This window comes from Gemmatimonadota bacterium (assembly GCA_041390105.1).
In the GTDB taxonomy this organism is placed as follows: Bacteria; Gemmatimonadota; Gemmatimonadetes; order Longimicrobiales; family Gaopeijiaceae; genus JAGQIF01.
In genome coordinates this window covers 288,358-346,028 of the sequence record JAWKQO010000001.1, presented here as the reverse complement: position 1 = coordinate 346,028, position 57,671 = coordinate 288,358, and the positions used below count along the sequence as shown (strand labels likewise).

The 57,671-nt window shown below is 69.0% G+C and carries 51 protein-coding genes and 1 tRNA gene (2 of these 52 only partly in view); 7 read left to right on the top strand and 45 right to left on the bottom strand.

The features are described 5' to 3' along the window. Positions 1–63: transfer RNA gene (locus R3E10_01555), tRNA-Gly, on the bottom strand; it reaches 10 nt to the left of the window's first position. A 182-nt stretch (positions 64–245) separates the two neighbouring features. Between R3E10_01555 and R3E10_01550 the strand changes: the two genes are divergently transcribed. Then, a complete protein-coding gene (locus R3E10_01550) occupies positions 246–1,907 on the top strand; it encodes a hypothetical protein (GenBank protein ID MEZ4414417.1) in 1,662 nt (553 codons plus the stop codon). Positions 1,908–1,983: 76 nt separating this feature from the next. Here R3E10_01550 and recN read toward each other — a convergent pair whose 3' ends face one another. The 16 genes from recN to thrS all read right to left on the bottom strand — a co-directional run bounded on the left by recN (position 1,984) and on the right by thrS (position 19,214). Further along, the gene (gene recN / locus R3E10_01545) at positions 1,984–3,645 is read right to left on the bottom strand and encodes a DNA repair protein RecN (GenBank protein MEZ4414416.1); all 1,662 of its coding nucleotides are present in this window, start codon (positions 3,643–3,645) and stop codon (positions 1,984–1,986) included. 158 nt (positions 3,646–3,803) lie between these two features. Further along, positions 3,804–4,661, bottom strand: a complete 858-nt coding sequence (locus R3E10_01540) for an NAD(+)/NADH kinase (protein ID MEZ4414415.1) — start codon at positions 4,659–4,661, stop codon at positions 3,804–3,806. Continuing rightward, positions 4,658–6,562, bottom strand: coding sequence for a 1-deoxy-D-xylulose-5-phosphate synthase (dxs, locus tag R3E10_01535; protein ID MEZ4414414.1), 1,905 nt, complete (start codon positions 6,560–6,562; stop codon positions 4,658–4,660). The genes R3E10_01540 and dxs overlap by 4 nt, the downstream gene beginning before the upstream one ends. A gap of 78 nt (positions 6,563–6,640) precedes the next feature. After that, positions 6,641–7,570: a polyprenyl synthetase family protein gene (locus R3E10_01530; protein MEZ4414413.1), complete on the bottom strand. Its 930-nt coding sequence runs from the start codon at positions 7,568–7,570 to the stop codon at positions 6,641–6,643. Continuing rightward, positions 7,567–7,809 (bottom strand): exodeoxyribonuclease VII small subunit, encoded by a 243-nt coding sequence (gene xseB, locus R3E10_01525; protein ID MEZ4414412.1) that lies wholly within the window; start codon positions 7,807–7,809, stop codon positions 7,567–7,569. Before xseB ends, R3E10_01530 begins: the two co-directional genes overlap by 4 nt. After that, the gene (gene xseA, locus R3E10_01520; GenBank protein MEZ4414411.1) at positions 7,806–8,984 is read right to left on the bottom strand and encodes an exodeoxyribonuclease VII large subunit; all 1,179 of its coding nucleotides are present in this window, start codon (positions 8,982–8,984) and stop codon (positions 7,806–7,808) included. The genes xseB and xseA overlap by 4 nt, the downstream gene beginning before the upstream one ends. Before the next feature lie 5 nt (positions 8,985–8,989). Next, on the bottom strand, positions 8,990–9,880 hold the full coding sequence (folD, locus tag R3E10_01515; GenBank protein MEZ4414410.1) for a bifunctional methylenetetrahydrofolate dehydrogenase/methenyltetrahydrofolate cyclohydrolase FolD: 891 nt from the start codon (positions 9,878–9,880) through the stop codon (positions 8,990–8,992). Positions 9,881–9,927: 47 nt separating this feature from the next. Further along, entirely contained in the window at positions 9,928–11,502 is a 1,575-nt protein-coding gene (gene rny / locus R3E10_01510; protein ID MEZ4414409.1) for a ribonuclease Y, read from the bottom strand. A gap of 220 nt (positions 11,503–11,722) precedes the next feature. Continuing rightward, positions 11,723–12,019 (bottom strand): cell division protein ZapA, encoded by a 297-nt coding sequence (locus R3E10_01505; protein MEZ4414408.1) that lies wholly within the window; start codon positions 12,017–12,019, stop codon positions 11,723–11,725. Further along, complete coding sequence (locus R3E10_01500; protein ID MEZ4414407.1) at positions 12,016–12,318, bottom strand: hypothetical protein; 303 nt, start codon at positions 12,316–12,318, stop codon at positions 12,016–12,018. The genes R3E10_01505 and R3E10_01500 overlap by 4 nt, the downstream gene beginning before the upstream one ends. Then, complete coding sequence (gene pheT / locus R3E10_01495; protein MEZ4414406.1) at positions 12,299–14,686, bottom strand: phenylalanine--tRNA ligase subunit beta; 2,388 nt, start codon at positions 14,684–14,686, stop codon at positions 12,299–12,301. Before pheT ends, R3E10_01500 begins: the two co-directional genes overlap by 20 nt. Beyond that, complete coding sequence (pheS, locus tag R3E10_01490; protein MEZ4414405.1) at positions 14,683–15,696, bottom strand: phenylalanine--tRNA ligase subunit alpha; 1,014 nt, start codon at positions 15,694–15,696, stop codon at positions 14,683–14,685. Before pheS ends, pheT begins: the two co-directional genes overlap by 4 nt. A gap of 191 nt (positions 15,697–15,887) precedes the next feature. After that, entirely contained in the window at positions 15,888–16,250 is a 363-nt protein-coding gene (gene rplT / locus R3E10_01485) for a 50S ribosomal protein L20 (GenBank protein MEZ4414404.1), read from the bottom strand. 12 nt (positions 16,251–16,262) lie between these two features. Then, on the bottom strand, positions 16,263–16,457 hold the full coding sequence (gene rpmI / locus R3E10_01480; GenBank protein MEZ4414403.1) for a 50S ribosomal protein L35: 195 nt from the start codon (positions 16,455–16,457) through the stop codon (positions 16,263–16,265). A 28-nt stretch (positions 16,458–16,485) separates the two neighbouring features. After that, a complete protein-coding gene (infC, locus tag R3E10_01475; protein ID MEZ4414402.1) occupies positions 16,486–17,007 on the bottom strand; it encodes a translation initiation factor IF-3 in 522 nt (173 codons plus the stop codon). A gap of 272 nt (positions 17,008–17,279) precedes the next feature. Further along, on the bottom strand, positions 17,280–19,214 hold the full coding sequence (gene thrS / locus R3E10_01470) for a threonine--tRNA ligase (protein MEZ4414401.1): 1,935 nt from the start codon (positions 19,212–19,214) through the stop codon (positions 17,280–17,282). Positions 19,215–19,527: 313 nt separating this feature from the next. On the opposite strand from thrS, the gene R3E10_01465 reads away from it, so the two are divergent. Beyond that, positions 19,528–20,898 carry a flippase gene (locus R3E10_01465; protein ID MEZ4414400.1) on the top strand — a complete coding sequence of 457 codons (1,371 nt, stop codon included), beginning with the start codon at positions 19,528–19,530 and terminating at the stop codon, positions 20,896–20,898. An 89-nt stretch (positions 20,899–20,987) separates the two neighbouring features. On the opposite strand, the gene R3E10_01460 is transcribed toward R3E10_01465, so the two are convergent. Genes R3E10_01460 through R3E10_01435 form a run of 6 tightly spaced genes read right to left on the bottom strand, consistent with a single transcriptional unit; the run spans position 20,988 to position 28,794 of the window. Beyond that, complete coding sequence (locus R3E10_01460) at positions 20,988–22,439, bottom strand: glycosyltransferase family 39 protein (GenBank protein ID MEZ4414399.1); 1,452 nt, start codon at positions 22,437–22,439, stop codon at positions 20,988–20,990. After that, entirely contained in the window at positions 22,436–23,455 is a 1,020-nt protein-coding gene (locus R3E10_01455) for a methyltransferase domain-containing protein (GenBank protein MEZ4414398.1), read from the bottom strand. The genes R3E10_01460 and R3E10_01455 overlap by 4 nt, the downstream gene beginning before the upstream one ends. Beyond that, positions 23,452–25,176: a glycosyltransferase family 39 protein gene (locus R3E10_01450; GenBank protein MEZ4414397.1), complete on the bottom strand. Its 1,725-nt coding sequence runs from the start codon at positions 25,174–25,176 to the stop codon at positions 23,452–23,454. The genes R3E10_01455 and R3E10_01450 overlap by 4 nt, the downstream gene beginning before the upstream one ends. A 13-nt stretch (positions 25,177–25,189) precedes the next feature. Continuing rightward, a complete protein-coding gene (locus tag R3E10_01445) occupies positions 25,190–26,890 on the bottom strand; it encodes a multicopper oxidase family protein (GenBank protein ID MEZ4414396.1) in 1,701 nt (566 codons plus the stop codon). Further along, a complete protein-coding gene (locus R3E10_01440) occupies positions 26,871–27,428 on the bottom strand; it encodes a hypothetical protein (protein MEZ4414395.1) in 558 nt (185 codons plus the stop codon). Before R3E10_01440 ends, R3E10_01445 begins: the two co-directional genes overlap by 20 nt. A 1-nt stretch (position 27,429) precedes the next feature. Beyond that, a complete protein-coding gene (locus R3E10_01435) occupies positions 27,430–28,794 on the bottom strand; it encodes a hypothetical protein (GenBank protein MEZ4414394.1) in 1,365 nt (454 codons plus the stop codon). A gap of 151 nt (positions 28,795–28,945) precedes the next feature. Here R3E10_01435 and R3E10_01430 point away from each other — a divergent pair, with 151 nt between their 5' ends. Beyond that, the gene (locus R3E10_01430; GenBank protein MEZ4414393.1) at positions 28,946–29,836 is read left to right on the top strand and encodes a class II glutamine amidotransferase; all 891 of its coding nucleotides are present in this window, start codon (positions 28,946–28,948) and stop codon (positions 29,834–29,836) included. A 197-nt stretch (positions 29,837–30,033) separates the two neighbouring features. Next, on the top strand, positions 30,034–31,809 hold the full coding sequence (locus R3E10_01425; GenBank protein ID MEZ4414392.1) for a glycosyltransferase family 39 protein: 1,776 nt from the start codon (positions 30,034–30,036) through the stop codon (positions 31,807–31,809). A gap of 112 nt (positions 31,810–31,921) precedes the next feature. Here the strand turns inward: R3E10_01425 and groL are convergent, their stop codons facing one another. Both groL and groES read right to left on the bottom strand, forming a co-directional pair. Then, positions 31,922–33,550: a chaperonin GroEL gene (gene groL, locus R3E10_01420; protein MEZ4414391.1), complete on the bottom strand. Its 1,629-nt coding sequence runs from the start codon at positions 33,548–33,550 to the stop codon at positions 31,922–31,924. Between the two features lie 66 nt (positions 33,551–33,616). Continuing rightward, positions 33,617–33,922, bottom strand: a complete 306-nt coding sequence (gene groES, locus R3E10_01415) for a co-chaperone GroES (GenBank protein MEZ4414390.1) — start codon at positions 33,920–33,922, stop codon at positions 33,617–33,619. Positions 33,923–34,123: 201 nt separating this feature from the next. Here groES and R3E10_01410 point away from each other — a divergent pair, with 201 nt between their 5' ends. After that, positions 34,124–35,122 (top strand): squalene/phytoene synthase family protein, encoded by a 999-nt coding sequence (locus R3E10_01410; protein MEZ4414389.1) that lies wholly within the window; start codon positions 34,124–34,126, stop codon positions 35,120–35,122. Here the strand turns inward: R3E10_01410 and R3E10_01405 are convergent. The 16 genes from R3E10_01405 to R3E10_01330 all read right to left on the bottom strand — a co-directional run bounded on the left by R3E10_01405 (position 35,106) and on the right by R3E10_01330 (position 52,740). After that, the gene (locus R3E10_01405) at positions 35,106–35,888 is read right to left on the bottom strand and encodes a type III pantothenate kinase (protein MEZ4414388.1); all 783 of its coding nucleotides are present in this window, start codon (positions 35,886–35,888) and stop codon (positions 35,106–35,108) included. The two genes, R3E10_01410 and R3E10_01405, sit on opposite strands and share 17 nt — an antisense overlap. A gap of 4 nt (positions 35,889–35,892) precedes the next feature. Then, complete coding sequence (locus R3E10_01400; protein MEZ4414387.1) at positions 35,893–36,657, bottom strand: biotin--[acetyl-CoA-carboxylase] ligase; 765 nt, start codon at positions 36,655–36,657, stop codon at positions 35,893–35,895. Between the two features lies 1 nt (position 36,658). Further along, the gene (gene nadC / locus R3E10_01395) at positions 36,659–37,519 is read right to left on the bottom strand and encodes a carboxylating nicotinate-nucleotide diphosphorylase (protein ID MEZ4414386.1); all 861 of its coding nucleotides are present in this window, start codon (positions 37,517–37,519) and stop codon (positions 36,659–36,661) included. Next, the gene (locus R3E10_01390) at positions 37,516–38,301 is read right to left on the bottom strand and encodes an undecaprenyl-diphosphate phosphatase (GenBank protein ID MEZ4414385.1); all 786 of its coding nucleotides are present in this window, start codon (positions 38,299–38,301) and stop codon (positions 37,516–37,518) included. The genes nadC and R3E10_01390 overlap by 4 nt, the downstream gene beginning before the upstream one ends. Beyond that, positions 38,298–39,437 (bottom strand): N-acetyl-alpha-D-glucosaminyl L-malate synthase BshA, encoded by a 1,140-nt coding sequence (gene bshA / locus R3E10_01385; GenBank protein MEZ4414384.1) that lies wholly within the window; start codon positions 39,435–39,437, stop codon positions 38,298–38,300. The genes R3E10_01390 and bshA overlap by 4 nt, the downstream gene beginning before the upstream one ends. After that, entirely contained in the window at positions 39,434–40,387 is a 954-nt protein-coding gene (gene miaA / locus R3E10_01380) for a tRNA (adenosine(37)-N6)-dimethylallyltransferase MiaA (protein MEZ4414383.1), read from the bottom strand. Before miaA ends, bshA begins: the two co-directional genes overlap by 4 nt. Then, a complete protein-coding gene (gene mutL, locus R3E10_01375; GenBank protein MEZ4414382.1) occupies positions 40,384–42,138 on the bottom strand; it encodes a DNA mismatch repair endonuclease MutL in 1,755 nt (584 codons plus the stop codon). The genes miaA and mutL overlap by 4 nt, the downstream gene beginning before the upstream one ends. Next, positions 42,135–42,971 carry a TatD family hydrolase gene (locus R3E10_01370; GenBank protein ID MEZ4414381.1) on the bottom strand — a complete coding sequence of 279 codons (837 nt, stop codon included), beginning with the start codon at positions 42,969–42,971 and terminating at the stop codon, positions 42,135–42,137. The genes mutL and R3E10_01370 overlap by 4 nt, the downstream gene beginning before the upstream one ends. Before the next feature lie 8 nt (positions 42,972–42,979). Further along, a complete protein-coding gene (gene secF / locus R3E10_01365; protein ID MEZ4414380.1) occupies positions 42,980–43,963 on the bottom strand; it encodes a protein translocase subunit SecF in 984 nt (327 codons plus the stop codon). A 13-nt stretch (positions 43,964–43,976) separates the two neighbouring features. Beyond that, positions 43,977–45,596 carry a protein translocase subunit SecD gene (secD, locus tag R3E10_01360; protein ID MEZ4414379.1) on the bottom strand — a complete coding sequence of 540 codons (1,620 nt, stop codon included), beginning with the start codon at positions 45,594–45,596 and terminating at the stop codon, positions 43,977–43,979. Between the two features lie 161 nt (positions 45,597–45,757). Next, positions 45,758–46,858 (bottom strand): porin, encoded by a 1,101-nt coding sequence (locus tag R3E10_01355; protein ID MEZ4414378.1) that lies wholly within the window; start codon positions 46,856–46,858, stop codon positions 45,758–45,760. A gap of 137 nt (positions 46,859–46,995) precedes the next feature. Further along, the gene (locus R3E10_01350) at positions 46,996–49,020 is read right to left on the bottom strand and encodes an ATPase, T2SS/T4P/T4SS family (protein MEZ4414377.1); all 2,025 of its coding nucleotides are present in this window, start codon (positions 49,018–49,020) and stop codon (positions 46,996–46,998) included. Between the two features lie 322 nt (positions 49,021–49,342). Continuing rightward, a complete protein-coding gene (locus tag R3E10_01345) occupies positions 49,343–50,092 on the bottom strand; it encodes a HEAT repeat domain-containing protein (GenBank protein ID MEZ4414376.1) in 750 nt (249 codons plus the stop codon). Continuing rightward, the gene (locus R3E10_01340) at positions 50,089–51,510 is read right to left on the bottom strand and encodes a HEAT repeat domain-containing protein (protein ID MEZ4414375.1); all 1,422 of its coding nucleotides are present in this window, start codon (positions 51,508–51,510) and stop codon (positions 50,089–50,091) included. The genes R3E10_01345 and R3E10_01340 overlap by 4 nt, the downstream gene beginning before the upstream one ends. A 16-nt stretch (positions 51,511–51,526) precedes the next feature. Further along, positions 51,527–52,204 carry a hypothetical protein gene (locus R3E10_01335; protein ID MEZ4414374.1) on the bottom strand — a complete coding sequence of 226 codons (678 nt, stop codon included), beginning with the start codon at positions 52,202–52,204 and terminating at the stop codon, positions 51,527–51,529. After that, positions 52,201–52,740 (bottom strand): sigma-70 family RNA polymerase sigma factor, encoded by a 540-nt coding sequence (locus tag R3E10_01330; protein ID MEZ4414373.1) that lies wholly within the window; start codon positions 52,738–52,740, stop codon positions 52,201–52,203. The genes R3E10_01335 and R3E10_01330 overlap by 4 nt, the downstream gene beginning before the upstream one ends. Positions 52,741–52,903: 163 nt before the next feature. On the opposite strand from R3E10_01330, the gene R3E10_01325 reads away from it, so the two are divergent. Further along, the gene (locus R3E10_01325) at positions 52,904–54,334 is read left to right on the top strand and encodes a FesM (protein ID MEZ4414372.1); all 1,431 of its coding nucleotides are present in this window, start codon (positions 52,904–52,906) and stop codon (positions 54,332–54,334) included. Positions 54,335–54,410: 76 nt separating this feature from the next. Beyond that, on the top strand, positions 54,411–55,361 hold the full coding sequence (gene murB, locus R3E10_01320) for a UDP-N-acetylmuramate dehydrogenase (GenBank protein ID MEZ4414371.1): 951 nt from the start codon (positions 54,411–54,413) through the stop codon (positions 55,359–55,361). On the opposite strand, the gene R3E10_01315 is transcribed toward murB, so the two are convergent. The 4 genes in view from R3E10_01315 to R3E10_01300 are tightly spaced (at most 46 nt apart) and all read right to left on the bottom strand, a layout consistent with a single transcriptional unit that may run on beyond the window. Next, positions 55,345–55,977 (bottom strand): hypothetical protein, encoded by a 633-nt coding sequence (locus R3E10_01315; protein ID MEZ4414370.1) that lies wholly within the window; start codon positions 55,975–55,977, stop codon positions 55,345–55,347. The genes murB and R3E10_01315 overlap by 17 nt on opposite strands. 35 nt (positions 55,978–56,012) lie before the next feature. Beyond that, positions 56,013–56,567 (bottom strand): dTDP-4-dehydrorhamnose 3,5-epimerase, encoded by a 555-nt coding sequence (rfbC, locus tag R3E10_01310; GenBank protein ID MEZ4414369.1) that lies wholly within the window; start codon positions 56,565–56,567, stop codon positions 56,013–56,015. A gap of 2 nt (positions 56,568–56,569) precedes the next feature. After that, on the bottom strand, positions 56,570–57,172 hold the full coding sequence (locus R3E10_01305) for an LON peptidase substrate-binding domain-containing protein (protein MEZ4414368.1): 603 nt from the start codon (positions 57,170–57,172) through the stop codon (positions 56,570–56,572). 46 nt (positions 57,173–57,218) lie between these two features. Beyond that, positions 57,219–57,671, bottom strand: the end of a protein-coding gene (locus R3E10_01300) for an MATE family efflux transporter (protein ID MEZ4414367.1). It continues 912 nt past the right edge of the window; 453 of the gene's 1,365 nt are visible here — the last part of the coding sequence; its start codon lies off the right edge, out of view — the gene reads right to left on this strand; it ends in the stop codon at positions 57,219–57,221.

Below are 57,671 nucleotides of genomic sequence, written 5' to 3'. Positions count from 1 at the left end.
CGGACTCGAACCGGCGACCCCCACCTTGGCAAGGTGGTGCTCTACCAACTGAGCTATTCCCGCGGGTCCCCTGCCCCGGACGAGGCAGGGAGGAAATCGTAGCCGAACGGGGTAGCAGGTGTCAAGTCGCGCGAAGGCTCCCCGAAAGCTGCAAACGCCGGTATCTTCTGGCTTTGTGAGCCCTCGGGCAGGCGGCGCGCCTCCCCGTCAGGGCGGGTCCACACGCGCGGAGCGAACCCTCGATCGTGCACAGGCAAACACCACGGCACCTCGTTCGGCGCACCCCTCTGAGGGGGGTGCTGCTGGCGGCGCTCTGGGCCCTGCCGATCATGGGAACCGGACCCACTGCGCTCGCCGCCCAGTCGCCCGAGAGCCCGCTGCTCAAGGGTGGTCAGATCCGCCTGGAGATGCTCCCCGAGGTGCGCCTCTGGAGCGAGCGCTATGGCGGCACGCAGTCTCCCTTCGACCAGACCGAGCCGCTGGCGGCGGACTTCTTCCGCTCCAGCGTCGATACCACGTTCCTTCCCGCCCTGCAGAGCGTTCAGGACGACCTGCGCGCGCTGCTGGCCGACTCGGGTCTCGTCGCCGATCTGGGCGCCACGCGTGCCCGTTTCCAGGCCAACCGCACCGAGATTCCGCTGGGACTGGGCATCGGGATCTTCGATTGGCTGACCGTGGGCGTGAAGGTGCCCTTCGTGCGGCGCCGCGTGGAAGTGGACCTGGCGCTCGATCCGACCACGGCCACGCTGGGTCGGAGCCCGGGCCTCAACGATGCGGCGGTGCAGACGTATCTGGCCGAGCTGTCGGCGGTCATCGACCACGTGACGGCGCTGGTCGACCAACGCTGCACCACGCTCGGCTCCTCCGATCCGGTCTGCGTGCGGGGTCAGAATGCGCTCGGCGAGGCCAACCTCCTGTCCTCGAACCTGGGGGATGCCTACCTGGGCCTGTTCTTTCCGCTGGGGGGCAGCGCAGCAGCAGGTGCGCTCACGTCGAGAGCGGCCTCGATCCAGGCCCTGCTGCTCCAGGAAGGCGACCCCACTTTCATCGAGCAGACCTGGGTGACCCCCCTGCCCTTCGCGAACAGCGGCCTCAGCGAGGACGACCTGCAGACGCTCATGACCGCTGGCGCGTATGGTGTGAGCGCAGATCCGATCAGCTCGCAGCGCTCGCTCTGGGAGCTGGGTGACGTGGAGTTCTCGGCGGCGCTGAGGCTGTTCGAGCACGTGCCCGCTCGTGATCCAGCCACACGCGTCGACACGGCGGGCGCGCCCACCAGCGGTGGCGGGCTCGGCGTGCTGCTGGGCGTGGGAGCCACCTACCGGCTGGGCACGGGCACACCCGATCTGGCGCGGAACTTCGTGGATCTGGGCAGCGGAGACGGTCAGGACGACATCGAGCTGCAGGTGTTCGGACGACTCGACCTGGGCGGGCGTATCCGCACGCGCTTCGAAGCGCGCTACGGCATGCCGCAGGAGGGACAGGTCACCCGTAGGATCGGCGCTCCGGACCAGCCCATCCGACCGATCTCCACGGAGCGCGTCGTCACCTGGCAGCCCGGTACCTACCTGGACGCGATGATCGCGCCCGAGATCCGGGTCGCGCCCGAGTTCTCACTGGGCGTGCGCTACCGCTACACGCACAAGGGAGCCGATACGTATCGACTGCCCGGGGGCGAGGATCCGTCGCTGCCGCCCGTCGAGCTGCTGCAGGAGGAGACCGAGCTCACGGTCCAGCACCTGGGCATCGGCGCCACGCTCTGGCCGTCTCCGCGCAGCGCCGCGCGCGACCAGTGGCCGCTGGCGGTCTCGGCGGAGTATCAGCGGCCGCTGGGCGGCAAGGGCGGCGCTGTGCCCAAGGATTCGCGCTTCAGCGTCTCGGCGCGGCTCTTCGTCCAGCTCTGGTAGGTCGTCCGGACCGGCTTCGCGAACAGCGAGGCGCCGCCGCGTCCACGTTGATCCGCCGGCGTCGGCTCGGCGCGACTCAGCGTCCCGCCAGCAACTCCCGCGCGTGTTCGCGGGACACTTCGGAGTCCGCGTCTCCGCCCAGCATACGCGCAATCTCCGTGACGCGCGCTTCTCCACCCAACCGTTCCAGGTGCGCTTCGGTGGTGCGCTCGGCCACGCGCTTGCTCACGCGCAGGTGCTCCCCCGCGCGCGAAGCGATCTGGGGAAGATGGGTGACCACGAACACCTGGTGGCGCCCCGCCACCTCCAGGAGCTTGTCGCCCACGGCGTTGGCCACGGCCCCCCCGATGCCGGCATCCACCTCGTCGAAGATCAGCGTGGGGATCTGATCCACGTCCGCCAACACGGTCTTCAGGGCCAGCATCACGCGGGCCAGCTCACCGCCACTGGCGATGCGGGCCAGCGGTCGGGCTTCGAACCCCGCATTCAGCGCAGCATTGAACTCCACGCGTTCCGCCCCCTGCGCGCTCGGCTCCTCCAGCGGGTCCAGCCGCACGGTGAAGGTGGCTCCTTCCAACCCCAGCGCCGGTAGCAGAGCGGTGACCTCCCGACCCAGTCGCTCGGCCGCGGCCTGCCGCCGCTTGCTCAGCTCCCGCGCCGACGTGTGCAGGCGCCCCGCGGCGTCGGCCAGCTTCCGGTCCAACTCACCCAGCTCCACCGTGCTGCCGGCCAGCTCGTCCAGCTCGTGGGCCACCTGCGCTTGCGTGGCCAACACGTCCGACAGCTCGGGGCCGTACTTGCGCTTGAGACGGTACAGCAGGTCCAAGCGAGCGCGAATCTGCTCCAGGCGACCCGGCTCGGCCTCGCTGGCCGCAGCATAGTCGCCCAACGCTCGTCCTGCTTCGGCCAGCTTGTGGAAGACGTCGTCCAGCGCGGCGGCCTGCTCGTCCAACGCGGCGTCCATGCGCGCCAGCTTGATCAGCTCGTCGCGCGCGCTGCGCACCCGGTCGGAGAGGGCATCCTCACCCGCGTAGAGCACCTCGGCGAGCCCGTGCGTGCCCCGCAGCAGCTCGTCCAGGTGCTCGAGTCGTGAGAGGTCCGCGCGCAACCGCTCGTCCTCGCCCTCCTGCACGCGGGCGTTCTCCAACTCCTCCAACTGGAAGTCGAGGAAGTCGCGCCGGCCCTCGATCTCGCGCAGGCGGGCCTGGCGCTCGCTCCGCTCCTGTTCGAGGTGGGCCCGGGCCCGGTAGGCGTCGTGCACCTCCCAGGCGACGCTCCCCGCACCCGCGAACGCGTCCAGGATGCCCTGCTGCGCTTCGCGACGGATGAGGGTCTGGTGCTCGTGCTGTCCGTGCAGATCCACCAGCGACTGGCCGAGCTCGCCCAGCAGCGTGGCCGTGGACGGCGATCCGTTCACCCAGGCGCGACTGCGCCCCTCGCGGGCCACCTCGCGGCGGAGGATCAGCAGCCCTTCCGGATCATCCAGGCCCAACTCCTCGGTGCGACGGCGCAGATCGGGGAGGTGCCGGATGTCGAAGACCGCCTCGACGCGCGCCCGCTTGGCGCCGGCGCGAACCACGTCCGCGGAGGCTCGCTCGCCCAGCAACAACGAGATGGCGCCCACCACGATCGACTTGCCCGCCCCCGTCTCGCCCGTGAGCGCCACCAGACCGGGGCCGAACTCGGCCCGGAGGTCTTCGATGACGGCGTAGTCACGGATGCGGAGCTCGATGAGCATCAGTCGGATCGCTTCAGAAGTCGGTGCCCAGGGGACGGCGCGTGCAGGCGGCAACCGGCCCGGGACCGCGGTGGGGGCTGCGGACGCACGGCCGCGGAATCTAGGAGTGGGCGCGCGGGCAGCTCAATGGCAGGAACGGCCCCCAGGCCCGGTCTTCTTCAGAGCCCCCACCCCATCTTCTCGCGCAGCGTGGAGAAGTAGGAGTAGCCCGGGAGGCGCACGAGGGGAATCTCGGCGGGGCTCTTGCGCACCACCACCGCCTGCTCGGGATCCAGTTCGCGCGCCACCTGACCATCCACCGTCAGGAACAGCTCGTTGGTGGGCTCGGCCGCCCGCACCGTGATCTCCTCGTCCGCAGGCAGGGCCAGGGGGCGCACCGAGAGCACGTGCGGACAGATCGGCGTGACCACGATGGAGGCCACACCCGGAATCACCACCGGTCCACCCGCCGAAAGCGAGTAGGCCGTCGAGCCCGTGGGCGTGGCCAGGATCACGCCGTCGCCGGAGAAGCTCCCGATCTCCTGACCATCCCCGAGCGACAGGTGAAGGCGGACCACGCGCGCCACGCCCGAGGTGTGGACAACGACGTCGTTGAGCGCCAGGTGTTCGACGCCATCGGGCTCGCCGCCCTGCACGGACGCGCTCAGCGTCACGCGACGGTCCAGCAGCACGTTCCCGGAGAACACGTGCTCCAGGGCGCGCTCCAGCCCCCCGATGGGCGCAGCGGTGAGGAAGCCCAGTCGTCCCAGGTTGAGACCGAGCACCGGCACGTCGGATCCCGCCACCAGGCGGGCACCCCGCAGCAGGGTGCCGTCTCCGCCCAGCGCCACCATGAGATCGACGGGCGTGCCGTCCTCGAGCGGCTCGATGCCCTCCCCGACCAGCGCGGACTCGGCCCATACGCGCGCGCCATGGCGCGCGGCCACCGTGCGCAGGCGAGCGACGGCATCGGGAAGCCGCGGATCGACCGACTTCCCGACGAGGCCGATCCGCGAGACCACCTTCGGTCCGATCATGCGGTCTCGCGGCTTCGGTCGGTCGACTGGGCGACCAGCGCGCGAACGCGTCGCACGATCCCGTCCGCATCCAGGTCCACCTCGGCCAGCAGCGCGGAACGGCCCCCGTGCTGGATGAAGCGGTCCGGCAGCCCCATGGTGGAGACGCGGACCCCGGGGTGGCGCTCGGACAGCGTACGAGCCATGAGCGCCCCGAACCCGTTGACCACCGACCCCTCCTCCACGGTGATCAGCAGCGGGCAGGTGCTGGCCACCTGCTCCAGCACCGCCGCATCGAACGGCTTCAGGAAGCGACAGTTGACCACGGTGGCGTGGATCCCCTGCGCCAGCAGCTGGCGCGCAGCCTCCTCCGCTTGCAGCACCATGGTCCCCACGGCCAGCAGCGCCACGTCCCGGCCCTCCCGCAGCACCTCCCAGGTGCCGTACTCGATCGGTGGGATCTCCGCGAGGGGCGGCACCTCGGCCGGCACAGCGTCCCTGGGCCAGCGGATGGAGAACGGCCCGTCGTGCTCCACGCCGGCCCGCAGCAGCGCCAGCATCTCGGAGCCGTCGCGGGGCGCGGTCACGGTCATGCCCGGCACCGTCAGCATGTAGCCGATGTCGAAGGCGCCGTGGTGGGTGGGCCCGTCCTCACCCGCGACACCCGCGCGGTCCATGCAGAACACCACGGGGAGCTCTTGCAGAGCCACGTCGTGCACGATGTTGTCATAGGCACGCTGCAGGAAGGTGGAGTAGATGGCCACCACCGGCTTCACGCCCCGCGTCGCCATTCCGGCTGCGAAGGTGACCCCGTGGCCTTCAGCGATGCCCACGTCGAAGAAGCGACCGGGGAACGCCTCGGCGAACGCGTCCGTGCTGGTGCCGTCCGGCATGGCCGCCGTGATGGCCACCACCTCCGGGTGCGTCTTGCCGATCTCGACCAGGCCGCGCCCGAAGACCTTCTGGTAGCGCGGCAGTCCCGACGAGCGCTTGAGGCCCTGCCCGGTGATCTTGTCGAACGGTGAGGCCCCGTGCCACTTGAACGGGTTCTCTTCCGCCAGCGCGTAGCCTTTGCCCTTCTGCGTGAGCAGGTGCACCAGGATGGGACCCTTGAGGTCCTTCACGCGGGCCAGCGTGTCCACGACGGCGTCGAGGTCGTGGCCGTCCACCGGGCCGACGTAGCGGAAGCCCAGCTCCTCGAAGATCATGCCCGGCACGAAGAAGTGCTTCACGCTCTCTTCGAACTTGCCCAGCGTGGACTGGACCACGTCCGCCAAACTGGTGGGCGCCTTGTGGATCAGGTCCTTCACCTCGTCCTTGACCCGGTTGTAGACCGGGTTGGTGATCATCGAGGTGAGGTACTTGTTCATGGCGCCCACGTTGGGCGCGATGGACATGTCGTTGTCGTTCAGGATGACGATGAAATCGCGGCCGCTGTGCCCGGCGTTGTTCAGCGCCTCGTAGGCCAGGCCGCAGGTCATGGCCCCGTCCCCGATCACGGCGATGGATTCGAAGCGTTCGCCCAGGACGTCACGGGCCACCGCCATCCCCCAGGCGGCCGAGATCGACGTGGCCGCGTGTCCGGCACCGAAGGCGTCGTACTCCGACTCGTCGCGCCGGCAGAACGGCGACAACCCATCCTTGGTGCGGATGGTGGGCAGCTGCTCGTTGCGGCCCGTGAGGATCTTGTGGATGTAGGCCTGGTGCCCGGTGTCCCACACGATCTGGTCGCGGGGCGTGTCGAAGACGTAATGAAGCGCCACCGTCAGCTCGGCCACGCCCAGGCTGGCCGCGAAGTGACCGCCCAGCTTGGCCACCACGTCGATGTGGCGTTCGCGGACGTCGGCGACGAGCTGATGCAGCTCGTCCCGGGTGAGGCTCTTGAGGTCGGCGGGAAAGTGGACCCGATCGAGAAGGGACACGGTGCGCTCGCGCTCCGAGATCTGGGGTCGGCAGCGGACCAGGATGGGGAGCCGCTGCCGGGCGTCACGGCCGAAGGATCAGTGTTCTCGTCTCAGAATATAGACCGCCAGCGCGTCGAGGGGCACCGAGCGGATCCCCGCTGCCGTCAGCGACTTCCGTGCCCGCTCCACCACCTGCTCCGCGCGGGCGCGCGCCCCCGCCACGCCGAGCAGCGTGACGAAGGTCGACTTCGCGAGCGCCTGGTCGCTGGGCTGCTTGCCGAGCGTCTCGGCCGACTGGGTGCGGTCGAGGACGTCGTCCGCGATCTGGAACGCCAAGCCGAGCGCGCGTCCGTAGTCCAGGAGGGCTCCGCGCTCAACCGCGTCCGCACCGGCAGCCCAGGCCCCCATCTCCAGCGACGCCGCCAGGAGGGCTCCCGTCTTGCGCCCGTGCAGGTGCGAGAGCTCCGCTTCGTCCAGGGAGCGACCCTCCGCCTCCAGGTCCAGCACCTGGCCGGCCACCATGCCTTGGGCACCGGCCGCCACACACAGGCAGCGCACCACTTCGCCCGCGTGGGCCGGGTCCAGTCCCAGGGCCCGGGCCGCCGTCCAGGCCTGGCGCGCCGCCAAGGGAATCAGGACGGCGCCCGCCCGGGTGGCGGCCGCCACGCCGAACGTCACGTGGGGGGTGGGCTTCCCCCGTCGGAGCGGCGCGTCGTCCATGCACGGCAAGTCGTCATGCATCAACGAGTAGGAGTGGATCATCTCCAGCGACGCGCTCAAGTCGTAGAGCGCCGCACCGGGCTCGCCGTCGGGGTTGAGCGCCTGCCAGCCGGCCACCGCCAGGATGGGGCGCAGGCGCTTGCCGCCCGAGAGCAGTCCCGCCCTCAGCACCGGCAGTAGCTCCTCGGGAACACCCCGCACCCGGTCAGCGGCCAACGAGCGCAGCAGTGCTTCCTCCACCCGAGCGCGCTGCTGGGCGAGGTACCCTTCCAGGTCGAACCCCTCGGGGATCCCGGAAGCGCTCACGCGTCCAGATCCTCCCTCGCCTCCAGGCGGGCGCGCTCGCCCTCGCCCACCAGCTCGTCGATACGGAGCTCCGCCCGCTCCAGGATGGACTCGGCCGCGCGCAGATGACCGACGGCCTCCTCGAACAGGCCGATCGCCGCCTCAAGGGGGAGGGGCTCCCCCTCCAGGGCGCGGGCGATACGCTCCAGGCGGGAGGCCAGCTCCTCCAAGGTGACCGGGTCGGGCATCTCCGCGCTCATCGCTCCTCCCCGGGATGCAGTGCCACCGTGCTCGCTTCCACCCGCCCGTCCCTGAGAAGCAGCTCGAAGGCCCCCCCGGGGCGGAACGCACCCACCCGCGCCAACACGGCTCCCTCGGCATCGCGCGCCACGCTGTAGCCGCGAGCCAGAGTGGCCAGCGGCGACAGGGCGTGGAGCCGCCCGGCCAGGGCTGACACCCGCTGGCGCTCGCGCTGGATGCGGCGGTCCAGGCTGGTCCGGGCGCTCGCCGCGGCACGCTCCAGGCGCACCCGCTCGGCGACGGCGCGCCGCCCCAGCGCCCGGGCCAGCCGGTCCTGCGCCGTCTGCAGCAACGCTTCCAGGGCGGGGGCGCCGGGCACCACCAGCTCGGCAGCCGCCGTGGGGGTCGGCGCCCTCACGTCCGCCACCAGGTCGGCGATGGTGAGATCGGTCTCATGACCCACCGCGGAGATGACCGGCACCGGGCACTCGGCGATGGCCCGGGCCACCTCCTCCTCGTTGAAGGCCCAGAGGTCCTCCATGGAGCCACCACCCCGGCCCACGATCAGAACCTGCACTCTTCCGCTCGCCCCCAGGGTCCTGACCGCGCGGGCGATCTCACGGGCGGCACCCTCGCCCTGCACGCGGGTGGCGCGCAGCACCACCTGGACCCAGGGCGCCCGCTTGCGCAGCCCCTGGATCATGTCCCGCAACGCCGCTCCCTCCAACGAGGTAACGATGCCCACCTCGGACGGCAGGCGAGGCACGGGCCGCTTGCGGGCAGGGTCGAGTAGCCCCTCGGCTTCCAGCTTGGCGCGCAGCCGCTCCATGGCGAGGCGCCAGAGCCCGTCCGCTCCATCGGTGGTCAAGCGTCGTACCACCAGCTGGTACTCGCCCCGGGCTTCGTAGAGCGTCAGGCCCCCGAGAGCCCGGACCTCCATGCCCTCCGTGGGATCGGTCGGCAGTCGGTCCGCGTCCAGCCGGAACATGACCGCCTTCAGCTGGGCGTTCTCGTCCTTGAGGTTGAAGTAGCAGTGCCCCGACCGCGCCCGCGTCCAGCCGCTGACCTCGCCCCCGACCCAGATGGGTGGGACCGACTCCTCCAGGAGGCGGCGCACCGCCCGGTTGACCTGGCTTACCCGCCAGACGCGGGGCTCCCGCCGAGGCGCCTCGGGGCCCTCGGCGAGTCCGTCCAGGTCGCTCAGCGGGCTGCCCGCAGCCGCTCGGCCGCCCTCACCGTGTTGTGCATGAGCAGGGTGATGGTCATGGGTCCCACCCCTCCGGGTACAGGCGTGATGGCCGCAGCCACCGCGCTGACCCCTTCGAAGTCGACGTCGCCCGCGATCCGGTAGCCCTTGGGGCGGCTGGCGTCCTCGACCCGCGTGGTGCCCACATCGATCACCACGGCGCCCGGCTTGACCATGTCCGGGGTGATCATGCCCGGCCTGCCGATGGCGGCGATGAGGATGTCCGCCTGGCGGGTGATGGAAGGAAGATCCTTGGTGCGGCTGTGGGCGACGGTCACGGTGGCGTTGCCTCCCCGTCCTTTGCGCAGCAGGAGGGCCGCCATCGGCTTGCCGACGATGTTGGAGCGCCCCACCACCACCGCGTGCTTGCCGGAGGGATCGACGCCGCTCCGCACCAACATCTCGATCACGCCCTGCGGCGTGCAGGGCGCCAGGACGTCCGGGTGGTCCGTGGACAGGAGCCCGACGTTCGTCGGATGGAAGCCGTCGACGTCCTTGGCCGGATCGATGGCCATCAACACGCGGTGTTCGTCGATCTGGTCCGGCAAGGGGAGCTGGACCAGGATCCCGTGGATCTCGGGATCGGCATTGAGGCCGGCGATCAGGCCCAGCAGCTCGTCTTCCGAGGTGGCGGCCGGGAGCGTGATCTGCCGGGAGTGGATGCCCAACTCCTTGGCGGCCTTGTTCTTCATGCCCACGTAGGCGTGGCTGGCCGGATCGTCTCCCACCAGGACGGTGGCCAGACCCGGAACCAGCCCCCCCTTGCTCAGGGCCTGGATCTCCTCGGCCAGCTCGGAGCGGATCTGCTCGGCAATCGCCTTTCCCGAAATGACGGTCGCGCTCAAACGTCTCTTCCTTGTGTCAGCGGGCAGGTTGCCCTGCCCCGGTGTGCTCAGCGCGCGAAGTCCACCGCGCGCGTCTCGCGAATGACGACGATCTTGATCTGTCCCGGATACTGGAGCTCACCCTCGATGCGCCGGGCCACGTTCTCGGTGAGCTGGGCCATCTCGGCGTCGGTGATCTTCTCGGGCTCCACCATGATCCGGAGCTCCCGCCCCGCCTGGATCGCGAAGCAGCGCTCCACGCCGGGCTGCTCCATGGCGATCTCCTCGAGGGACTCCAACCGCTTCACGTAGCTCTCGAACATCTCACGGCGGGCGCCGGGACGCGACCCGCTGATGGCATCGGCCGCGGTGACCAGGAAGGTCTCGGCGAACAGGTGGGGTTCTTCGTCGTGATGGGCCCGGATGGCGTTGAGCACGATGGGCGACTCTCCGTGCTTCTTGCACAAACGGTGACCCAGTTCCACGTGCGTACCTTCGTGCTCGTGGGTCAGCCCCTTCCCCACGTCGTGCAGCACTCCCGCCCGCTTGGCGGCCTGCACGTCCAGGCCCATCTCGGCCGCCATGTTGCCGGCGAGCAGGGCCACCTCACGGGCATGCTGTAGCTGGTTCTGGCCGTAGGAGGTGCGGAAGCGCAGGCGACCCAGAGCCTTGACGATCTCGGGATGGACCCCGTGCACGCCGAGCTCGTAGAGAAGCTCCTCGGCCGCCTGCACCATCCCCTCGTCCACCTCGCGCGCGCTCTTCTCCACGACCTCTTCGATGCGGCCCGGATGGATGCGCCCGTCCTCGACCAGGTTCTCGAGCGCAATGCGGGCCACCTCACGGCGGATGGGATCGAACCCGGAGAGGATCACCGCCTCCGGGGTGTCGTCGATGATGACGTCGATGCCGGTGGCCTGCTCGAAGGCGCGGATGTTTCTGCCCTCGCGCCCGATGATGCGGCCCTTCATCTCGTCGGAGGGGAGCTGCACCACCGAGACCGTGGTCTCGGCGGTGTGTTCGGCCGCGATGCGCTGGATGGCCAGGGCGATGATCTTGCGGGCTTCGCGCTCGGCGCTGGCTTGGGCCTCTTCGGTGATCTGGCGGATCCGGTTGGCCGCCGAGGCCCGTGCCTCCCCTTCCAGGTTCTCGACCAGGTGCCGGCGTGCTTCCTCGGCCGAGAGCCCCGCCACACGCTCCAGGGTCTCCCTGGCCTGCAGCCGCAGGACATCGGCTTCCGAGGTCACGCCCTCCAGGCGAGCGCGCTCGGCGTCGAGCGCTTCCGTCTTCCGGGTGATCTCTCCATCGCGTTCGTTGAGCCGCGTGTACTGTTGGTCGAGAAGCGACGCCCGCTCTTCGGCGCGGCGCTCCACGCGGTCGAGCTCCTGTCGGCGCTTCGACTCCTCGGCCTCCCACGCCTCGCGGAGCCGGATCGACTCCTCGCGACCCTCCAGTACCGCGGCTTTGCGGGCCGCCTCCCCCTCTTCGCGCGCCCGGGTCAGGATCCGAGAGCCCTCGTCCCTGGCCGCCGCGACCTCCGCGGTGCGACGGGCACGCTCCTGGGCTCCCCGCAACAGGAAGCCCCCGACACTCCCCACTCCCAGGGAGGCGAGCACCGCCAGCACCCATGCCAGCGGGTCCATGTATCGCTCCAACACGGGTGCCCTCAGGCCCCGTTGATCAGACTCGTCCTGAGCCCCGCGCCGGGACGGCGGCGGAGCCCCTTGTGGGCGGGAGAATAGAGGCCTGCGGAGCGGACCGGCAAGGAAGGGCCCCGACCAGGTGGACCGGATCGGCGGGTCAGGCCCGCCCCTTGGGGCTGTGACGAACGGCGGCCGGGGCTGGTCCGGAAAAGGAAGCGCGCTAGCCGCGCTCCTCACTCAGGAGGCCCTCGATCCGGGCGGCCAGGGCCTCCGCGCTGCCCTCCACGCGGGCTCGCAGGGCTTCCTCGTCGTCGCGAGCACGGAAGAACTGGTCCGTGATGGAGAGCGCAGCCAGGATCGCCGCGCGGTGTCCTTCGATTCCGCGGTCCCGGATCTCCCGGATCCGCTCGTCCACGAAGCGCGCGCAGGCGCGCGTGTAGTCGGCCGGGGCGTTGGAGCGGATCACGTGCTCCTCCCCGGCGATCTTCACCGTGACCGACGTCCGCGACTCGCTCATCGGCGCTCCTCCAGGAAGCGGACCTTGTCCAACACGCGCCGCACCGACTCCCGTCCCCGCTCGAGGCGATCGGAAAGATCGGCGTTCTCCTCCTCGAGGACCTTCACGCGCTCGTGCAGGCCTTTGGGACTGGCATCGCCGCGTTCGAACGAAGCGAGCAAGGCTTCGAGCTCTCTCAGCTGGGCCTCCGCCTGCTCGGCCCGCTCCCGTGCGCGCGCGCGCGCCTCGATCAAGGCGTCCACGGCGTTCTCCAGTCGCGACAGCGCCGGGTTACCTCCCTCACGTTCTGGCGTCGACATCGAGCGTCTCCTTGAGGGCGGTGAGGAGTCGGCGGGTGGCACGCTCCACGTCCTGGTCGCGCAACGTCCGGTCTGCCGCCTGGAAACGGAGTCGGAACGCCAGGGAGCGGCGCCCGGCCGGGAGGCCCGTGCCCTCGTATACGTCGAATAGCTCTATTCCGGCCAGGAGCGGTCCCCCCTCGGCCCGGATCAGCTCCTCCACGCGGGCCGCCGCGGTCTCCCACGGAACCAGCAGGGCCAGGTCGCGCTCCGACGCGGGGAACGTCGGAAGGGGCCGGACCGGCTCCACGGGGTGCAGCCGCCACCCACTGGGGAGCACCACCTCCAGACCCCAGACGGGGCCGGCCCAGGGCGGCGCGTCCAGAGCCCCCGCGGCCACGGGGCCCGCCACGGCCACCGGTGCGTCCCCGCGCCAGACCGACCACTGCCCCTCCAGGGCACCGCCCGCCAGGTCTGCGGGACCAGGGCGCCCGCCGGAGGTGCCACCCACGACGTCCAACACGCTGTCCAGCAAGCCCTTGATGTCCCAGAACTCGAAGGGCACTTCAGGTCGGGACCAGTGCGGGCGGTCCCGACGTCCGGCGAGTACCGCGGCGAGGCGTGTCTCCTCCACCGGGCGCTCTCCGGCCGCCGCCGACCGGAAGACGGTGCCGATCTCGAAGAGCCGCACGTCCCGCTGGGAGCGGGCGAAGTTGTATTCGAGCACGCGAAGCACGCCCGGGAGCAACGAGGCCCGCAGATGTGTGCCCTCGGCGGACAGGGGGTTCGGAATCGCCACCTCGCCCCGATCGGCGAACGCCAGGGTGTGCACCTCGTAGAGGCCGCTGGCGCTGAGGTGTTGGCGCAGTCTCGTCTCCAGCTCGAACAGCGGGTGGTCGGGGACGGCGCTGGGCCGGTAGGGCCCCAACTGGTCCGGGAAGCGGTCGTAGCCGTAGGTGCGGGCCACCTCCTCGATGAGGTCGATCTCACGGGTCACGTCGTAGCTGCGAGGGCCCGGCACCACGAAGGCCGGAGCGCCGTCCGCAGCGGGGGCCGCCACGAACCCGAGAGGTGCCAGCAGGCTGGCCACCTCGGACTCGCTGAAGTCCACCCCCAGAACGTGCTTCACGCGCGCCGGTCGGAGTTGGACCGCCGCAGGGCGCCAAGGCCGCGGGCACACATCCAGGCCCTCGGCATCCGTCCTTCCACCCGCCGTGGCCACGATCAACTCCACGGCACGGCGGAATGCGACCTCGTGTCCTTCGGGATCGACGCCCCGCTCGAAGCGGTAGCTGGCGTCGGTGGGCAGGTCGAGGGCGCGGCGGGTCCGCCGGACCTGGGCGGGCTCGAACAGCGCGCCTTCGAGGAGGACGTCGGTGGTGTCGTCCCTGACCTCGGAGTCTTCCCCTCCCATGATCCCGGCCACACCGACCGGGACATGAGCATCGCAGATCATGAGCATCCCGGGCCGGAGCTCCCGCTCCTGTCCGTCCAGCGTCCGCAACCGCTCTCCAGCTCGGGCCGAGCGCACCACCAGCGTCTGCCCGCCCACCCGGGAGAGGTCGTAGGCGTGTAGCGGCTGCCCCAGCTCCAGCATGACGTAGTTGGTGGCGTCGACCACGTTGTTGATGGGCCGGGCTCCCGCGGCGCGCAGCCGGCGCTGCATCCAGACCGGAGAAGGGCCCACCTTCACGCCCCGCACCACCGCCCCCAGGAAGCGCCAGCAGAGTTCGGGCTCCTCGATGCGAATGCAGACGCCGCCGACCTCGACCTCGCGGGGATCGGTGCGGAGCGCCAGGTGGACAGGGGTGGCCCCCGGGATTGCCGGCACGACCAACCCGGCCTCCCCCACCAGTTCGCGGGCGATGCCCCGGTGGCTGAGCAGATCGGGGCGGTTGGCGGTGACCTCCACATCCAGGCGGGCGTCGTCCAGGCCCAGCGCTTCCACGAACGGGGTCCCCAGAGGGGCCGGGGGGATCTCCAGGATCCCGGCGTGGTCGGTTCCGAGACCCAACTCCTTCTCGGAGCACAACATTCCTTCGGAGACCTCGCCTCGGATCTTGGCGCGCTTCAGCGTCAACCCGCCGGGCAGCGTGGAGCCCGCTGGCGCGAACGGATAGTAGGCCCCTGCCCGCACGTTGGGGGCGCCGCACACCACGCTGAGCAACTCGGGCCCGCCCGCGTCGACGCGGCAAAGGCTGAGCCGGTCGGCGTTGGGGTGGCGTCCGGCTTCTACGACTCGGGCCACCTTGACGTCCTGAAGCCCCGCCGCCAGGTCGACCACCTCTTCGACCGGCGCGCCGCGCAGGGCCAGCCGTTCGACCAGTTCAGCGACGGTGCCCGCGTAGCCGGGGGCGATTTCACGGAGCCAACGGTACGAGACGTTCATGACGTGAACTGGCTGAGGAAGCGCACGTCGTTCTCGATGAACGAACGCAGGTCGGAGATCCCCCAACGGGTCATGGCCACGCGGGCGGGGCCCATGCCGAAGGCCCATCCGGTGTAGCGCTCGGGGTCGATCCCCACCTGCTCGAGCACCGCGGGGTCCACCATGCCCGACCCCATGATCTCCAGCCAGTCACTCTCCACGGTGCGGCCGTCCGGCAGCACCCGCTGGTACTTCACGTCGACTTCGGCGCTCGGCTCCGTGAACGGGAAGAACGAAGGGCGGAAGCGGACGCGCGCCCCCGGACCCCAGAAGCGGCGCGCGAACTCGGCCAGGGTGGCCTTGAAGTCCACGAAGCTCACCCCTTCGTCGATGACCAGCCCTTCGATCTGGGCGAAGGCGGGGAGGTGGGTCGCATCCGTGGTGTCCCTCCGATACGCCATGCCCGGAGACAGGATGCGCACAGGCGGTGCGTGCTCGCGCAGGGTCCGCACCTGCACCGGAGAGGTATGCGTGCGGAGCAACAGCGGGCGCTCCAGATAGAACGTGTCGGCCGCATCCGCGGCGGGATGTTCCAGCGAGGTGTTGAGCGCGACGAAGTTGTGCCATTCGTCCTCGACCTCCGGGCCCCGCGCCCGCGTGAAGCCGAGTCCGCGGAAGATGTCCCAGATCTCGTCGATCACCTGCTGGATGGGATGGATGCCGCCGCCCCACGCCTGCCTCCCCGGCAGGGTCACGTCCATCTGCGCGGCACCCGGGCCAGGAGCAGCGGCGAGCTCGGCCTCCCGGGCCTCCAGAGCCGCGTCGATGCGGGCTTTCACCTCGTTGGCTTTGGCCCCCACCTGGGGACGTTCCTCCGGAGCGAGGGTGCCGAGTGCGCGCATCAACAGGGACAGGCGCCCGCCCTTGCGACCCAGGTAGGCCACCCGGGCCGCCTCCAGAACCGCCGGGTCCCCGGCCACTTCAATGGCACCCAGGGCCTCGGCGGCCACTTGCTCCAGCTGATCGACCAGCGTCGCCACGTCGGTCATCGAATCACAGATCCCGCTTCAAACGAGCAATCGCAACACAGTGAAGGCGTGCAACCTATGGTTCTCTCGCACGCTCCGGAAGGTGGGCGTCTCCGTCACACCGCCGGATAGAACGAAAAGGGCCGGAGGGTTCCCCCTCCGGCCCTGGCGCATCATCCCAAGGGATGTGCGAATCAGGCTGCGGCCAGGGACTCCTTGACCCGAGCAGCGACGGCCCCGAACGCGTCCGGGTCCCGCACGGCCAGGTCCGCCAGTGCCTTGCGGTCCAGCTCGATGCCGGCCCGCTTCATCCCGTCCATGAATCGCGAGTACGACAAGTCGTGCTCGCGGGCCGCGGCGTTGATCCGCGTGATCCACAGGCGCCGGAAGTCCCGCTTCTTCTTCTTGCGGTCCCGGTATGCGTGTTCCCACCCCTTCTCGACCGCGTCCTTGGCGGTCTTGTAGAGGTTCTTGCGGCCGCCGAAGTACCCCTTGGCGGCACGGAGAATCTTCTTCTTGCGCTTCTTGCGCGCGGGAGCTCCCGTCGAGCGTGGCATCGGTGGTTCCCCCTATCCCTGCAGCAGCCGCGAAACGCGCCGCTCGTCCGCCTTGGAGACGAGGGTGGCCTTACGCAGACGCCGCTTCCGCTTGGTCGTCTTCTTGGTGAGGATGTGGCTCTTGTTCGCCTTCATCCTGCGGATTTTTCCCGTCCCGGTCTTCCGCAAACGCTTCGCGGCTCCCCGGTTGGTCTTCATCTTCGGCATCGCGCCCTCTGTGACCTCTTCGCGCCGGCTATTGCCGGGTGTTGATGGGCGCCAGCACCATGGCCATCACGCGCCCTTCGAAATTGGGTTCCTGCTCCACCTTGGCGACGTCGCCCAGGTCCTCCATGATCCGCTCCAGCACCTCGACCCCCAACTCGGGGTGCGTGACCTGCCGCCCGCGGAACATCATCGTCACCTTGACCTTGTTGCCCTCCTCCAGAAAGCGGCGGGCATGTCGGGTCTTGAACTCGTAATCGTGCTCTTCGATTCCCGGTCGGAACTTCACTTCCTTGACCTGGATGACGTGCTGTTTCTTGCGGGCCTCGCGAGCCTTGCGGGCCTCTTCGTACTTGTACTTCCCGTAGTCCATCATCTTGACCACGGGTGGACGGGCTTCCGGTGCGACTTCCACCAGGTCCAGTCCCTTTTCAAGGGCCCTCTGACGGGCATCGTCGATGGAGACGATTCCGATCTGTTCTCCGGCGTCTCCGATCAGGCGGATCGGGCTGATCCGGATCTGCTCGTTGACGCGGGTGCGCTTGTCCGTGATGGCGCTACCTCCGGCTCGGGTGTCGCTCGCCCGTGCGAGCGAGGGCTTCCATTGCAGAAACGAAAAAGGCCCGATCTTTCAATCGGGCCAGTCGAGATCCCACGTCCGAACCCGAACGCGTGGGGGGGATCCCTCCATCGACCCGGCGATACCCCGTTGGGGATCGACAAGGTGGGGGCCTCACCAGGCCCCACTTCTCTGCACTGTCGAATGGGCAATTTCGCCCGGGAACCGGCCTGGCGTCAAGGCTTTCCGGCCGCCGCCCGCCCGCGCTACCCCCCCTGCCCGTCCAGGGCTCGGGTGCGGATCTGCTCCCTGACCAGGGCCTGGAAGGCGGCCCGCTCCATCACCTCCTGCTTCTTCCCGGCCCCCCGTCGCCGCACGGCCGCCGTCCCCGACTCGGCTTCGCGCTCTCCGATAACGGCCATGTAGGGCACCTTCATCAGCTCGGCGTCCCGAATGCGGGCACCCAAGGTCTCCCGGTCCGACAGGGTGGCGCGAATGCCGGCCGCCGTCAGCTGGTCCACCAGGGCCTGGGCACTGTCGCGCCACTGCTCGGCCACCGGGAGGACCCGGACCTGCTCGGGCGCCAGCCACACGGGGAAGGCCCCGGCGTAGTGCTCGATGAGCCCACCCACGAAGCGCTCCATGGAGCCCACCAGGACCCGGTGCAACATCCAGGGCCGGTGCCGCTCATTGTCCTCCCCGATGTACTCGAGCCCGAAGCGCTCCGGCAGGTTGAAGTCGAGCTGGACGGTCGGGCCCTGCCAACGGCGCCCCAGAGCGTCGATCAGCTTGAAGTCCAGCTTGGGTCCGTAGAAGGCACCCCCGCCCGGATCGAGCTGGTAGGGCAGGCCCCGTTCGGCGAGCACGCGCGCCAACACCTTCTCGGCCGCCTCCCACTGTGCCGCGGACCCCAGAGCCTTCTCGGGACGCGTGGCCAACTCGATGGTGTAGGGATATCCGAAGGCGGTCAGCATCTCGTCCACGAGGTCGAGCAGACGCTCGATCTCGCTGGGGACCTGCTCCTCGGTGCAGAAGACGTGGGCGTCGTCCTGCGTGAACCCCCGCACCCGCAGCATCCCGTGCAGGACACCGCTGCGCTCATAGCGGTAGACCGTACCAAATTCGGCGTAGCGCAGCGGCAGCTCCCGATAGGAGCGCTGTCGGGCCTGATAGATGGTGATGTGCCCGGGGCAGTTCATCGGCTTGGGCCGGTACCGGGCCCCTTCCACCTCCATCGCGCCGAACATGCCGTCGGCGAAGTTCTCCAGGTGCCCGGAGATCTCGAAGAGCTTCTCGCTCATGACGTGCGGCGTGTAGACCAGATCGTAGCCATGTCGCTGCACCAGGTCGCGCTCGAAGGTTTCGATCTCGGTCCGTACGATGCCGCCCCGGGGATGCCACAGGATCAGTCCGGGGCCGACGCGCGCGTCGACGGAGAAGAGATCGAGCTGCTTGCCCAGGACCCGGTGGTCGCGCTTCTTCGCCTCCTCGAGCCGGGCGAGGTGCGCCTCCAGATCCTTCTTGCTGAAGAACGCCGTCCCATAGATGCGCTGCAGCATCTGGCGGTGCTCGTCGCCCCTCCAGTAGGCGCCGGCCGCCGAGAGCAGCTTGACGTTCTTGATGCGTCCGGTGCTGGGCACGTGGGGACCCCGACACAGATCGAGGAAGGGGCCGTTGCGGTAGACGGTGATGACGTCGTCGTCGCCCAGCTCCTCGAGGCGCTCCAACTTGAGCGGATCGTCCGCGAAGAGTCCGCGCGCCTCGGCCTTGTCCACCTGTCGCCGCTCGAAGGGCTGATCCGCTTCGAGCACCGCGGCCACGGCCCCCTCGATCTTCTCGAGGTCCTCCGGAGTGAACGGCGCCGGCACCTCGAAATCGTAGTAGAAGCCGTCCTCGATGGCGGGCCCGAACCCGATCCCGGCACCCGGGTTCAGCGAGCGCACGGCCGTGGCCAGCACGTGGGCCGCCGAATGGCGCAGCACCGCCAACGCCTCCGGGTCCCGTTCCGTCAGGATGCGCAGCTGGACGTCGCCCTCCAGTGGGCGCATGAGGTCGATGACCTCGCCCCCGACCTCTGCCGCGAGCGCGGCCTTGGCGAGCCCGGGACCGATCTCGGCAGCCACGTCACCAGCAGTGGCCCCGCGGGGCAAGTCGATCACTTTCCCGTCGGGAAGCGTGACGTTGATCCGATCGTTGGACATGGGTCTTCAGAGTGTCGCGGCCGGGCCTACCGTGCCCGCGCGCGCCGAGGATCTGCGAGGATGGAGACCATCCGGACGAGTACCGACCAAGCTAACAGGTCGTCGCGGGGCTGGGGAATCCGGCGCCCCTGGCACAGACCTCGCTTGGCGCTGGTTGCGCGCGGGCGTCGCGACGCCGAGCCTTCGCGCTTCCGCTGGCTCCGGGCTGATACGGCGCCGCACATCGTTCCGCAGCTCGGAGAGCCGGACTGCCCTGAATACGCGACCCCCCGCCTCGGACGGCTCCGCTCAGCGGGACGTGGCCCGTGGGTTCATGGCGCTCGGCCTCGGCGAGGCAGCGGCACGCGTCCTCACGTTCCTGGGCCACGCCCTCATCGCCCGCAGACTGGGCGTGGGTGTCTACGGCGTGGTGTCGTTGGCCTCTGCCGCCTTCCTCTACCTCCAGCGGATCGCCGATGCCGGGCTCACCCAAGGGCTGGGCCTCAGGGAGCTGGCCGCCGATCCGGACAATGCCGAGCGCCTGGCGCCGTCCCTCATCGTTGCGCGCCTGGCGCTCTCGGTCGCGGTCGCGGTGCTCGTGGTGGCGGCGGCGCTGCTCTTCCTACCGCAGCCGGACGGCACCGTGGTCGCGGTCATGGCGCTGGTGCTGCTCCCCTACGGAGCCAGCCCCCTCTGGGTGGCTCTCGGGCTCCGTCAGACGCGACCCGTGGCCACCTCGCGGACCCTCGCCGAGGCAGCGGTGCTGCTGCTGTTGGTCGTGGGAGTGCGCGACGCCGGCGACGTGGCCCGCGTGCCGCTGGCGCAACTGATCGGCGAGGGCGTCGCCGCCGTGCTCGTCGGTCTGGCGCTCCGTCGGGTGGGACTCACGCTGCGACCCAGGTTCTCCTGGACGCGGGTGCGTCCGTTGGTCGGGCGGGCGCTGCCCCTGATGCTGTCCGGCCTCATGGCGCTGGTGGTCTACAACTCGGACTTCTTCTTCCTGCGCATCTTCCGGGACTCGCACGCCGTGGGGCTCTACGGCGTCGCGTACATGCTGGTGTCCTTCCTGCTCAACCTCGGCACCGCCTTCAACCAGAGCCTGCTCCCCACCCTGACGGGCCTGGGCGCGGACCGCGCGGCCGAGCAGGAGCTGCACGACGCGTCCATGGCGCATGTCTGGGCGCTGACGCTGCCGGCGGCGGTCGGCGGCATCGTGCTCTCCGGAGGCATCATCGGCCTCGCGTTCGGAGAGCGCTACGCGCAAAGCGCGTCGGCGTTGGCCTGGCTGCTCCCCTCGGTACCCCTGGTGTTGATGCGCGGCGTGTCGACCATGGCACTGATCGCTCGTGGGCGTGAGGATCGCGTGCTCCGCATCAACCTGATCGCGACGGGTGTGAATCTGGCCCTGAACTTCGCGCTCATCCCGGGGCTAGGCATCCTGGGCGCCGCGCTCTCGACCGTAGGGACGGAGACCGTGCGCCTGGCGGCCGCGTTCGGACACGCGCGCGCCGAAGGGTTCGGCCTCACGTTCCTTCGACGGCTGTGGCGACCCCTGGTGGCCGCCGCCGTCATGGCCGTGGCGCTGCACGTGGCAGGTCTGCACACTCTGCTGGCCGTCCCGGCAGGGGCCCTCGTCTATGGGGCTGTGTTGACGGCACTGGGAGGACTGCGTTGGACCGGCGGGCGGCCCCAGCTTGCCGTATGACGCCTGGCCAAACAGAGCGGGTCTGTCGTTCCCACGGCGACACACCCACGAGCCCGCTGCACGCGGGGTGCCCCCCTTGTGAAGAGCTTCTAGGCGAGAGGGGGAAGGCGGCAGGCGTAGATGTCTCCGCTCCCCAACGTGCCGTCGAACTGCTGGCGTGAGTCACAGTCGTCGCTGATCCAGCGCGCGAGATCCGGATGCGTGTTCTCGAGATAGCGCGGGAAGACGTAGACGACCCACACGCTCCGCCCCTGTTCGCGCCACTCGCGCACACGCTCTTCCTCGCCTTCCGCAATCGCCGACCAGGGGCGCGGCAGATAGTGCTGGAACGGCCAGACCGACACGCCGACCGTCACAATGGTCGTTCCGTCCGGCACGTTCTCATCCATCCAGGTCGCCGCACCGACCCAGTCCTGCTTGGGGAAGCGGTAGTCGTACTCGAGCGAGCGGGCGAAGACCAGCGCGATCAGCACTGTGACCGTCGTCGCCAGGCGCCGGCCCAGTACCTCCGCAACGGGTCCGCGCCGCAGGCGCTCAGCCAGGAACGAGCTGGTCGCGAACACGCCGCGCGCCAGGACTAGCATCGCGAAGCCGACCAGGAAGAAGAAGAACCGGGGATACATCGTCCCACGCGCCAGAAGGGCGCCGGCGATCGTGACCACGCCCGGGACCACGAACAGCGCGAACGCCAATGGGCGCCGGCGCAGGTAGCTCGCCAACCCGACCGCGAACAGCGTTCCTCCCGCCAGCAAGCCCGGACCTGCCCCCACCCCGGTGGACAGCACCCGGCCCAGCTCGGCCACCGCCCAGGCGGGCGTGGAGATGCCGCGCAGCTGGGACGGGCGATTCAGGAAGAAGTGCAGCACATCGCGCATCATGGGCGCGTAGAGCAGGAGCGTGATGAGGCCCGACAACACGAGCGCGGCCAGCGGGCGCATCCAGGTGCGGAACCGGTGACCTTCGGAGTCGGGCACCAGCTGCAGGCCCAGGAGGACCAGCAGGTGTGCGACTGCCACGAACACCATGGTCAGGTGCGTGTACGCCCCCAACCCCACAACCAGGCCGTACGCCACTACAGCGCGCCAGCGCTCACCTTCCAGGATCCGGAGCAGGAACTCCGTGGAGAGCACGGTCATCAGCGCGATGATGGTGTATCCGCGTGCGTTCTGCGAGAACCACACATGGTGGTAGGACACGGCGAGCAGCAGGGCCGCGGACAGCGCCTCGCCCCGGGTCACGAAGCGGCGCCCCAGGTGATACACCATCGGAACGGTGGCCACTCCGGCCAGGAATGCCGGCAGGCGGATCACGCGGTTGGACTCGCCGAGCCAGGCGACGGCGCGATTGGCCAGGAGCGAGTAGAAGGGATGCTGTGTGTCGCCCGTGAAGGTGGTCAGCAGCTGGCCGAAAGGCACCCGGTACGACTCCACCAACGAGTACATCTCGTCGACCCAGAGGCCGCCGTCCAGGTTGATCCAGCGAGCCAGGGCGGCCAACCCGGTGAGTGCGACGACGGCCCAGATCCAGCGGCGCTCGCTCATCGCGCCCCCGGCTTGCGCGCGACGGCGCTCAGCAGGGGCCCCACGGCGAACAGCAACGCCCGCAAGCCCGGTGTACGCCGCACCCATTCGTACGCTCCGATCGCGAAAGCGATGGGACCGTGGAAGTGCGCGCGTTGCTCCTTAGAGAAGCTCGGCAGGAAGAGGCGTGGCACTGCGAACCCGGCTCCCAGCAGCAGCGCGCGCAAAGACCCCGCCGAGAGAAGGCGACGTACCGGTGGGATCGCACCCTTGGCCCGCGCGTAGCGGGCGGTCGCTCCCTCCGGAAGCAGGCTCCCCAGTGGGAGTCCGGTGTGCGGGTCCGGCCCCACGGAAAAGCGGTTGGGTGTGGACAGGAAATACGCACCCTGGGGGCGCAGCACCCGGAAGACCTCGGAGGCCGCCCGTGGCTGATCCCGGCAATGTTCGATGACGGAGTCCATCGTCACCACCGCGAACGCAGCGTCACGGAACGGGAGTGCCTCGGCGTTGGCGCAGAGCAGAGGCAGGTCCAGCCCCGCCTCCTCCAGACGCTTCTTCCCCAGCACCAACCAGCGGAAGGCCACGTCAACGCCCACCGCGGACGACGCACCCGTCCGGGCGGCTGCGACCAGGAGTGGGCCGGTGCCACAACCGACGTCCAGGAACGCGTCGTCGAGGGCCGAGCCGTCCGCCTCGGTCCGCCACCGCTGCAGAGACGTCAGCGCGCGGGGGCCGGCCGCGAGCAGCCCACGTTTGTACATCGCGGCGTCCTTGGCAGGCACCACCGAAGTCATCGAATAGTAGTGGTCGATCAGCGCCTCGAAGGTCCGCCCGGCCGCAGCCGCCGCGACCGCCCTTCCCTTCTCACGATCCGCCTCGATGCCGATGTAGGGGTCAGGCCAGAGCCGCAGGTCGGGAATCCCCGCAATCACCGGGTAGTCGGCTCCACAGCTGTGGCATCGCCACGACTGCGGGTCGGCCCCATCCAACTCCCCCCGACAGGAGGGGCAGACGACGTCGATTCCCTTGAAGTTCATGGACCGGGGGCGGATTTCCTGGCAAATACGCGGATTGGTGGACTCACCGTCGGATAGTCCAGCGGCGGTCGTCGCACCCAAGGCAGCAGGGAGCGGGTCTCGAACGTCCGCACCAGCGCATAGTCCGTGCCTCCCTCCAGCAGCGCGGCGTACAGGCTTGGAGGAAGCGAGATGTTGTGCGGTCCGCTGGTGGCCTGGGACGTATGGTCGGGAACCACGAGGATGAAGCGCGGACGGCGCTCCTCCCATCCGGCCAGAACGTCACGCGTGGTGGCGGTCGTGGTATCGGTGGGGTTCAGGATCCCGAGATAGGTGGTGGCCTGCCGAGAGACCACGCCGGCCTTCAGCGGCGGCAGCTTCTGGAACGGGCCGAAGTGCTCGACCACGTCCCCGACCTCGGTGCGTTCCGCCAGCCAGGCGCCGGCCTCCACCCGGGAATCGTGCAACATGGACCAGGTCAGATCGACGCCGCGCGAGAGGCCGAGGGCCACCGCCAACCCAGCGGTGACCGAGGCGATGCGCGCCCACGGTGCCGAAGCGCGCCACCCCAGCACGGCGAGACGCGCCACGAACGGCGCGAGCAGCAACGCCGTCGGAAGGAGATAGCGGAGCTGTGACACACGGGCCCCGACGAACATGTATCCCGCGTAGCCCAGGAGCGGGAGCAGCAGCGGCCAGCGGTCCCGTTCGCGGGCGAGCACCCAAAGGATGCCCGCCGCCGCCAGCAGAAGGCCCGGCAGCGTCAAGACATCCACCAACAGCCCAGCCTGGCGGCTGAGATACGCGAGGGAGCTCTCCAGATCCATCGCGTAGGTGCGGATGACCCAGTCGCCCGTTCCCGAAGCAGCGATGCGGGACCGCTCGCCGATGAAGCGCAGATGCGCGAGGTAGCGTCCAGGTTCGATGAACAGACCGCTCCCCACACCCAATGCCAGCAGCGACGCGATCAGTCCCGACGCGTTCGCCCGCCACGAGAAGCCGTCGCGCCCGGCCGGGGCCCAACGCAGCCCCAGCAGCGTCACGACCGGCAGCAGCAGGAACGCGCCAGCGGCGGCCTCCTTGGTCGCCAGCGCGCAGCCGGCCCACACGCCCAGCCAGGCCGCTCGGCGCACGCTCCATCCACGCCGGAGCCCGGTGGCGTAGCTGGCCACGGCCAGCGCCACGAATGCCAGCATCGGGACATCGACGTTGCCCGTGCGCGCGTAGTAGAACATCGGGTAGAGGCTCACCACTACCGCAGCCGTCCACGCACCCGTGGCGCGGTCCCACGCCATCCTCCCGATCCAATACGCCGCGGTCACGCACAGCACGCCCAGAAGCACGGTGACGAAGTGGGCGATACCGGAGAGCACGCGCAGGCTGCGTACGGGGTCGGCAAGCCCGAACGGATACTCGCCGCTGGGTGCGCTGAGCCCCCCCGTGAGATACAGCGCCCCCATATAGGGAGTGTAGGCCCCCACGACGAGAAACGGATAGAGCAGCGGGTAGCCGAGATTCCGATCCGGCTGGGGGTGGAGGATGTTCGAGATCTCCGCCAGCGGTCCCAGCGGAGTCTCGTCGTCCACCCCCCAGGACTGGGCGCGCAACGCGTCGGTCGCACGCGGTGCTCCCCACCAGAACGCCGGCGCGTAGCACAAGAATGCGATGAGAGCCACGCGCAGCAGCCAGCTCCGCTCGCTCCGCAGCGTCGGGGGGGTCTCGGCCCCGGTCGGTTCGTCCAACGCTCGGATCAGGTCAGCTGCCGGAGACGTGGAAGGTCCCCATCATGCCCGCTTCGAGATGCTCCGCGATGTGGCAGTGCATCATCCAATCTCCCGGATTGGTCATCTCCACCAGGAAATCGACGGTCGAGCCGACGGGCACCACGGCGGTGTCCTTCCACACCAGATTCTCTGTCGGCACTCCATCCCGGCTCAGCACCAGAAAACGCTGCCCGTGCATATGGAACGGGTGCTGCATCGGGTGAAACGACTTCGGATTGTTGAAGATCCGGATCTTCACCACGTCCCCGACCTTGAAGCGCCAGTCGATGTCCATGTTCTCCAGGCCGGTCGCCGGATCGCGCAGGATCCAGGTGACCTGGTCGCCCGTCGAGAGCCAGTTCATCATCGGCATCGCGTCGTTCCACTCGACCGGTGGGACGTACAGCGTGTCGATAGACATCGATTGCACGACCTGCAGCGGAAGGTTCTGCACCCGCACCGTCAGTTCCAGCTCGTGGTCCGGGGCACGACCGAACTGGTCACGGAAGCGGTCGATGTCCTCGCTCACTTCCGTGAACGAGCGCAACTGGGAGAAAGAAGCCGACAGGTCGGGAGAGGCGGCCGCTTCACCGACCGACACCGTGCCGAGCGTGTCGACGTGTGGGTAGAACTCTCCGCGGAAGTGATTGATGGCCTGGATGGTGTTGGTGATGGCGAAGGTGCCCGGCCGCTCGAAGCGGACGTCGACGACGTAGCGTTCGGCCGGGGCGATCACCACGCTCTCGACCCACTCCTCCCGCTCGAAGCGCCCCACGTCGGAGGCCACGATCTTGGCACGAGCACCGTCGAAGACAACGTTGAAGGTGCGGGTGTTGGCCACGTTGGTGAGGAAGAAGCGCACGACTTCGCCCTGAGCCACTTCCTGCGTGTAGTCTGGCACACCATTGACGAGCATCACCGTGCCGAAGCGACCCATGAGGGCGTGGGTGGGGGAAGACTCCCCCCAAGGGATCATGCCGTGCTCGTCGATCAGCACGTCGTCCAGGACCATCATCTCCTGACGATGTGCAGGACCGTAGTAGTCCGTGTCCGGCGCGTCCACGAGCAGGTTGCCATACAGGCCCAGGTCCTGCTGCACGTACTCGAGCACGTGGGGGTGGTACCAGTAGATGCCGGCATCGCGGACCTTGACCTCGTAGATGAAGGTCTCACCCGGCTCGATCGGGGGCTGCGTGAGCCCCGGCACCCCGTCGAAGCGGTTGTCGATCCTCACGCCATGCCAGTGCACGGTGGTCGGCATTTCGATGCGATTGCTCAGGCGTACGACCACGGTCGCGTTCTGAGGAGCCCGCAGGAGCGGTCCCGGATACTGACCCTCGTATCCGTACATCAGATAGGTGCGGCCGTTGATCGTCCGCCGGACGATGCCCACCTCCATGTCGACGGTGTCTCCGTCCTGGACCGCGATCATCTCGGAGGGGCGGGCCTCGGGGAACGACATGGGGTCGAGGCCGCTGCCGAGCAGGAACGGCGTGACCGGAGGCAGCGCGTCCTCCAGCCCCGGTAACATGGGCATGTTGGGATCCATGGGCGGCATCCGCCACGCCGCGGGATCCGCGGGCGGCATCGCCATGCCATGGTGCTCGTGCTGAGCGGCCAGGGGCCGCGCCAGCCAGAGTGACAGCGCGATCAGGCCGAGCAGCGCCCGGCGCTCAGTAGCCGTAGGACGCACAGTTCTCCTGCTCGAAGGGTCCGTGCCCTGCCATGGTGTGCATGAACCCCGCGCGGGAAAGGCCCCGCAGCGCGACCGGTCCTTCCCACGAACCCCCATCGTGACCGGCCTGCTCCAGCGTGATCACGATCAGGAACTTGTTCCAGCGCACATGCCCGGACGCACCGCCCTGCGCGTCCAGGGTTCCCAGACGTTCCACCTGGTCCAACGTGTTGGTCGCCACCCAGACGGCGTACTCCTTTCCGGGCAACGCGGGCAAACGCGACGTGGAGACGACCACGTCGTAGGCATAGCTTCCATCGCTGGAGAGTTGGACCCCGTACGGGTTGCTGGGAAAAGCCACGTCCACGCGGCCCTGTGAGCGCCGGGCGCCCGGCACCGACGTGGTGGGGACCAGCTCGATGTCGTAGTAGTCGGATGCGCCGGCCGGCGGAGGCAGACACAGCCCCACTCGATCCGTCTCCGCTGCCGTACCCGCGGATCCGAGCCCGAGCGCACCCAGGAGGGGCACCACCGCGAGGCCCCACCGACCCCTCATGTCAGCGGTCCTCGCTCACCGGCCGCCGCGGCGGAGCGTCCCATTTCTGCACGCTGGAGATGTCCGGCATGCCCCATTGCAGCCCGTTCCAGCCGCTGAAGCCGTCCATCTTGAACGTCCAGAAACCCGTCGACATGTCGCTCACGGCAATGAGGCCATCCTCGTTGCGGATGTCGACGCCGAACGTGCCGTTGAACATGGGATAGCGGAAGTCTGGATCGTTGGGCGAGCCCAGATAGGTGTCGTAGTACCCGACCGTGACCGGATTCTTGGGGTCCATCACGCTGAAGATCTGCAGGCCATCGAGGTAGCCGGACACGAAGACGTAGGGCCAGCGGACCTCGTGGTTATGCACCAGGTTGTCCCAGTTGGCGGTCCAGGCGGCGAGCGGCCGGTTCACGTTCTGCACCTGTCCGCTCTCCGCATAGCGGTCGAGCGCTTCCTCCAGGTCGAAGATGCGCAGCGGCGCATACTGGTATTCCGTCTCGGCCACCACGTACCGGCCATCCGGACTCGGCGTGAAAGTGTGCCCGTACTGCACGCCCTGGATGTTGTTGAGCGTGATCATGAGCTTGGGCGCGCTCAGATCCGTCACATCGTAGATGTAATACCCCCCGGTGCCTCCCCCATAGAAGCGGTCGGTGCCGGTCTCTTCGTGGTAGCCCACGTAGAAGTCGTGGTAGCCGCGACCGCCACGATTCGAGGCGTTCTCCGGCACGGGCACGCGACCGGCCAGCGCACGGTCCATGTCTCCCGCGACGACGGCCTCGAGATCGTAGACGTTGGCGTAGGGGCCGCTCACCGTGGTGAACAGGTAGGGCTTCCCGTTGGAATGCTTGTAGATGAAGATGTTGTGGAATCCGCCCTGATGCTGCGGCTCACGGATGCGAGCGACCTCCCGCACCTTGGACACGTCCGGAAGTCCCGTGACGTCCAGAACCACCGCCCCCATGTCGGAGTCGGGCCCGCCCTGGCCGAACTGCAGGGACTGCACCACGTAGTAGCGCCCGTTGGACTTGAAGTACTTCACGTCCATGCCACCGGTACGCAGGTGCAGGTCCTGGTCCTCGATGCGCCACTCGTAGATGACCTTGGGGCGAGCGGGATCGGAGAAATCGAGGATGTCCATGCCCTTCCCTCCCGCCTCCCCGTACTGCATACGGGCGACGTAGGCGTAGGGGCGGTTCACCTCCTGCTCCAGCTCCATGTCGGCGACGGACAACGCATGTCCGAGGGGCACGTGCCCCACCACCTCGATGTTGTCACTTCCCGGATTGAGCGGCGTCCACGGCCCCTTCTGGGCGACGAGGGGCGTCGCCGGCAGGAGCGCGGCAGTCAGGACCAGCGTGGAGAGGTGGCGGCGCATGCAGGCCTCCTTCGAGGGTTCGGACGGATCGCCCCAAGCTAGGTGGCTGCCGCGAAGGGCGGCAACCGAGGCCAGAGGAGGGGCCGCGCGGTGGCGCAGCCGGAGTCGGGACCTGCTCAACCGCCCCGGAGGGACGGCCGAGACTCGTTTCATGTGCCGATTCACGCTCTACCTGGGGCCGCCGATCCGGCTCAGCTCACTCCTCCTGGAGCCGGCGCACTCCCTGATCCGCCAGAGCACCCACAGCCGCGAGCGGGAGGAGCCGCTGAACGGCGACGGATTCGGGGTGGGCTGGTACGCACCCGAGCTCACCCCCGAGCCCGCGGTCTTCCGGTCGATCACGCCCGCCTGGAACAACCGCAACCTGGCCAACCTGGCTCGGGTGGTGACAGCGCCCTGCATCCTGGCCCACGTCCGCGCGGCCACCCAGTTGAGCGGTGTGAACGAGGCCAACTGCCACCCCTTCCGCTACGGTCCGTTGCTTTGCATGCACAACGGTGACGTCGGCGGCTTCGGAGCCGTGCGTCGTCCGCTGCTGGCCAGCGTGTCCGACGAGGCATTCGGCAACGTGTTCGGGAGCACGGACTCCGAGCACGTCTTCGCCCTGATCATCGATGAGCTGGGCCGTCATCCTGAAGCCCTGCTCGGCGCCGCCCGGTTGGCCGACGCCGTCCGGTCCGCCATCTGGCGGGTCGTGGACCTTGTGGCGGACCACGGCGACGGTGCTCCCAGCTACCTGAATGTGGCCATCAGCGACGGGCAGAGCGCGGTCGTGTCCCGGTTCTCCACCGACACCCGGCACGGGCCTGAATCGCTCTACGTCTATCGCGGCGAACTCTACGCTCCCGATCGTGGCCGGGGCGCGCCCCCCGAAGCGCTGGCGGGCGGCCCGTCGGTGGTCGTCTCCTCGGAGCGCCTCACCGACGACCCGGCCTGGGAGGAGGTTCCCGCCAACCACCTGATCGTAGTGGAGCCCGACCGGCCGCCGACGTTCGTCGCCTGCGAGCGACCGGAAGCCGAACGCCTCGCCCGGACCGCCTGATTTCCGGGTCGCCTCCCGACCGCCACCAGGAATCAGCGGCGTGGTCGGCGGCGCAGACCTTGCCTCTGTCGGCGGCGGTCCGCCGACGCGCTCCGGATCCCCGTTGCGGGGGCCCGGGGGACCAGTCTAGCGTCGAGGCACGGGCCTGTCGCCGAGGAGCCCCCCGAGCGCGCCCGGTCACCCCCGATCCAGGTCCCATGGAGCCTTCTTCCCGCCGCACCGGCTGGATCCTCTTCCTCTCCGCGCTCGCGCTCTACGCGCCGGGGCTGGTCTGGGGCCTCCCTCATGCGACCGCACCCGACCGGATCCTGGCCTGGGGCGCGGACGAGGTGGGAACGCTGGGGCCCGTGGCCGAACTGTACAGCGTGTTCCTGAACCCCACGCTCTTCAATCCGCAGTACCCGCTCTTCCACTACTTCGTCATGGCAGCCTTCGTGGTGCCCTACCTGGGGTTCCTCCGCCTCACGGGTGGGCTGGCCGGCCTCTCCGCGGAGTACCCCTACGGACTGGCGGACCCGGTCAGCGCCCTGGCCACCATGACCCTGCTGTCCCGGCTGGCCAGCGTGCTCATGGGCGCCGGCCTGGTGGTGGCGACCTGGAAAGCGGCCTCGATCCTCTGGGGCAAACGGGTGGGGTCGCTGGCGGCCGTGCTCACGCTGCTCGCCTTCCCGGTCGTGTACTACTCCCGCACCAGCAACGTGGACCTCCCCGCCCTGTTCTGGACTTCGCTGGGCTTCCTGGTCTTCGCCCGCTGTCTGGTGGATGGGCTCACGGTTCGGCGGGCCGCGTGGCTGGGGATCTGGGCCGCTGTGGCCGTGGGGACCAAGGACAACAGCTGGGCCTTCTTCCTGGCGATGGGGTTGGCCGTGACGGCACAGCAGCTGCGCGCGCCCGGGACCCTGCGCGAACGGATGAAACCGCTGGCCGCAGGTCTCCTGTCAGCTGCGTTCCTGTATGCCTTCACCAGCGGCCTGGCCTTCCGCCCCGCCCGCTGGAAGGACCATGTCGAGTGGGTGGTGGGCGCGGCTGTCTCCATGGAATACCCACGCTCCCTGCTCGGCGCCCTGGGGCTCGCCGTGGAGATTGTCACTCAGGTCGCGGCCGGGCTCGGATGGGTGGTGCTGGGCGCAGCCCTTCTGGGTGTGGTGTCGAGCCGCCGGAGCCCCCGCACGGCCTGGCCGGCCCTCGCGCTCCTGACCGTGCCGGTACTGACGATCTTTCCGGTCTGGTTCCTGAACTTCCGTTTCGTGCTGCCGATGGTGTGGCTGCTCGCGCTGTACGCCGCCGTGGGCTTCCAGCGCGGCCTGGGCTCGCCCTCCCGGACCACCCGGCGCCTCACCGGCGTGGTGCTCGGGGCGTCCCTGCTCTGGCTGCTGGCCCGAGACGTCGACCTCACCTACCAGAGCCTGCGCGACGCGCGCTATGACATGGGGGACTGGCTGTCCCAGCACGCCTCCGATCAGAGCGTGGGCTACTACGGCTCGTATCGGAAGCTCCCTCCGGTCCCCGCGTCGTTGGAGTGGCGACGGATGCACGATGTGTGCACCCTCGAGCAGTGGGCCCAGGCTCCGGACGTGTTGGTCGTCATCCCCCAGCTCCCCTACGCCCTGGAGCATGAGTGGGAGATCACCGATCCGACCTGGGACGCCCTGATCGACGGCCGACTCGGCTACGAAGCCGTCTGGAGGTCTCCCAACCGAGGCCTGTTCTCACGGCTGCCGATCCCCTTCGTCGACCCTCCGATGCTGATCTTCGCACGGGGCGATTTCCTGGCGGGCCTCCCGACCAGCGCGCGGCGGCTCGATCGGGCCAACGCGCTGCTTCAACCGCTGGAGCCCATCCTCGCCCCGTGGACACGCCGTGCCTGGGGGCTGGTCTGGTGGAAGCAGAACGGGCGCCTGCCCCATCCCTGTGCGCAACGCGGCACCTGGGATCCCTTCGGTCAGGTGCAGCCGCCTCCGGCGTTTCCCTGACGATTCGCCCACCGCCAGGCACGCAAACGAACGAACGCCCCGGTCACTCGTAGGTGACCGGGGCGTCGTCCTCACCAGGCCGGGCGGGGGGCGCCCGACCACTGTGATGACCCTAGTACATGCCGCCCATTCCACCGGGGCCGGGCATCGCCGGCTTCTCTTCCTCCGGCTTCTCCACGACCACCGCCTCGGTGGTGAGCAGCAGGCCCGCGATCGACGACGCGTTTTGCAGCGCCGTGCGGACCACCTTGGTCGGGTCGATGACACCGGCCTCGACCAGATCCTCGTACTCGCCGCTCTGGGCGTTGTAGCCGAAGCCCGACTTCTTGGCTTCGCGCACCCGCTCCACGACGATCGAGCCCTCGGCACCGGCGTTCTCGGCGATCTGCCGGATGGGCGCCTCCAGCGCGCGACGCAGGATCTGCACGCCGATGGCCTCGTCGCCCTCGACGTCCACCTTGTCCAGCGCCTTCTGGGCACGGAGCAACGCGACGCCGCCGCCAGGCACGATGCCTTCCTCGACCGCAGCGCGCGTGGCGTGGAGCGCGTCCTCCACCAGCGCCTTCTTCTCCTTCATCTCGGTCTCGGTGGCCGCACCGACGTTGATGACGGCGACACCGCCGGCCAGCTTGGCCAGCCGCTCCTGCAGCTTCTCGCGGTCGTAATCCGACGTGGACTTGTCGATCGCGACCCGGATCTCCTCGATCCGGCCCTTGATCTGCTTCTCGTCGCCGGCGCCATCGATGAGGGTGGTGTTGTCCTTGTCGATCACGACGCGCTTGGCCTTGCCGAGATCGTTGACGACGGCGTTCTCGAGCTTGTAGCCGACTTCCTCGGAGATCACCTGGCCACCGGTCAGGACCGCGATGTCCTGCAGCATGGCCTTGCGGCGGTCACCGAAGCCCGGCGCCTTCACTCCGCAGACCTTCAGGGTGCCACGCAGCTTGTTCACCACGAGCGTGGCCAGCGCCTCGCCCTCGACGTCCTCCGCGATGATGAGCAGCGGACGGCCCATCTGCGCCACCTTCTCCAGGATGGGCAGCAGGTCCTTCATCGACGAGATCTTCTTGTCGTGGATGAGGATCATCGGATCGTCGAGCACGGCCTCCATGCGCTCGGGATCCGTCACGAAGTACGGCGAGAGATAGCCACGGTCGAACTGCATGCCCTCGACGGTGTCCAGCTCGGTCTCGAGGCCACGCGCCTCCTCGACCGTGATGACGCCGTCCTTGCCGACCTTGTCCATCGCCTCGGCGATGAGCTCACCGATCTCGGCGTTGTTGTTGGCGGAAATGGCGCCGACCTGGGCGATCTCCTTCTTGCCCTTGGTCGCCGTGGACAGCTTCTTCAGCTCCCCGATGATGGCGTCGACGCCCTTGTCGATCCCGCGGCGAATGCCCATCGGGTTCGAACCGGCCGTCACGTTCTTGAGGCCTTCGCCGAAGATCGCCTGCGCCAGCACGGTCGCGGTGGTGGTGCCGTCACCGGCCACGTCGGAGGTCTTGGTCGCGACCTCCTTCACCATCTGCGCACCCATGTTCTCGACCGGATCCTCGAGCTCCACCTCTTTGGCGACCGAGACACCGTCCTTGGTCACCGTGGGGGACCCGAACTTCCGATCGAGCACCACATTCCGGCCCTTGGGGCCGAGCGTCACCTTCACAGCACGGGCGAGCTTGTCGACACCGGCCTTCAAGCGCGCGCGAGCTTCGACATCAAATCCCAGCTCTTTCGCAGCCATTGTCAGATCGTCTCCTCAGGAGATGGAAGCGACTAGTGTTCGCAGAAGAAAACGAAAGCGTGATCGCTACTTGATGATGGCGAGGATGTCCGATTCACGGAGAATCAGATACTGCTCGCCGTCGACGGTCACTTCGGTGCCCGAGTACTTGCCGTAGAGCACCTTGTTGCCAGCCGCCACGTCGGGCGCCAGTCGCTTGCCCTCGTCGGACAGCTTGCCCGGCCCGACGGCGATGACCTCGCCCTGCTGCGGCTTCTCCTTCGCCGTATCGGGGATGTACAGCCCCCCCCGCATCTCCTCGGTTTCCTCGAGGGGCTTGACCACCACACGATCCGCGAGAGGCGTGATCTTGGTCGCCGCTTTGGTCGCCATTGCTTGGCTCCTCCGTGCGCATGAACCCTTCGGTGCCGGCGGCCCTCCGCCCCCGCGGCGGCCGTTAGCACTCGTTGCCAGTGAGTGCTAATAAACTAGACCGGAGCTTCCGGACGTCAACGGGGTCCAGCGCGCCAGGAGGCGGTTCCCGCGCCGGGGCGGTGGCTCTACCTTCACCGGTGTCCACCCGCCCGGGGAGCCATGCATCCACCCGCCAGTCCCGCCGCCAGCCGCCGTCGGGCCGAGCTGCTCCGGCTCGCCAGCCGGACCTTCGCGGTGGGCATCGAGCGCCTGCCGCCCCATTTGCGGGAGCCCATCCAGACCGCCTACCTCCTGCTCCGGGTCTCGGACTACCTCGAAGACAGCGAGGCGCTGCCTTCGGACCGGAAGATCCACCTTCTCACGCTCTGGGCCGACGTCCTGGCTGACCAGCAGTCGGCTGCGGGCTTCCGGACCGCCCTGGGCTCGGTGGACGAGTCCACCCCGGACGCCTCGGTCGCCCGTGAGTTCGAGCTGGTCCTGGCGGCCCTGGAGTCCCTACCCACGGCGCCCAACTCCATTGTCCGCCGCCATGTGGAGGACACCACCCGCGGGATGGCGTATTGGCTGGAGCGGGGGCCCGATTTCGAGGGCGAGGCCGACCTGGACGACTACATGCACGAGGTGGCTGGCCGGGTGGGCTGGCTGCTCACCGAGCTCTTCGTGCTGGAGTCGGAGCGATTGATGGCCGAGCGGTCCGGGTTGATGGACCTGGGCCGCTCGTTCGGGTTGGGCCTGCAGACGGTGAACGTGATCCGGGGACTGCATCAGGACCACGAGCGAGGGTGGCTCTACGTGCCCCGCTCCTATCTGCGCGATGCGGGCCTGAGCGGCGGCGAGCTCTTCGATCACCGGCATGAAGGCGGGGCACTCGTCGTTCTCCAACGCCTCACCGAGAAGGCCGACCGCCACCTGTCGGACGCGCTCCGCTACACGACCACCCTGCCCCGACGGTTGCACGGGGTTCGCGTCTTCTGTGCACTGCCGCTGTTCTTCGCGGTGCGCACGCTGACGCTGAGCCGCGGCAACGCTCGCGTATTCGACCGCGAGGTCAAGATGACGAGAGCGGAGGTCACGAGCCTCGTGGCTCGTACGCGGGCGCTGGCGTGGAGCAATGCCTGGATCCGTTCGGTGGCGGGTCGCCTCAGCCGTCCCGAGTGAGCTGCTCGCCCGCCAGACTCAGGCCCATCAGCGTCAGAAACGGTTCGATCAAATCCACGCTGCGACAGTGCGGTCCCAGGAGTGTCGAGTATCCACCGGTCGCCACCACCAGCGCGTCCGGCTTGCCCCACTCCTCCTTGATGCGATCCACCATCCCGTCGACGCCGTCGACGGCCATGTAGAAGACGCCGCTCCGCATGCAGTCCTCGGTGCGTCGGCCGATCACGGTAGCCGGCAGCGACAGATCGATGCGCGGGAGCTTGGCGGTGCGGCCCGCGAACCACTCCAGGCCGACGCTCACTCCGGGAGCGATCACACCTCCCTGGAACACCCCTTCGGCGGTGATGCAGTCGAACGTCGTCGCAGTGCCGAGGTCCACCGCGATGGTGTCGCGCTCGTAGAGGTGTGCCGCGGCCAGGGTGTTGACGATGCGGTCGGCCCCCACCGTACGGGGCTCCTCGACGTCCAGGCGCACGGCGAGCGGGGAGGAAGCGTCGACCGACAGTACCCGCCCGGGGGTCAGGGACTCGAGCGCGGGGATGAGGACGGAGCTCACGCGGGGCACCACCGATCCTACCACGGCGCGCTCGATGCGATGGGCGCCGTAGCCCGCCTCGTCCAGCAGCGCCCGCAGCAGCATGCGGAACTCGTCCGGGGTCCGAGGCAGGTTGGTGCTCAGGCGCCAGTGAGCGCTGGGACGGAGCTCTCCGGGCGGCACCAGCCCCACCACGCTCTCGGTATTGCCGATGTCGACGACCAGGTGCATACGCCTACTCGCTCGGTTGAAGGGTGGCGTCCGCCAACTCCAGTCGCACGCTCCCGGACGCTACGTATTCGACCTGCCCGGGGGCGACGCGGATCCGCAAGCGGCCATGGGCGTCGACGCCTTCGGCGATCCCGACCGGACCCGACGCCGCGCGCACCGCGCGCCCTCTGAGGGCGTCGCGGCTCTCCCATTCGCGCAACCACGTCGAGCCGCGCTCCGACCAGGTCTCCCGCAGCCCGTCGAGAAGCTCACCCACAAGCTCGACGCGCGACACGGTTGTGCCGGCCTCCTCCAGGGAGGTGGCGAGGGCTCGCACGTCCGCGGGCAGCTCGCCCGGGGCTTGGGCCACGTTGATGCCGATGCCCACGCGGACCGGAGCGCCGGGCGTGGTTTCGCAGAGGATGCCCGCGACCTTGCGCTCGTCGAGCCAGACGTCGTTCGGCCACTTGAGGCCGGGGGACACGCCCGCCACCCGAGCGATCGCCCGCGCGGTGACGAGCCCCGCCAGCAGCGAGGCTGGCCGCCCGTCCTGCAGTGCAGGCGCCAGCACCGAAAGCCACACGCCCCCCTGGGGGGAGTGCCAGGTGCGACCCTCGCGCCCTCGACCCGCGCTTTGCACCTCCGCGAGCACCACGCTCCATGCCGGCGCACCCTGGTCCGCCCATTCACGCAAGCGGTCGGAGGTTGACCCGATCCGGTCCCACACTTCGAGCGCGGGCACCTGCCAACGATCTCGGAGCTCCTCGAGGTCCAGCCCTTCCCAGCGCACGTCAGGCGACGACCCTCATCGAGAGATCGGCCGTGGCGGCGGAGTGCGTGAGCGCGCCCACGCTGACGAAGTCGACACCGGTCTGGGCGATGGCCCGCACGGTACCCAAGGTCACGTTGCCTGATGCCTCCGTCTCGGGACGCTTCGAGGCGTAGTCCTTCACCCTGCGCACGCATTCGCGCAGCGTTTCGACCGACATGTTGTCCAGCAGGACACGGTCCACGCCCAGAGGGAGCACCCGCACCAGCTCCGCGATCGACGTGACCTCCACCTCCACGGGTAGGCCGCCTCGATTGCCGTGTCGCACCCGGGCCAGCGCAGCCTCGATGCCGCCCGCAGCGGCGATGTGGTTGTCCTTCACCATCACCATGTCGTAGAGACCGTGCCGATGGTTCTGAGCACCGCCGTGCCGGACTGCCTCCTTCTCCAGCCCCCGCCAGCCGGGTGTGGTCTTGCGCGTGTCCAGGATCCGACACCCCGTCCCTTCGACGGCTTCGACGAAACGCCGGGTCAGGGTCGCGATACCCGACAGCCGCCCCAGGAAGTTGAGCGCTGTCCGTTCAGCGGTGAGGAGCCCTCGGGCAGACCCTTCCAGCGACAGCACCGTCCCACCGGTCTCCACATGCTCGCCGTCGCCGTGTAGCACCTCCACGCGCACGGCGCCTTCCACCGCACGGAAGACCTCACGGGCCACGGTGGCTCCCGAAACCACCAGCGGTTGTTTGGCAACGATCAGGGCGCGGGACATCGCCTCGGCTGGAACCGTCCACTCGGTGGTGACGTCACCGCCGTCCACGTCTTCCTCGAGCGCCAGCCGAATCAGGGTGCTGACTCGCGCGGCCAGATCGGGAGGCCCGTTCATCCAGCGACCTTCAGATAGAGGTAGAACAGGAGCCCCAACGGCCAGAGGTACAGCGCGAACCGGTGGAAGGCTTCCCGTTTGAGCATGGCGACGAACGTGCGAATGGCCAACACACCGGTGATGGCCGCGGCAAGCCCACCCGCGGCCAGCGGTTTCCAATCTACGGCCCCCGACGCTTGTACCTCGGGCCACATCAACACCGCCGCGCCCGCGATCGCCGGAATGGACATGAGGAAGGAGAAGGCGGCCGCCTCATGGGGCTCGACGCGCGACCAGATGCCCGCCACCACCGTGCTCCCGGAGCGACTGATGCCTGGAACGAGCGCGAACGCCTGCGCGAGCCCCATCGCTACGGCCGAACCCAATCCGGGGTGCGCACCGGCTCCTCTGGCCAACGCGCGCCGCGTGCTCCAGAGGAGAACGCCGGTGACGAGGAACGCGACAGCCACGGCCTCGGGCGACTCGAAGAGCGCCTCGATGGGTTCCTTGAAGCGGAGTCCGAGCAGCGCAGCCGGAATGGTGGCCACCACCAGCAAGCCGATGTAGGCCCAGGCGGAGCGCCGGCCGCGCAGCGCATCCAGGGCCAGCCCCGAGAGCCGCCCGCGATAGACGATGATCACCGACAGCAGCGTCGCGACATGCACGACGATCTCGAACGCCACCCCCGGGGCCCGAATCCCGAGCAGGGTCTGCCCCAACACCAGGTGACCGGAACTGGAGACGGGCAGGAACTCGGTAGCACCCTGGACAAACCCCAGCAACAACGCTTCCCAGACGGTCACCGTTCGGCTCCTTTCGTGCCCAGAACGTCCGCGTAGAACGCCTCGTACTCCGGAACCACGCGCGCGGCCGAGAAGCGCTCCACCGCGACCGCGCGGGCCGCCGCCCTCATGCGCTGCGCGGTCTCGCTGTCGTCCAGCAGCGTCTTCACGGCATCGGCCATCCCCTCGACGTCTCCGAGCTCGAGCAGGAAGCCGGCCTCCCCGTCGGGAACCAGTTCAGGAATGCCGCCCACCCGTGTCGCGACCACGGGCGCACCGCTGGCCATGGCCTCCAAAGCAGCCAGCCCGAACGACTCCGTCTCGCTGGGTAGCAGGAACACGTCGGCGCAGGACAGCAACTCCTCCACGGTCGCGTGCTTGCCCAGGAACATCACGCCGTCGTCCACGCCCAACTCGCGTGCCCGCTGCTCCGCGCGCACCCGGTCGGGCCCGTCTCCAACCAGGACCAGGCGTAGCGGACGCTTCTCCCGCACCCGCGCGAAGATCTCCACCACGTCCACCACGCGCTTGACGGGTCGGAAGTTCGAGACGTGCATCAGGATGGGCTCGCCCCCGGGTGCCAGGCTGGCCCGATGGCAGGGCTTGTGATCGGGATGGAAGATCGCCGGATCGACGAAGTTGGGGATGACGCGGATGCGCTCCTCCGGCACCTGGAAGTGCGTGACCGTTTCCCGGCGCAGGAATTCGGACACCGCCGTCAGGCCGTCGGACTTCAGGATGGAAAAGCGCGTGATGGTCTTGTAGGAGGGCTGCATGCCCACAAGCGTGATATCGGTCCCGTGCAGCGTGGTCACGATGCGCGGCCCCGCTTTCCCCATCATCTCCTGCGCGATCCAGGCCGATGCAGCGTGCGGGATGGCGTAGTGGGCATGGATCAGGTCCAGTTCGTAGCGCTCGGCGATGTCTTCGAGTGCCACGGCCAGAGCCAGGGAGTAGGGCGGGTATTCGAAAAGCGGATACTCCGCCACATCGACCTCATGGAAGAACACACGCTCGTGGAACGCGCTCAGGCGAAACGGCTGCGCATAGGAGACGATATGCACCTCATGGCCGTGGTCGGCCAGCTTGAGGCCGAGCTCGGTCGCCATGGCGCCGGATCCCCCGTAGGTCGGGTAGCAGCTGATCCCGATTCTCACCCGACTTCCTCCACTGCGCGCCACGCCGCCGCCACTGTCTCCACCTGCGCGGAGAGCGGCAGGGTGGCATCCACCCGCAGCGCCACGGGCGGCAACTGGTGGCGGAACCACGTAAGCTGTCGGCGCGCGTAGCGGCGCGTCTGCCGTGTCATCTCGTCCAGTGCGTCCTCCAGGTCGATGCTGCCGTCCAGGACATCATAGATCTCGCGATACCCCGTGCCCGAGAGTCCGGGGTCCCCCCGTCGGTAGCCGGCTGCCCGCAGCGCCTGCACCTCTTCGAGCAGACCTCGGTCCCGCATCCGGCGGACGCGGTCCCCGATGCGCCGGTCCATCTCGTCGCGGGGAAGCTCGAGCAGGATGATCCAGGGGGCCAGGGGCTCCGCCGTACCCGCCCGGCGCCGGTGCCAGTAACTGAGGGGCTGGCCCGTGAGCAGCGCCACTTCGACGAGGCGTTGCAGCCGCTGCCGCCCCCCGGCCCGCGCCAGGGGCGCACGCTCCGGATCGAGCGCGTCGGCCCAGCGGCCCAACGTCTCCACGTCTGCCGAGACCAGCCACGTCCGCAGTCGGTCCCGCCGACCGGCGTCGATCGGCGGCTCCTCGAACATGGGCTCGGTCAGCGCCTTCAGAAAGAAGCCCGTGCCGCCGACGAGGATGGGGATGCGGCCGCGCGCCTGGATGTCGGCGATCCACCGTCGGGCTTCGCGGGCGAAGCGCCCCGCACTGTACGTTTCGTTGGCACCGACCAGATCGAGCCCGTGGTGCGGGGCTCGCGCCCGATCGGACAGGGACACCTTGTCGGTGCCGATATCGAGTCCACGGTACACCTGGCGCGAATCCATCGACACGATCTCGCCATCCCAGAGCTCCGCGAGCCGCAGCGAAAGCGCGGTCTTTCCCGAGGCGGTGGGTCCCAGCACCACGGGCACAGGCGAGCGCGGTCGGGAAGTCACCCGCGTCCGAAGCGACGCGCCAGCTCGACGGCGGAGAGGCGCACCACGGTGGGCCGACCATGCACGTCGTGATGCGGGAGCTCTGTGGCAAAGAGCTGGTCGATGAGCTCCCGCATCTCCCGCGCGTCCAGGCGCTGGCCGGCCTTGATGGCGCCCTTGCATGCGAAGGTCATGGCGATCCGCTCGTGTTGGTTGCGGGCCGCGCGCACGAGCTCGGAGCCCTCGGTGAGCTCGCGCACCATCTCCCGGAAACACCGCTCCGCATCGAAGTAGGGATGGGGGTTGGGGACCGCGTGCACGATCACGGTGTCCGTACCGAAAGGCTCCACCTGGAACCCCGCACGCTCGAACAAGCTGGCGAGGGTCAACACCTGCTCGAGCTCGGGCGGAGTCAAGCGCATGGTCAAGGGAAAGAGCAATCGTTGGCCCACCACGCCCCCGGCCCCGAAGTCGTTCATCAGACGCTCGAACAGAACACGCTCGTGCGCCGAATGTTGGTCGACGATCAGCACTTCGTCGCGCGTCGCAACGAACAGGTAGGTATCGAGCGCCTGCCACACATGCACGGGCGCTCCCACGGCGAAGCGGGGCTCGGCCGCCGGCTCGCTGGCGGGCGGAGCGCTCGCTCCACCCGCGAGGAACAGCGCCATCTGCTCCCGCCCCCCCGCTTCAGGCGACGGCCTCGACGGCGGGGGTTCCCGTACGGCCGCCGGCGGGCTCTGGCGTCGTCCCAGCGACGCGGAGCTCTCCGCAGTGGCGAGCGTGGAGCGCACCGTCTCCTCCAGCAGGGCCTCGAGCGGACCCGGCTCGCGGAAGCGCACCTCCGACTTGGTGGGATGGACGTTGACGTCCACGAGGTCGCCGGGCACACGCAGGAACAGGAACAACCACGGTCGAGCCCGCTCCGGGATGGTCGTGGCGTATCCCCGGTCCGCGGCCCGAACCAGTCGGGCGTCGCGCACGGGACGGCCATTCACAAAAAGATGGACCCGCCGGAACCCGGGCGCCGCTCGATCTGGCCGTTGAATCAAGCCCCAGAGATCGACACCGGACGCCGAGCCCGCCACGGGGATCAGCTCTGCCGCTGCCTCTTCGCCCCAGAGAGCCGCCAATCGCGGGCCCAGATCGCTGGCAGCAGGGGCATCGAGTAGCAGGCGGTCGCCCGAGAGGATCTGCAGCTGCACGGGAGGATGCGCCAACACCAGCGGAGTGAGCACCTCCATCACGGCGCGCGTCTCCGCGCTGACGGATTTGAGGAACTTGGCCCGGGCCGGAGCGTTGAAGAACAGCCTCCGCACCTCCACGGACGTGCCCCGCTGGCGGGCAAAATCAGAGACGTCGACGATCCGACCGGCCCGTCCCACGATTCGGGTCCCGGGATCGTCCGACGCGTCGGCCGTCTCCAGCACGAAGTCGGAGACGGACAGGATGGAGGGGAGCGCCTCCCCCCGGAAACCGAAGGTCCGGACACCGACCAGGTCGGCCGCTTCGTCGATCTTGCTGGTGGCGTGGCGATCCAGCGAGAGGAGGGCGTCTTCGCGACCCATCCCGCTGCCGTCGTCGCTCACCCGGATTCGTTGCTTTCCACCACCGGCCAGCTCCACCCGGATCCGTTCGGCGCCGGCATCGAGTGCGTTCTCCACCAACTCCTTGACCACCGATGCCGGACGCTCGACGACCTCTCCGGCGGCGATCTGGCTGGCCACCGCATCGGGAAGGACATGCACGCGTCGCCGCGGGCCGCCGCTCACGCCTCCTCCAGGGGGGGCAGCCCGAACAAGCGAGCGGCATTGGCACTCGTATGGCGCGCCAGGTCGTCCGCGCGCACCCCCCGCACCTCCGCGATCCGCTCCAGCGCATAGGGAAGGAACGCCGGCTCGTTGCGCTTCCCCCTCATGGGAACGGGCGCCAGATAGGGTGCGTCGGTCTCGATCAACAGTCGATCCTCCGGGACGCGGCACAGCAACTCGTGGCCGCTGAAGTTCCTGAACGTGGCGATGCCGCCGTAGCCCAGGTACCAGCCGGCCTCCAGAGCCGCCTCCAGCAGAGCCTCACCTCCCGTGAAGCAATGCAGCACGCCCCGCACGCCCAGAGCGCGGGCCTCTCGGACGAGCGTCATCGTGTCGTCGTCCGCCTTGCGGGAATGCACGACCAACGGCAGGCCGCTGTCCGCCGCCAGGTGGAGATGTGCCTCGAGCCACCGAAGCTGCGCTTCGCGCGGGGCGTTGTCGTAGTGGAAGTCGAGTCCGGTCTCCCCAATCGCCACGGCTTCCCCCTGCCCCGCCAACTCCCGGAGGCGCGGCAGGTCACGCTCGAGCTCCGCCTCGGCTACGGCATGCGGATGGACGCCCACCGTACCCCAGACACCCACCGCTTCCCGCGCCAGCGCCAGGGCCGCCCGAGCGTCGTCCGCATCGGAAGCGATCGTGACGATTCGCGCCACGCCGGCATCGCGCGCGCGTTGCAACACGGGACCGAGGTCCGCGCCGAAGGCATCCGCGCTGAGGTGGCAGTGGCTGTCGGTGAGTGGAAAAGCAACGGAGCCCCGGAACGGCCCGTCCGAGGCTCCGCGCTGCGCGTCCACCGGCACGCTCAGACCGCCGCGGTCAGCGCTTCCTCCTGCTGACGCTTGCGCTGGCGCTCGCGTTTCCGCTTGTCGGCATCTCCGCCGTCCCCGTAGCGCTGGCGGATCTCGATCAGCGCCGGGGAGGCCACGAAGATGGAGGAGTAGGTTCCCACCACGATGCCCAGAATCAGCACCAAGGTGAAGTCGCGAATCACCGGCCCGCCCAGGAGCAGGAGCGCGAACAACACGATCAGCGTGGTCATCGAGGTCATGACCGTGCGCGGCAGCGTCTCGTTGATCGACCGATTGACCAGCTCGATCTGATCCTGCTTCTTGGCGCCCCGCTTGTTCTGGTTCTCGCGGATGCGGTCGAAGACGATGATCGTGTCGTTGAGCGAGTACCCCACGATGGTGAGGATCGCCGCCACGGTCGCGAGCGCGATCTCGACCCGGAAGAGCGCGAGCGCGCCCAGCGTGATCAGGATGTCGTGCGCGGTCGCGATGACGGCAGCCACCCCGAAACGCCACTCGAAGCGGAACGCGAGGTAGATCAGCGTCAGGAGGAACGAGAACAGGATGGCTCCCGCTGCTTTGCGCTGGAGCTCGCCGCCGATCTTCGGACCCACCCCCTCGGTGCGGAGCACCTCGTAGGTCCCCGCCCCGAACGCCGGATCCAGACCCGCGCGGATGCTCGCCTCCACGTCCTGGATGTCGCCGTCCTCAGGCAGCGGCACGCGCACGGTGAAGTCGTTGTCGCTCCCGAAGCGCGTGATCGATGGATTCATCGTGCCCAGGGCGCTGCGCACGGCGGCCACGTCCGTCGGCTGCTGAAAGCGCACCTCCACCAGCGTCCCGCCGGTGAAGTCCACCCCGTAATTCAGCCAAGAGCCCAGCGACGCGAGGTTGATCCCCATCCCCACGACCCCGATGAGGATCGCGACGGCGGAGATCACATACGCCTTGCGGCGCTGCTCGATGAACTTGTAGTCGGCGTTGCGAAAGAGTCTCATGGTCGGGGCCGTCTCAGATGCTGATGGCTTCGGCGCCCTTCTTCCCCTTCATGTACAGCATGAAGAAGGTGCGCGTCACGTAGATGGCGGAGAAGAAGGAGGCCAGGATGCCGATCGACAGCGTCACGGCGAAACCCTGCACCGGCCCCGTTCCGAACTGGAACAGGATCAAGGCGGTGATCAGCGTGGTCACGTTGGCGTCCACGATGGCGGAGAGGGCATGTGCGAAGCCCTCATCCACTGCGAGCCGGGGCGTGCGGCCCGCGTCGAGCTCCTCTCGGATACGCTCGAAGATCAACACGTTGGCATCGACGGCCATACCGATGGAGAGGATCATCCCGGCGATCCCCGGCAAGGTCAGGGTGGCGCCAAAACCGGCCAGGCCCCCGAGGACCAGGATCACGTAGACGCCCAGCGCCATCACCGCCAACAGACCGGCCAGATGATAGTACCCGATCACGATGGCAACGACCGCGGCGATGCCCACCAGTCCCGCCAGCTTGCCCTGATCGATGGAGTCCTGTCCCAGCGAAGGGCCCACCCGGCGCTCCTCGATGATGCGGAGCGGCGCCGGCAGCGCGCCGGCCCGCAGCACCAACGCCAGGTCACGGGCCTCTTCCATGGGAGCGCCGGCCAGGTCGATCTGGCCGCGCTGGTTGATTCGGTCCTGGACCGTGGGGGCGGACACCACCTCGTTGTCCAACACGATGGCGATGCGATCCCCGATGTGCTCACCGGTCACGCGACCGAAGGCGCGCCCACCGCGGCGATTGAGGTCGAAGATCACGATGGGACGCTGGTACTGCGGATCGCGCTGCGCGATGGCGTCGTCCAGCATGTCACCGGTCAGGAAGGCCTCCCGCTCCAGGACATAGAGCTCGTAGTAGGTGCGCGTCCCCACACCTACGGGCTCCCATCCCCACTGCAGGGTCACGTCCCGAGGGAGCGCCCGCTGAACCTCGGGCAGGGCCAGGAACCGTTTGGCCACGTCGAGATCCTCGGCCTGGACCAGGTAGGTACCGGGCTGATCGCCCCGCGCCAACAGCGAGGTGAACGGCCGCAGGTTGGGGGCCTGCGCTTCCGCAGGAGTGGCGGCCTGGACCGAGTCCACTACCGCGGCGCTGTCGGCGGCGGCCGAGTCCCCACCGAAGAGGAGCTGCTCGATGGAGGACGGCTCATCCTCCACGGCCCGTCCCATCTCCCGCAGCGCCTCCTCGCCCAGTGCGGCCACGATCTGCCGATCGATCCGGGGCAACACCGATTCCACCTCATCGGTGGCCAGCACCAGCTTCCACTCGAGGAAGGCCGACTGCTGGATGATGCCCTTGGCCCGGTCCTCGTCGGTGATTCCCGCCAGCTCCACGATGAGGCGCTCCTGACCCACGCGCTGGATCAGCGGCTCCTCGACGCCGAACTGGTCGATCCGGGTGCGGATGATCCGCTCCGCCCGCTCAATCAGGTCGGCCTTGGCGTCCGACGAAAGCGTGCCGTTGGGGTCGTCGACCTCGAGCGCGAGGTGCATCCCGCCCTGGAGGTCGAGGCCCAGCTTGAGCCCGCGCGTGAAGAGGTAGCCCCCGGCGATGGCGACCGCCGCGAGGATGACCAGAATGCGTGCCTGCAGGGTGTTGAACATGGACCGCCCGTCTGCGCGCTCGAACGAGGTACGATGACCGATGGCCCCGGCGGGGACCTGGGTCCACTCGACCGGAGCCGGTAAAAGTCGCGGGGGGTCGCGGCGCGTGTCAACGCGAGGGGGGCTGGCCGCCCCCCTCGCGCCGAAGGCGGGTCAGGACCTCAGAAGTACAAGTAGCTCATGATCTTGAGCGATGTTTGCGTGGACCCCTGGCTCGGCGAGTAGATGTCCAGGTTCACGCCCAGGCGGTTCCGGCTGCAGCCGGCGCCCTCGCAGAAGGCATTGCGGAAGTACACGTGCAGCCCGGGCGTGAAGAGGATCCCGCCATCATCGGCGCTGTCCCCATCCGGATCCCCGAGACTCAAGCGGGCCATGGGCTCGAAGCCCGCCAACAGGCCGTCCTCGTTGGCCATCGGCTGGTACCAGGCGCCCAGGATCTGGGCGGTAAGGAAACGGGGCGGGGTGTCGCCCGCGTCCTCGGCCAGGAGCCAGTTGTCCCCCCAGACCAGGGATCCCATCAGGAGGGGCCCCCTCCGGTACCGGCCCAGCTTCGCGTCCACGGACAGCGCCGTGGCATAGTCCGTCTCCGCCGTGGGCGTATCGAAGAAGTAGTCGTGCAGTGCAGCGCCGATCCCCACCGCCAAGCGGTCGGTAGCCGCCACCGTCACGCGGGCAGAGTAGGACTTCCCCTCGTTGACGTCCCGGACGTTGATGCCCTCACCATTGGTGATGGTGGCCTCGTAGGAGACGGTCTCGGTCAGGCGTCCGTCCAGACGCACACCGGCATCCCGTCCAGCGAAGCCCAGATCCTCCGTCAGACGGCTGTAGGAGCAGATGCTCCCGACACCGGGACAATCCGACAAGCCCGGGATGCGCCCGTCGCGCTCGACCAGGGGAAGCTCCGTGCTGGAGTCCAGCTCGAAGAGATCGAAGGCGCGCTTGAACTGTCCCAACGAGAAGCGCAGCGCCGGCGCCACCCGGAACCGCAGGTAGGCGTCCTGCAGCGCGGTGCGTCCTCCCGCGAAGTCCGGCATGACTCGCGCGTCGAGCCGATCCCCCAGCCGAATGTCGACCTCGAGCCGCGCACGACGCTGGAAGATGTCGGCAGGTGGACCGTCGTCGACGGAGGTGGTGGCGAACTGGGTGTGCAGGCGTCCGCCGATCGTGACGGCGCCGGCCCGGCCAGTCGCTTCCTGCCCGGCCAGGTGCGCGGCCGGCAGCAGGGCCAGGCCGACCAGGGCGGCAACGCGGACTGCTTTCATCAGGGCATCCCTTGTTCCGACGAGCATGGGGAGCGGCGCCACTGAGGACTCCACTCCGGGTCGGACGGGACGTTACCGAATCACCGCGGAAGTTTCACGGGGAGGATACGAAACTGTAACGCTCGGATACCGAACCGTTACAACGCGCTCCTGCGCAGCACGGCCCGCACGCGCGCCATGAAACGGGCCGCATCCGCAGTCTTGTGCACGTAGTCGTCCGCGCCGGCCTCCAGAAGCTCCGTCTCCAGGGCCTCGTCTCCTTCCCCGGTGCGGATGAGCACGGGGATGGCCCGCGTATCGGCCGATCCCCGCACCCGCTCCAGGACCTCACGCCCTCGCATGCGAGGCATGGCCAGGTCCAGGACGAGTAGAGAGTAGTGCGGATCCACCTTGAGTCGGTCCAAGGCCTGCTGCCCGTTCTCCGCCTCGTCCACGCGGGCGCCGCTGCCCTCGAGGAGCGCGCGCATCATGGTGCGATCGGCTTCGTCGTCGTCGACGAGCAGGATGCGCGGAGGCTCGCTGGTCGTCTCCGGCACCTCCTCTTCGTGCGCCTGCCCCAGAACGCGCTCGACCTCCTCGAGCGTGGTCAGGCCCTGCGCCACCCACTCCAACCCCACCACCGACATCGGGCGCATGCCGCCCTGGACGGCCAGATGGCTCAGGGTGGCCTGCCCTTTTCGCAACTCGATGGCCTCCTGCATGCGCAACCCCACCGACATGACCTCGAGCACGGGCAACCGACCGCGGTAGCCGGTCTGTCCACAGTCGTTGCAGCCCACGGCGCGAACCGTGGGTGCGACTCCGAAGCGGGCGGCGAGCACGCGCTCTTCGTCGTTGATGTCCTCTGCGGTCAGCGTGCGCGCGCAGTTGGGACATACGCGGCGAAGCAGTCGCTGCGCCACGCAGCCCCGCACGGCGGACGCGATGGTCGCATAGTCGAGGCCCAGGTCGCTCAGCCGGGTGATGGCCCCGACCGCATCGTTCGCGTGCACGGTCGCGAGCACCAGGTGCCCCGTGAGGGCCGCCTGGGCGGCGACCTCCGCTGTCTCGCGGTCGCGAATCTCTCCCACCAGGATGATATCCGGGTCCTGGCGGAGAATGGCCCGCAAGGCCGAAGCGAACGTTACGCCCTGCTTCACTTCGACCTGCGTCTGCGTGATGGCGGAGAGCTCGTACTCGATCGGATCTTCCACGGTCATGATGTTGACCGTCCCCTTGGCCAGTTCCCGCAGGACGCCGTAGAGGGTCGTGGTCTTTCCCGATCCGGTGGGCCCGGTCACCACCACGACGCCGTCCCGCACCGCCATCAGCTGTCGCAGACGCGCCAGCTCGACCTTGGGCATCAGGAGGTCTTCGAGCGTGTAGAGACGGTTCGAGTCCAGAATGCGCAGCACGCACTTCTCGGCCCCGCCCGCCGGAATGGTGGAGACGCGCAGGTCGTAGACCTGATTGCTGACCTGGACACGGGCCTTCCCGTCCTGCGGACGAAGCCGGTCGGCGATATCGAGCTTCGAGAGGATCTTGACGCGGGAGATGACCCGGTTGAGCGGGGCCATCGGCAAGTCCATGTGTTTGCGCAGCACTCCATCGACGCGGTAGCGCACGGCCCCCATGGTGCGCCCGGGCTCGATGTGGATGTCGCTGGCGCCCAGCACGATGCCGTCGCGCAGGATCAGGTTGGTGAGCTTGACCACGGGAGTGGTGGTCGCGTCCTCCTCCGAGATCAGCTCGGGGCCGGAGTCCTCCACCAACCGAACTGAATCCTCCACGTCGCCGCCGAGGCTGCCCAGGATGCCCTGCACGGCTCGGTTGGGCGAGAAGCGCTGGTCGATGGCGTCCTGGATCACCGGGGGCGGCGCGATGCGGAAGACCGGTGTGCGCCCCGAGCGGAACCCCACGACACGCTCCGCCTCGACATCGGTCGGATCGGCGGTGGCGACCACCAGCTGACGGTCGGTCTCCTGCAGGGGCAGGATCAGATGTCGACGGATCAACGCCTCCGGCAGGAGCACGGCCGCGTGGGGCTCCGTCGCCGACAGGTTGGCCGTCTCCAGCCGGAAGTAGTCGGCGACGTGGGAGGCGAGTTGATCGTCGCTGATTCCCAGCTGACGCGTCACCACGCGCCAGGCTTCGGCCGTGGGAACGGCCGGAGCAAGGTCCAACTCGTCCGCTCCGGGGATCCGCTCGCGGCGAACGACCCGGAGAAGCCAATGACCGTCTCTCAACGTGCGCGTAGCTGGGGGGCTGAAGGGTCCTTCCGGCGGGCGACCGGGTGCATGCGCGGAACGCCCTGACGCCCGCTCCAACTCCCGATCGACCCTCAGACGTTATCCACCACGCAAAGAAAGCGCCACCGCACCGGAGCGGGTGCGGTGGCGCCACGGTCTGCGCCTTGCCCAACGCGGGGTGCCCCGCCCTTCGGCGACCTGCCAGGGAAGCTCTGCAGCTGTGGGGACCCCGCGTTCGAAGCGCCTCAGAGCTTCCCTAGGGTCGCAGCACGCGCTCGAACAGTTCCAGCACGCGTGGATCGTCCATCTGCGCCAGCCAGAAGAGCGCGTCCGCTCGCAGCGCCGGGTCGGCATCCGACAGGGCCAGGTCCCGCAGCACGGGAAACGACTCGTCCGGGGTGCGGCGCGACAGCGCGAAGACGGCCGCCTTCCTGACCTCCAGCTCCGGATCCTCGCGGGCCAGCGCCCCGAGCCCCTCCAACACCCGGTCCGACGCCTCCTGACCCAGCCAGAACACCGCCTGCTTGCGCAGCTGCTGTCCGCGCGCCCCATCGCGCGCCAACTCGAGGAGCCGGGGCCAGATCTCCGTGTCGGCCGCCATGGCCGCCGCCCCCAGCGCCTGCTCCGCCACCTCCTCCTCGGCTACCTCCGCCAGCGTGAGCATCCATTCGGCGGCTTCGGCGCCTCCATACGAACCGAGGTCCACCCCGCTGGGCGCCCGTTCAGGATCGGCGATTCCGGAGCGCAAGCGCTGGACCGTGCCCGCCTCGATCCGGAGACGCACCTCCACCGGTCCAGTCCAGCAGCCGGGCCGCAAGGGACCCCCGCCCCGGTCCCATCCCCGCTCGCCGCGACCGCAGGTGTAGATCCCCTCCTTGGCCGGGTAGGTGAAGAACGCTTGACCGTCCTCCGCTTGCCGGAGACGCCCAGCCAGGGTCTGGCCGGCTACCCCGGGAGCCCAGACGGCGAAGGCCACCGCCACCGCAGCCAGCACGAGCCGCCTCATCGGCGGATGATCTCCATGAGGAAGTCGGCGATGCGGGGATCGTCCATCTGCCCCAGCCAGAAGATGGCCTGCTCGCGCAGCTTGGGATCGTCGTCGGAGCGCGCGATGTCCATGAGCGCGTCCACGGCTTCCGGACCGGGCTGGCGGCTCAGACCGAAGATCGCGGCCTCGCGCACCTCCGGGTCGTCGGTGGTCCGTAGGATCTCGACGAGCTGTGCCGGGCCCACGCCGGTCTGGCTGGCCCAGAAGACCGCCTCTTTCCGCACCTCGGCGGGTGCGCGGCGGTCCAGCGCCACCTCGAGCAGGAACTCGCGCGCACCCGGTTCGGGTCGGCGCGATACGGCGAAGAGGACCGCCTTCTTCAGTTCCACCTCCCCGACCTCGTCGTAGAGCTCGCGGAGCTGGCCTACGCTCTCCGACCCTCCCTTCTGACCCATCCAGAAGATCGCCTGACCGCGAACCTCACTCGGGAGATCGCTGCGCCGCACATACTCACCCAGCACTTCGGCCGCGCGGGGATCGTCGTGCTGCGACAGCGCGAAGACCGCTTGTTCCAGGACGCGGGGGTCGTCCGATTCCTCGACCAGGTTCAACAGCGCCTCGACCGCCTCCGGTCGGTCCACGCGCGACAGCCAGAAGATGGCCTGTTCGCGCACCTGTGGGTCGGGATCCGGATTGCGGACCGCCAGGTCGAGCAAGACGTCGACGGTCTCCTCGTCAGGATGCTGGGCCAGGATGAAGACCGCCTGCGCCCGCAGTTCGGCGCTACACCCATCGCGGCTCGTCAACACCTCGCGGAGAAGTGGTGCGGCACGACGTGCGTCCATGTTCAAGAGGGCCGACAGGGCCTGGGCCCGCAGCTCCTGATCGGACCGGTCGCAGGCCTGTTGAGCCCCTTCGACCACCGCCTCTCGGGCGCCCGCGTCCCCCAGGCGGGCCATCTCGGCACGAATCCGCCCCCGCAGCGCCCGCGCGTCCGACAGCGTCGCCGCGTCGCGGTGTTCGGCCGCCTGGCGCTCCAACAACTCGAGCGCCTGTCTCTGCGCCGCCAAGGCCCGCGTTCCGGAGTCCTGCTGACCCAGCCGGTAGCGCGCGAACGCCTCGTAGTAGTAGGCGTCGGCGACGAACGCGGATTCCGGATAGCGGCGCCGCAGGTCGGAGAACGACGCAGCGGCCACCTCGTACTCTCTGCGATTGAGCGCGTTGCGCGCCCGGCGATACAGTGTATCGCCCGGCACTTCTTGCCAGGCCTGCAACTCCGGGATCCAGACCTCCAGCACGGATTGCGCGGCCCCCGGCCCCGCCTCCAGGAAAGCGGGCTCATCAGAAGCCTGTGCCGCGGTCCCATCGGCGCCGGCCATGCCCAAGAGCAGCACGCCCAACCCCACACCCATCGCTCTTCCGAAGCGTCCCCACATCGTCTTCCCTCTCCTCTCAGTCGTCCGCGCCGATCACCGGCGGGAGCATGCGCTGAATCCGCGGCAACACCTGCTGCTCGCGAAGTCCGTTCCTCAGGGTTTCGATCTCCACCTTCTCCGCGTCCTCGGCGCGGTCCTGCGTCAACTGCACCACCTGCACCAGGATCAACTCGAGATCCTCGAGGATGGTGCGTAGCTCGGGATCCTGGGACGCCTGCGTGTCGAGCAGCAGGCGGGTGTCGGTGAGCAGCCGCCGTCCCCACGCACCCAACACCGCCGTGGGCGCCTGCAGGGTGTCGATCTCGGAGAGGAAGCGCTGCGTCTGGGACAGGTGCTCGAAGGCCGCGAAGCGCAGCGCCTGATCCGGGGCCGCTCCAGCAGTGGCCAGCGCGCGCCCTGCCACCGACGACTCCCTCTCAGGGAGGATCGTTCGAACGGCGCTCCAACGGCCGAGCCCCACTCCGATCGCCAGAACCACGCCGGCCGCAGCTGCGCGCAGCACCAACGGACTCCAGCGGGGCCAGTGGCGCCCTCGCCGCTGGCGCGTCTCGGGCAGTTGCTCCGCGATGTTTGCCCACATCTCCTCACGGGGGACCGGGGGCGCGGGGTTGTAGCTCCGGCGCGCCTCGGCAAGGAGCATCTCCATGTCCTCCTCACGGGGCCGCTCGTCGCCCGGATCGTGCTCGTGGCTCACGTCACGTACTCCTTCACGGCGTCACCGAGGAGCCCCCGCAGGGCCGCGCGGGCTCGCGAGAGCCGTGCCTTCGAAGTGCCGAGCGCAATCCCGAGCGCCTCGGCGATGTCATTGTGCGGATACCCTTCGAGATCGTGCATCAAGAACACCGTCCGGTAGATCTCCGGCAGCGCGTCGATCGCTTGGGCCAGGCGCTCCCGCAGGCCCGGATCCGCCGCCCGCGTGGGACGGCCTTGGACCTCCGGGTCGAGATCGGCCTGACGAGTGTGGAGACGCTTCACTTTTCGAGCTCCGTTGATGCTCACGGACACGGCGATGGAGTGCAGCCACGTCGAGAAGCGAGCCTCGCCGCGGAACTCCCCGAGCCGCCCGAAGGCCCGCACGAAGGTGTCCTGCGTGCACTCCCGAGCGAGCTGTTCGTCGCCCGTCACGCGGTGGGTCAGCCGAAACACGCGGTCGACGTGCCGATCATAGAGCGAGCGGAACGCATCCTGGTCGCCCTCCCGGGCTCTTCGGATCAATTGCTCGTCGTCCAACCGTGCCGTCCTGGTCGCCCCGTTCTCGTCCGTCCCACCCGTGGGACAACGCCATCCAAGGAAGGGTTGCGGGGGGGTGCGGTCGGGTTAGTCTACGGCCGCGACCGGCATCGTGCCGGCACGACCCTGTCTGCCTGTTCCGCGCGAGGCGGCCCCACTCCAGATGAACCCGGCACCCCCTCGCTTGGATCTGCTTCGTCTCCCGCTCCTGGGCGCGTTCCTGCGCTGGCGTCACGCCCGTACCGCGCTCCAGGGGGTGCTGCTGGCGGTCGCGGTCCTGGTGGTGGTCGACGGGTTCTGGGGTCCGCCCCAGCCCAGCCGCAACGCCGCTGGCACGCTGCCCTGGGTGCAATGGCGGGGGCTGGTGGTCGTGGCCCTGTTGGGAGTGGGCAACCTCTTCTGCATGGCCTGCCCCTTCATGCTGCCGCGGCGCCTGGCCAAGCGTTGGAGCCGCCCCGCGCGTCCGGTCCCGTCCTGGTTGAAGGGCAAATGGGCTGCGGTGGTGGTGCTCGCGGTCTTCTTCTGGGCCTACGAAGCCCTCGATCTCTGGGCCAGTCCCGCTTGGACCGCCTGGGTAGTGATCGGATACTTCGTCATGGCGTTCGCGGTGGACGCGCTCTTTCGTGGAGCGGTCTTCTGTAAGCACCTCTGCCCGATCGGGCAGTTCCATTTCGTGCACACGCCCCTTTCGCCGTTCGAGGTGGCCGTCCGCGACGTCGACCGCTGCGCCAGCTGTGCGACCAAGGACTGCATCCGCGGCCGCTGGACGCCGGGCACGTCGGGGGCCCAGCACGAGGTGCCTCTGCAGCGCGGCTGCGAGTTGTGGCTCTACCAGCCGCGCAAGGTCGGAAACCTCGATTGCACGTTCTGCATGGAGTGCATCCACGCCTGTCCCCACGACAACGTCGGCATCCTCTCGCGCACACCCGGCGCCGAGCTGACCGTCGATCCCGTCCGCTCCGGCGTCGGCCGTCTCGGACAGCGCTCCGACCTGGCGGCGCTCGCCGCCGTGATGGTCTTCGCGGCCCTGGTCAACGCGCTGGGAATGGTCCAGCCCTTCGTGCGGCTCCAGGAGCGTGTGGCCGAACAGATGGGCGTGGGGACCGGGTCGGTCCTGGCCGGTGCGCTCCTGCTCACACTGGTGGCGCTGCCGGGGGCGACCATCGCCGCCGCCGCGTCCTGGGAGCGGACGGTCACCAGGACGGCGTCGCAGTGGCGCCGCTTCGTCTGGGGATGGGTGCCACTGGGCCTCTCGATGTGGGCTGCCCACCACCTATTCCACTTCGTGCTCGGGTCCTCCGCCCTGCGCCCTCTGCTCAGCCGCCTGACCTCCGCAGCGCCTGCAGCGGCGGCGCTCCCCGCCGCCACGGCCATGGAGGTCCCGACCTGGGTCTTCGCGGTCCAGTGCGCGCTCCTGACCGGTGGGCTTCTGTGGACGCTGCACCTGCTCGGTCGCATCGGCCGCGACGCCTGCGCGGAACGCCACGGAGCCGCAGCGGTGCTGCCGTGGCGCCTGGTGGCCCTCCTGCTGTTCCTGATCAGCATCTGGCTGCTCGCGCAGCCCATGGAGATGCGCGGCGCGCTGGGGGGCTGAGCGATGTCGCTCCGCGCAGCGCAGGCTCCTCCGGCGGCGCTCCCCGCTCGGGGCGCGAAAGCCCTATCTTCCCCCGATGCCTGAGACCTCCCCCGAACGGGTCGCCCGCGTCGTCGACGATCTGGGCACGGACCGACTCGAGCGCGGCACTCCGCTCGCGCCGCTGACCACGTTCCGCATCGGCGGTCCCGCCGACCTGTTGTATCGGGCTCGTACCGCCGACGAGCTGGCCCACGCGGTGGAGCTGGCTCGCACCGTCGGGCTTCCCTGGTTCGTATTGGGCCGCGGAGCCAACATCCTAGTTGGTGACCGCGGCTTCCGCGGTCTGGTGATCAAGAGCGAGGTCGGGGGCATCGAGTTCCTGCCCGAAGGGCGGGTGCGCGCAGGCTGCGGAGTCGAGACCTTCCCGGACCTCATCGACGCCACGGTGGCCCACGGTCTGGGCGGGCTCCATCATTTCGTGGGGATCCCCAGCACAGTCGGCGGAGCCCTCTGGCAGAACCTGCACTTCCTTTCCCCAGCGCCGGAACGCGAGCGCACGGTCTTCATCGCGGAGCTCCTCGAGGAGGCCCGGTTGCTCACCGTCGAGGGGGAGCGCCGCACGGTGGACGTCGGCTACTTCGAGTTCGGATACGACGATTCGGTCCTCCACCATCGCACCGACATCGTGCTGGACGCGACGTTCCGTCTCCATCCCGCGCCCGTCGAGGAGTTGCGCCGGGTCATGCGGGAGAACCTGGAGTGGCGTGACACGCGGCATCCGGACCTGTGGCTGTACCCGTGCGCGGGATCGATCTTCCAGAAGATCGACGGCATCGGGGCTGGTCGCTTGATCGACCAGTGTGGTCTCAAGGGTCACGTCCACGGTGGCGCCGGGATCTTCCACAAGCACGCCAACATCATCGTGAACCTCGGAGGGGCCACCGCGGCAGACGTCCGGGCCTTGATCGATCTGGCGCAGGACACCGTGCGCCGCGAGCTGGGCTACGAGCTGGTGCCGGAGATCGCTTTCATCGGAGAGTTCTGAGCAACTCCCCATCGATGGCGTGTCCGCCACCGTGCGCCAACGTGTGCGGACTCACGCCGACGGCGGCGAGCCGCTCAAGATCGCGGGTGCGACTGCCTTCCGAATGCGCTCGGTCCGCGTGCCCATGCACGAGCAGGACACGGGCGTCACGCCAGCGTTCCGCGTGGGCGCTCAGATCCAGATCGTGCGGCAAGCCCGCGCCCCAAAGGACCAGCCGATCGAACCGTGTCTCGCCCAGGGTGAACCAGCGCGCTGCCGTGTGGGCGCCCTGCGAGAAACCCAGTAGCGTGAGGGCTCCTGTCTGCCCCTCCAAATCGAGTGTGCGGGCCAGCGCGTCCAGGTAGCGCAGGTAGTCCGCGATCTCGACGTCCCGATCCTCTCGCGTCATCCAGGTCGCGCCCACTTTGGCGTCCGGACCGTGGGGTCCGCCGTCGTCGTCGAGATAGAAGCGCGAGAGTGCCTCCGGGGCCACGACGCGGGCTCCCTGCTCGGTCAGCTCGCGAAACCGACGGATGAAGCGGCCCGCGAGCTGCCGGTAGCCGTGCAACACCACCCAGGTGTGGGCGGCGTCAGCGGGACCCCATACCCAATAGCGCGCGGTACGCACGACCTCCACGTGCGCGCTCCGTGGTTCTGCCGCTTCCGCGCCGCTCAACCTCCAGAACCCCCGAACAGCTCCGCTGCGGCCAGACCCGGCAGCGCGACGTCGCGGGCTGACAACGTCGGCTGCGCGAGGGGCCACTGGATCCCGATGGCAGGATCGTCCCAACGGACGCCCCGCTCCCACGCGGGCGCATACTCGGCCGTCACTTTGTAGAGGAAGTCGGCCACCTCGGAGAGCACGCAGTACCCATGGGCGAACCCGGGCGGAATGTAGAGCATCTGGGGCCGCTCGTCGGAGAGTTCCACGCCCACCCAGCGACCGAGCGTGGGAGAGTCTGCCCGCACGTCGACCGCCACGTCGAAGACCCTGCCGCGCGCCACCCGGATCAGCTTTCCCTGCCCCGCCGGCGGCAGCTGGTAGTGAAGCCCTCTCAGCACCCCTCTACCCGATCGGGCATGGTTGTCCTGCACGAACTCGAGGGGCAACCCCGCGTCCCGAAACCAGGAGTCACGGTACGTCTCGACGAAGAAACCCCGGTCGTCTCCGTGGCGCTCCAGGTCGAACAACAGCACGTCGGGGATCGACAATGGCGTGGGGCGCATGCTCAAGCGTCCACCGAGGGGCCCGCCCGCAACACGGTGCGGAACACCTCGTCCAGCCGGTCGAGCCGCTCGCTCTCGGAGCGCAGTTGCAGGAACGCCTGCATCCATTCCGGATCGGTTTGCAGCGTGGCGGCAAGCCGGAACGAGATGTCGCTGGCCGGATCGAGATCCGGACCCTGCCCGTCGGCGGGCAAGGCCGCGAGGACGGCCTGATACAGCTCCAGCGACGTCGTACGGCGCCGCTCCAGAAAAGCGGGCAACACCGCGCCCGTGTCCTCGTAGGCGTCGACCTCCGCCTCGTAGTAGGGATTCACCGCTTCCAACGCCGCACGGATCTGGAAGCGCTCCCTCCCGCGCGTGAGAATGAGCGAGCGCCCGTCTTCCAGGAGCTCGAAGGTCTGGATCTCGGCCACACAGCCCACGCGCCCTCGCTCCGTGAGGAAGGGCCCCGAGCGATCCGGATCGTGGAAGACGATCCCGAAGCGACGATCGAACTCCAGGCAGCGCGCCACCATCCGTCGGTAGCGCGGCTCGAAGATGTGGAGTGGCAGCAGCGCATCCGGGAGCAGCACCACCGGAAGCGGAAACAGCGGAAGTCGAGTCATGGGCATCGGGAAGGCGGATTCAGCGACGTGCAACGGTACCACCGGATCACGAGCCGAGCGAGCCCGTCGGCTCCTCGATCTGGATCCGTTCCAGGTCACCGGCGAAGCGATGCCAGACACGGAGGAGGAGGAAGAACGCCACAGCCCCGAGGCCGACGGCCAGCCCCCACCAGAGGCCCTGTGGTCCCGCGCCGTTGCGGGAGAGCGCGAAGCCCACCGGCAACCCCACCGCGTAGAATCCGAGCGCCCCCGCGATCATGGGGACGCGCGTATCGCCGGTTCCGCGCAGGGCTCCGGCAGCCACGACCTGCAGCCCGTCCACGATCTGGAATACCCCGGCGATGGGAATGAGCTGAACGGTGAGACTCAACACCACCGCCTGGTCGGTATACCCACGCGCCAGCAGCTCGGGCACCGTCAAGAACACGACCGCCGACACGACCATGAACGCGCCACCCAGTGCCAGTCCGGCCCGGGCGGCCCGCCCCGCCTCCTCGCC

Coding starts and splice junctions, on each gene's coding strand:
- groL (MEZ4414391.1), bottom strand. CDS start 33,550: ATGGCTGCGAAAGAGCTGGGATTTGATGTCGAAGCTCGCGCGCGCTTG.
- nadC (MEZ4414386.1), bottom strand. CDS start 37,519: ATGAACGGGCCTCCCGATCTGGCCGCGCGAGTCAGCACCCTGATTCGG.
- R3E10_01340 (MEZ4414375.1), bottom strand. CDS start 51,510: ATGTGGGGACGCTTCGGAAGAGCGATGGGTGTGGGGTTGGGCGTGCTG.
- R3E10_01345 (MEZ4414376.1), bottom strand. CDS start 50,092: ATGAGGCGGCTCGTGCTGGCTGCGGTGGCGGTGGCCTTCGCCGTCTGG.
- R3E10_01500 (MEZ4414407.1), bottom strand. CDS start 12,318: ATGTCGACGCCAGAACGTGAGGGAGGTAACCCGGCGCTGTCGCGACTG.
- rfbC (MEZ4414369.1), bottom strand. CDS start 56,567: ATGCGCCCCACGCCATTGTCGATCCCCGACGTGCTGTTGTTCGACCTG.
- secF (MEZ4414380.1), bottom strand. CDS start 43,963: ATGAGACTCTTTCGCAACGCCGACTACAAGTTCATCGAGCAGCGCCGC.
- R3E10_01435 (MEZ4414394.1), bottom strand. CDS start 28,794: ATGCGCCGCCACCTCTCCACGCTGGTCCTGACTGCCGCGCTCCTGCCG.
- secD (MEZ4414379.1), bottom strand. CDS start 45,596: ATGTTCAACACCCTGCAGGCACGCATTCTGGTCATCCTCGCGGCGGTC.
- R3E10_01465 (MEZ4414400.1), top strand. CDS start 19,528: ATGGCGCTCGGCCTCGGCGAGGCAGCGGCACGCGTCCTCACGTTCCTG.
- murB (MEZ4414371.1), top strand. CDS start 54,411: ATGCCTGAGACCTCCCCCGAACGGGTCGCCCGCGTCGTCGACGATCTG.
- R3E10_01405 (MEZ4414388.1), bottom strand. CDS start 35,888: ATGCACCTGGTCGTCGACATCGGCAATACCGAGAGCGTGGTGGGGCTG.
- groES (MEZ4414390.1), bottom strand. CDS start 33,922: ATGGCGACCAAAGCGGCGACCAAGATCACGCCTCTCGCGGATCGTGTG.
- R3E10_01325 (MEZ4414372.1), top strand. CDS start 52,904: ATGAACCCGGCACCCCCTCGCTTGGATCTGCTTCGTCTCCCGCTCCTG.
- R3E10_01440 (MEZ4414395.1), bottom strand. CDS start 27,428: ATGAGGGGTCGGTGGGGCCTCGCGGTGGTGCCCCTCCTGGGTGCGCTC.
- pheT (MEZ4414406.1), bottom strand. CDS start 14,686: ATGAACGTCTCGTACCGTTGGCTCCGTGAAATCGCCCCCGGCTACGCG.
- R3E10_01355 (MEZ4414378.1), bottom strand. CDS start 46,858: ATGAAAGCAGTCCGCGTTGCCGCCCTGGTCGGCCTGGCCCTGCTGCCG.
- rpmI (MEZ4414403.1), bottom strand. CDS start 16,457: ATGCCGAAGATGAAGACCAACCGGGGAGCCGCGAAGCGTTTGCGGAAG.
- R3E10_01425 (MEZ4414392.1), top strand. CDS start 30,034: ATGGAGCCTTCTTCCCGCCGCACCGGCTGGATCCTCTTCCTCTCCGCG.
- R3E10_01540 (MEZ4414415.1), bottom strand. CDS start 4,661: ATGATCGGACCGAAGGTGGTCTCGCGGATCGGCCTCGTCGGGAAGTCG.
- R3E10_01455 (MEZ4414398.1), bottom strand. CDS start 23,455: ATGAACTTCAAGGGAATCGACGTCGTCTGCCCCTCCTGTCGGGGGGAG.
- rny (MEZ4414409.1), bottom strand. CDS start 11,502: ATGGACCCGCTGGCATGGGTGCTGGCGGTGCTCGCCTCCCTGGGAGTG.
- rplT (MEZ4414404.1), bottom strand. CDS start 16,250: ATGCCACGCTCGACGGGAGCTCCCGCGCGCAAGAAGCGCAAGAAGAAG.
- thrS (MEZ4414401.1), bottom strand. CDS start 19,214: ATGTCCAACGATCGGATCAACGTCACGCTTCCCGACGGGAAAGTGATC.
- recN (MEZ4414416.1), bottom strand. CDS start 3,645: ATGCTCATCGAGCTCCGCATCCGTGACTACGCCGTCATCGAAGACCTC.
- R3E10_01410 (MEZ4414389.1), top strand. CDS start 34,124: ATGCATCCACCCGCCAGTCCCGCCGCCAGCCGCCGTCGGGCCGAGCTG.
- R3E10_01430 (MEZ4414393.1), top strand. CDS start 28,946: ATGTGCCGATTCACGCTCTACCTGGGGCCGCCGATCCGGCTCAGCTCA.
- R3E10_01505 (MEZ4414408.1), bottom strand. CDS start 12,019: ATGAGCGAGTCGCGGACGTCGGTCACGGTGAAGATCGCCGGGGAGGAG.
- xseB (MEZ4414412.1), bottom strand. CDS start 7,809: ATGAGCGCGGAGATGCCCGACCCGGTCACCTTGGAGGAGCTGGCCTCC.
- R3E10_01305 (MEZ4414368.1), bottom strand. CDS start 57,172: ATGACTCGACTTCCGCTGTTTCCGCTTCCGGTGGTGCTGCTCCCGGAT.
- R3E10_01460 (MEZ4414399.1), bottom strand. CDS start 22,439: ATGAGCGAGCGCCGCTGGATCTGGGCCGTCGTCGCACTCACCGGGTTG.